Source organism: Bradyrhizobium sp. (assembly GCF_030697065.1).
Lineage (GTDB): Bacteria > Pseudomonadota > Alphaproteobacteria > Rhizobiales > Xanthobacteraceae > Bradyrhizobium.
On record NZ_JAUYQU010000288.1, the window covers coordinates 1 to 57,671 of the forward strand.

Sequence of the window (57,671 nt, forward strand, 5' to 3'; positions counted from 1 at the left end):
CTGCTGACGGAGATTGCCGCCGGCGTGACGCAGTGGCGGGTGCGGCCCAACGGCACCGAGGGCTATCGCACGGCGGAAGTGACGCTCGGCGGCGTCGATACATCGGGGCTTTCCTCGAAGACGTTCGAATCCCGCGCCGTCCCCAGGCTCTATTTCATCGGCGAAGTCGTCGACGTCACCGGCCATCTCGGCGGCTTCAATTTTCAATGGGCGTGGTCGTCGGGCGTGGCGGCGGGGCGGGCGGTCTGAACTTCGACGGTCACGCAGCGGATAAGCCTGTCAATCGGAGCTCACTTCTGCAGAAGCGGGCGCACCAGGTCGGCAAAAAAGAAGGCCCCGGTAGAAAGAGGCCTTCTCTGGAAGTGGGGGTCTAAAAGCGTGCGCTGCCGCTTTACGCGGCTTTCGCCGTTTCCGCATGCCGGTTGACTTCCGACTCGGCGATCTGGCTGAGCGTGCTGTCGGTGGTCTTTTCTTCCTTCAACGTCGCATCGAGCAGTTTTACGGCATCCTTGTAGCCGAGCTCGCTCGCCCAGGTCTTCAGGGTTCCGTAGCGGGAAATCTCGTAATGCTCCACCGCCTGCGCGGCTGCGAGAAGGCCGGCGTCGAGGGCCGCGGTTCCCTTGTACTCGTCCATGATCTCCTTGCCCTCGTCGAGGATTCCCATGATGGCGTCACAGGTCTTGCCTTTCGGAGTTTCATCGATCGAGGCAAACACCTGTTCGAGCCGATCGACTTGGCCCTCGGTTTCGCCCATGTGCTTCTCGAACGCCGCCTTCAGCTTGGGGGACTGCGCCGCTTTCGCCATCTTGGGCAACGCCGACAGGATTTTCTTTTCGGCGAAGTAGATGTCCTTCAAGGTGTCGAGGAACAGGTCGTGCAGCAGTTTTTCTTTGGCCATGGTATTGCTCCGGTTGGAATTTGCTACGTTAGAACCGGCCCGGCCCCATCTTGTTCCTGTCGCAGATCGTCCCCCCGGAATAATGCCGTCGATGGACGCGGGGATGTCGGGCGTCCGACAAAGGAACGTATTTCGTCTCGATCGGTTGAAGGCAGACATTGCGGGAGATGTTGTCGTGGGCAGGCCAAGCGGGATAGAAATCGTGCGACGTGCCTATGAGCTCTGGGAGCAGGCTGGAAAGCCGGATGGCCAGGACCAGCACTTCTATCACCAGGCGGAGCGCGAACTGACCGAGGCGGCGGCGCCCGACGCCGGCAGTCCGATCCCCAAGGACGAATAATCTCCCCGAGCCCCGAAAAAGCCCGCGAAAAATTTTTCGCCGGGCCCTTGAAACCAAATCCGGCTTTTTCTAATTCTTTTGTCGCCACCTTGGGGTGGCGTCCGGGCGCCTTTGGGGCCCGGCTGAGACGGGCACCGGAACGTGTCCGGTGCCGCTCGTAACCAACTTGCTCATTGGAGGATTTGGCTATGCGCACCTACGATTTTTCGCCCCTCTGGCGTTCGACCATTGGCTTCGATCGCCTGTTCGACCTCGCCGAAGCAGCCCAGCGGGCCGGCGAGGACAATTATCCGCCCTACAACATCGAACGGCTGGCTGAGGATCGCTACCAGATTTCGCTGGCGGTCGCGGGATTCTCGCCGGACGAAATCTCGGTGACGGCGGAGCAGAATGTGGTCACCATCGAGGGCAACAGGGCCGAGAAGGCCGAACGCGAATTCCTGTATCGGGGCATCTCGACCCGGAGCTTCAAGCGGCAATACAGCCTGGCCGACCATGTCGAGGTCAGGGGGGCCGTCTTCGACAACGGCCTGCTGCGAATCGAATTGGTGAGGCAGATTCCGGAGGCCATGAAGCCGCGGCGCATCGCGATCAGTGCTGCGCCGGCCGGCAACGTCCAGCAGATCGAAGCCAGGGCGGCCTGACAGCGAAGACCCGATGCCGCGCGCGACACGGCGCGCGGCATCGCAACCTCGTCTATGAATGGAGGAGACCATGCGGCCGACGACCGCTTTCGACGACAATGTGTTCGACTTCAACGCGCTGCTCCATCCCGGCACGCTGTTTGAACATCCGAGGGATGTGGTGTCCCATCCCTCGCTGACCCTTAGCGAGAAGCGGGCCATCCTGGCGTCCTGGGCGTCGGATGCCAGCGCAATCGCCTCATGCCCCGCGCTGCGCGCACCGGCGGGCCTCAAGGCGCCCGTGACCATCGACGAAATTCTGGAGGCGCTTTGCCAGCTCGACGGCAGCCCGCGCCCGCCAGGCGGAAAGCCCTTCCGCCTGCGCTCCGCCGAAAGGTGCCTCGCGGCATAGCGGGCAGCGAGGGCGGACAGGCTTCCCGGCGAGGCGCGCGTTGGGCTGGCCGCGCTTGCGCGGTCCGGCGCGCGCCTTTATGTCCCGACGCGAAGCGATGCGCGCAGCTTGCGAAGGCACGCGATGACCGACAGCGCAGTGATCAGGCCGGTTTTTGGATTCTCCGACGGAATGTTCTCGATCGACATCGAAAATCGTGCGGAATCGGAGTCCACCTCGATCCGGTGCATGTTGCGCGTCACGACGGGATCGGCCCAGATTTCGATCGTCGTCCGATCGGGACCAATCCCGGCGAGCGAGAGGGCGGCGGCAACGTTGACATTGGCCGGAAATCCGCGTGCCGCCTCGCGGGCGGTTCCGTCGAAAACCTTGAGCGGTTCGGTAATTCCGTCGATGCCGATGTTGTTGTCGACGATATAGGGCGCGCCGGCGAGCCCGCCCGGCGGCTTGCGCGTGATCATCCGGACCGAATGGATGGTTCCGACCGCCGCGGCGGTCACCGCGTCGAGGCCGATCAGCGCGCCGGTCGGCACCACGATCTGACCGCCATGTTGCCGTGCCAGTTCGATCAGGTCGTCGTGGTCGAGCAGCGCGCCCGCGCTGAGCACCACCGCGGTCTTTCCGGCACCCACAAACGGCGCCACGATAGATCTGACCAGTCGGCTCGGGGCGCATTCGATGACGATGTCGGCGACATCGACCAGCGCCTCGATCGGCAGCATGGCAGGCGGTGTCGTCAAACCGGCCAGCCGGCTGCGATGCTTTTCCGGGTTCTGCACCGACACCGCGGTGAGAACCAGCCCGTCGATCCCCCGGTCCAGCGCTTCCACCACCCTGGTGCCGATGGCGCCGAGCCCGACCACCGCAATACGCAAGTCAGGTCGCACGGCTTTCTCCCCCTATGCCATCGAACTTCATCTCAAAAATCCGGCTCTTCCTCGGCCACCCGCTTTTGGTGGCGCAGATGCTGCCATATCGCCAGCGCCACCGAAAGTGCGGCCGCCACCAGCAGCCCGCCGGAGATCGGCCGCGTCAGGAATAGCCACGGGCTCGGGTCGGTCATGATGGCGCGCACCAGATTGATCTCGATCTGGTCGCCGAGAATCAAGCCGAGGATCAGCGGCGCCAGCGGAAAGCCGAGCTTGACCAGCACGTAGCCGATCACACCGAACAGCAGCAGCACATACACGCTCTGCATGGTATTGTTGAGCGCGTAGGCGCCGACCACGCAGAGCACCAGTACGACCGGGGCCAGCACCGCCATCCGTACCGAGGTCACCCGCAGCATCAGCGGCATCAGCGCGATGCAGATCAGCAGCATGCAGGGATGCGCCAGGATGTAGGCCGCATAGATGCCATAGGCGATATCGGGATTCTGCGAGATGAACAGTGGGCCCGACTGAATGCCGTGAATCGTCATTGCGCCGAGCATCACCGCGGTGACGGCGTCGCCGGGGATACCGAACGCCATGATGGTCATCAGCGAGCCGGAGACATTGGCATTGTTGGAGGCTTCCGAGGCGATGATGCCCTCCGGATGGCCCTTGCCGAAACGCTCGGGCGTCTTCGAGAATTTCCGGGCCTGGTCATAGGCCATGACGCTCGACGCGCTGCCGCCGATGGCGGGCAGGATACCGATGATCAGCCCGACAATCGTCGACCACGCCAGCAGGAACGGCCGCTTGAAGATTTCCAGGTTCACCCCGAGGTGCGAGAAGCGCTCGAGCTTGACGCCGACCAGCGACGGCACCGGCTGGCCGCGCGGCCCATTGAGCTTCTCCAGATCGGTCATGATCTGCGCGAAGGCGAAAACGCCAATCAGCACCGGCAGGAACGGAAAACCACCGCCGACGAATTCCGAGCCGAAAGTGAAGCGCGGCACGCTGCCGATCGGATCGTGGCCGACCACGGTGATCAGGAGCCCGATGGCGGTCGAGAGCAGCCCTTTGAGCAGCGAAGCCTCGGTCAGCCCCGCCACCATCGCCATCGCCAGCACGAACAGCGAGAAATATTCCCAGGGTCCGAATTCCAGCGCGATCGCCGCCAGCGGCCCGGTCAGGAACACGAGGAAGAGGGCGCCCAGCAGGCCACCCCAGACCGACGCCCATACGCCGAGCCAGATGGCGCGGCCCGGTTCGCCGTTGCGCGCCATCGGAAAGCCGTCGAATGTGGTAGCGATCGAAGCCGGCGAGCCGGGGATACCGAGCAGACAGGCGGCGATCAGGCCGCCGGTCGAGCCGCCGACATAGACGCCGGTCATCGCCGCCAGGCCCGCCAGCGGATCGAGCCCGTAGGTGAACGGCAGCACCACGATCACCGTCATGGTGATGGTGACGCCCGGAAGCGCGCCGCCGATCACGCCGATGAAGGTGCCGGCAAACAAGGGCAACAGGTATTTCCACTGCGCGATGTTGACGAGACCGTTCGCGAGCAGATCGAGCATCTAGAAGCCCGTCCATGCGCCGCGCGGCAGCAGCACCAGCAGGTATCGCTCGAACACGAAATAGCTCGCCATGGCGGTGCCTAGCGCGATCGCAGCAAGCACGATCGATTGCCGTATCGTTCGCGGCTGACCCAGGGCAACCTGCAGCAGGCCGACGAACAGGACCGTCGCGAGGCGAAATCCCAGCAGCGGCAGCAACATCACATAGAGGCCGACGATCGCGAAGGCGATCACGACCAGGCGGTAGTTTCGCCGCGGCAACTCGCCCGCTTCGACCGTGACGGGCGCGCGCTTCAAGATATCTTGCAGCACCAGCAGCGCGCTTGCGACTGCCATGAAGGACAGCACGATGGCCGGGTAAAAGCCCGGCCCGACCGGAACGATGGGAAGGGACGGAAGCTGGAACGACTTGACCAGCAGCACCAGGCTGATCGCGAGCAGGACCAGCCCGGCAATTCCGTCGCGGCCTATGCTCATTTTTTGATCAGGCCGAGATCGGTCATGATGGTCTTGCTCTCGCCGTCGATCCTGGCGAGGAACTGGGCATAATCAATGGCGCTGAGGTACGCCACGCGGGTGCCTTGCAACTTCATCGCCTGGGCGAAGCTCGGCTCCTTGACCGCCTTGGCGCAGGCTTCCTCCAGCTTGGCACGCACCGGCGCCGGCGTTCCCTTGGGCACCATCACGCCGCGCGCCACTTCGTAGACGATGTTCATGCCGAGCTCCTTCAGCGTCGGCACATCGGGCGCTTCCGGATCGCGCTTCTCGCTGGCGATCGCAATAAAACGCAGCACGGCAGCCTCGACCTTGCCCTTCTGCGTCAGGTTGGAATCGGTGAGGTTGATGTGGCCGCCGAGCAGCGCGTTCATCCGCGGCGCCAGGCCGTCATAGGACACGAATTTGAACTTGATGCCGGCCGCCTTCTCGATCATGGCCGGGAAGATATGGCTGGTGGAGCCGAGCGTAGCGCCGACCGTGATCTCGCCCGGTCGCTTCTTGGCGTCGTCTGCGAGCTCCTGCCAGGTCTTCCACGGCGTCTTGGCGCTCGCAGTCAGCACCGAGGGCGTCGCCGCGACCAGGCAGACCGGCTCGAAGTCGCTGTACTTGACGTCGCTGATCCCTGCATAGAACGTCAGGTGGATATAGTCGTGCATCGCATAGACCGTGTAGCCGTCGGGCGCCGACTTCTGCGCCTCGCGCGCGCCGACGGTGCCGGACGCGCCGCCGACATTGGCGATGACGACCGGCTGGCCGAGATGTTTCTGGAATTCGACGGCGAAGGGCCGGAAGATGTTGTCGGTATCGCCGCCCGCGGCCCATGGCACGATCATCTTGATGGGGCGGTCGGGATATTGCGCCATCGCGGGCCCGGATAAGGCAGCCAGCACACCGGCCAGCGCAGCAACGCCGGCCATCGTCACGAACGTCCTTGCCATTCGTCGTCTCCCCTGTGATTTTCGCGGGCCATTCCGGCTCTCGTTGGGACAATAGCAGCCGAGCCATGCATGGGGAAGCCCCGCTGCGACAGCCCCGCCGCGAGGGCATCTCGGTCCTCATCGGGGAATGAGGCAGGTGGCGCGAGGCATCAATATCCTGGCGCGGGCGACGCAGCCTTTGATTGATGTTCGAGGTTCAGGTGAGGCTGAAAAGGATCATTCCGGCTACCGTAACGATGCGTGCGAGGTCGGCCCAACGGCGCTCGCCCTCGTAGCGTCCGGCCGATCGCCAGACGCCGACCGTTGCAACGAAATTGTAGGGCACTGAAAGCACGTAACCGACGATAAGCGCCGCGACAATCTGATCGTTCATGACCAGCACCAGAAACAGGATCGACGTCGTCAGGTTGACCGCAATACCGCCGGCCACCGCCCATTTCCAGAACGCCTGCGGCAGCGGCAGATCCCCGTTCCAGAGGCGGCGCAAGGCGTTCACGCGGACCGACCCTGCATCGGACGGCAATGCACCAAAACTGAAAACAGAACGGTGGTCAGCATGATGTGCGCGGCTCAGTTGAATGGTCCAGAGGTTAGCTTAGCGTCGGACTTTGCGCCAGCGTGCACCACGATGGCGTGTCGGGAGTCTTGTCGCCCCAAAACTTGGCCGTCGAAAGGGGTATGCCTTTGCGATTCCGCGCGCCTTCAGGCGGCGAACTGCCGGGCCCAGAGCAAGATGCTCGGGCGGGACCCAATTTCATTCGCACAGGCATCGGCTGCGAGCGATTGAAGCGGCTCAAACGCAGCGCCTGCGGTGTAGACAAGGCCCAGCATCACCGCCGCCAGGATTACTGGTTCCACACAGGAGTGAAGCCTCCTGCAAGTGCGTTGCCACCATCCCGGCATGGGAAATCGGTGAATTTGCCCATCAGGCGTCACGAGGTCGAACGTCCCGACGACACGAAGCGTTCGAGGTGCTCTGGTCGGCAACATTGGACATACTCCTCGCCCAATCGATCCGCTTTGAATCCTCGGTAATCTAGCATCGCGAGTCCCGGCAAGCCGCGCGATACTTCGACGCACGCCGCGGTGAGTTCCATCACAACCCGGCGGGGACAGCTAACCGAGGGGCGCTGCGTCACGCCCTTGCCAAGCAAGCAATTGACGGATGATTCCGAGTGCGATCTCCCGCTCCCCCATGATGATGAGATCGGCGCCCATGTTTTTCAGATGCTCCACCTCGGCGTCCGAATGAGCCCGTGCGATGATCTGGATGCCGGGATTGGCGGCGCGCGCCTGCTGCACGATCTGGCCTGCCTCGAATGTCCCCGGTATCGCAATCAGCAGATACCGGGCGGCGCCGAGATTGGCCGATTTCAGGACGTCGGAACGCGCGGCATTGCCAACGATGGTTTCGAAATTGCTATCCCGAAGCTTTGCCACCACGTTGTCCGCATCCTCGATGATGAGGAAGGGCCGACGGCTCTTTTGCAAGGCATCCGCTACGATGCTGCCGACGCGGCCATGGCCGACAAGGATGGTATGGCCTGTCAACTGCGTGGCATCGGGCGGATCGGATGACGCTTCCGGCGCGGCGACCCGTGCTGTCGGCGCTTCTGCGCCGGGGTGGGAAATGCTGACAGCGCTCTCTCCGGACGGACGCTCGAGGCGTCGGGCCAGCCAGTCGACGGCGGCGAAGACCAGCGGATTGAGCATGATGGAGAGAATTGCGCCGGCCAGGATGAGGTCGCGTCCTGCCGTCGGCAGCAGATTCAACTTGACGCCGAGTTCAGCCAGGATGAACGAGAATTCGCCGATCTGGGCGAGACTTGCCGAGATCGTCAGTGCCGTTCCCACCGGGTGGCGAAAGGCCAGCACGATGAGGAACGCGGCCACCGATTTTCCGACGATGATGATGAACAGTGTGGCGAGCAAAAGCCACGGCTCGCGCAGCAGGCTCGCAGGATCGAACAGCATGCCCATGGAGACGAAAAACAGCACGGCGAAGGCGTCGCGCAACGGCAGTGATTCCTGGGCGGCGCGCTGGCTGAGTGGAGATTCGCTGAGGATCATGCCGGCGAAGAACGCGCCGAGCGCCAGCGAAACGCCGAACAGCTTCGCAGCGCCGAACGCCACCGTCAGGGCGATGGCGAGAACGGCGAGGCGAAACAGTTCCCGCGAGCCGGTGTGGGCGATATAGTGCAGGATCCAGGGGATCACACGCCGGCCCACCACCAGCATGAAGCCGACGAAGACGCCGACCTTGACGAGGGTGAGCAGCAGCACGCCCGAAAAACCGAGATCGAGATAGGACGCCAGCGGATCCGCGACCGGCGAGTTGCTGCCCACGCCGAACATCCCGGCCAGGGCCGGTAGCAGAACCAGCGCAATCACCATCGCGAGGTCTTCCACGATCAGCCAACCGACCGCGATGCGCCCGCGTTCGGTTTCCATCAGACGGCGCTCCTGGATGGCCCGGAGCAAAACCACGGTGCTTGCGACCGACAGGGCCATTCCGAATACGAGACCGGCACCGACCGTCCATCCCAGCAACAGCGCCAGGCCCAATCCCATCAGGGTGGCGACGGCGATCTGGACCACCGCTCCGGGCAACGCGATCGCGCGCACGGACAGCAGGTCCTTGAGCGAGAAGTGGAGACCAACTCCGAACATCAGGAGAATGACGCCCAGTTCCGCCAACTCGGTCGCCAGCGCCTGATCCGCCACGTAGCCCGGCGTAAATGGCCCGACGGCGACGCCGGCCAGCAGGTAACCAACCAGCGGCGGCAACCGAAGACGATGGGCCAGCGCGCCAAACACGAAGGCCAGTCCGAGACCGGCGACGATGGTGGCGATAAGCGGCGTATGGTGCATGCTTGATCCCCTGCGGTTCCATCTTCGCCCGCATTTTGCCATGGGCGTTCGTCCACTTCCTGCGACCAAGTGAGGCGGAAAGCGGCCCAGGTTCAGGCGTCAGCACGTGACGCGATATCCCGGAACGAATGGTTCCGGGTCCGAAACGCGGATCCGGCATCAATATTTCGGGCGATTGGCGCCGCAGCGGCAGACTCCGTTTCGGTGTTGTCTGCCGTAACCGAAGTTCGAAATGGTGCATTTTCCTGCAAGTTGGATTCCCTATCCCCCGTTGATCTACGGATAGGCAAGTTAACTGACGGTTCGCTCTTTTTGACAATCATGCCGTGTGCGGTGCTGCAACCGCGTCCAAATCAATCGATCCGGAGAGAGAACGTGAACAACTGGTCAACGAAGGTGCTCGTTTCAGGACTTACAGCCATGTTCATAGGCGCAGGCGCCGCCATGGCTGCCGATGGTGCGGGCAAGGATGACGCCATTGCGATGGTCAAGAAGGCCGTCAGCTTCATCAAGGAAAAGGGCGCCGACAAGGCCTATCCCGAATTCACCGGCAAGGCCGCCGGCTTCGTCGATCGCGACTTGTACGTCGTGGTCTATCAGCTCGACGGCAAGGTGCTGGCCCACGGCTCCAACGCCAAATTCGTCGGCAAGGACCTGATCGATGCGCAGGACGTCGACGGCAAGCTCTATGTCAAGGAACGGGTGGAAATGGCCGCCAAGCAGCCCACGTTCTGGCAGGACTACAAGTTCGTCAATCCGGTCAGCAAGAAGGTCGAGCCGAAGCAGATGTACTGCGAGAAGGTCGACAACACGGCGGTGTGTGCAGGCATCTACAAGCTCTGACGCATGACGATCGGTATTGCCACGGCGACCGCCGCCCCGAAGGATTGATATGTTCGCCTGGATCAAAAATATCGGGCTGTCCTGGAAAGTTCAGCTCGCGCCGACATTCCTGATTCTGGTCCTGATCGGCGTCGGCGTCTATGCCTTGCAGGCGCTGCGTTCGAACCAGACCGCGGTCGATGCACTGGTCGCCGGGCCGATGCGGCAATCCGAACTGGCCAGCGAACTCACCACGACGACCTGGATGGCGCATGCCAGGCTGTACCGACTGGCGGCGACCGCCGCCAATGAGACCGATACCAGGAAAGTCGAGGCCTTCTCCAAGGAAGCTTCCGCGGCCGCCTCGAAGATCTCGGAAGCCCTGAAGGCGGTCGAAGCCGCCCAGGGCGGAACCCAATCCGGTGGCAAACCGGATGGCCTGCAAAAACTGAAGACGGCCGTCGCCGGCTATCTCAAGCAGTCGAAGAACGCCATCGAGATGGCCGATGGCGACACCGGGTCGGCGATGATGTTCATCAAGGGCGCGGAACGCAATTTCGCCGATATCGAGAAATTGACCGACGATCTGATCACACGCTCGATCGACAGCAAGGATCGCGAGATCGCCCGAGCCGGAATCAAACTGGAACAGCAGCAGTTGACGCTGATGGCCGTGCTGCTGGTGGTGGCCTTCGCCGGCATCGTGGTTTCGTTCCTGATCGGCCGCAACATCTCTCGCCCGGTAGTGGCGATGTCGAAGGCGATGCGCGAACTCGCGGTCGGCAATTTCGATGTCCAGTTGCCTGGCCTCGATCGCCGCGACGAAGTCGGCCAGATGGCCCGAGCGGTCGAGGAATTCAAGGTGCAGGCCATAGGCAAGGCCGAACGCGACACCGCCGAGCGCGAGCACAAGAATCGTGAACTGGCCGTCGCCCGCCGCGCCGAACTGCATAACCTCGCCGAGAGTTTCGAGATCGCGGTCGGCAACATCATCGAAAACGTCGGCGCCGCATCGGGCGAATTGGAAAACTCGGCCGTCATCCTGACCAACAGCAGCACGGCCACCCAGGAGCTTTCGACCGTGGTAACGGCGGCTTCGGAAGAGACATCTGCCAACGTGCAGTCGGTTGCCTCGGCCACCGAAGAAATGGCCTCTTCCATCAACGAAATCGGCCGCCAGGTCGCGGATTCCAACAGAATCGCCACCGAGGCGGTCGAGCAGGCGGGAAAGACCGACGCGCGGATCGCCGAATTGTCGCTGGCTGCCAGCCGCATCGGCGACGTCACCCAGCTGATCACCTCGATCGCGGCACAGACCAATCTGCTCGCGCTCAACGCCACCATCGAAGCCGCCCGCGCCGGCGAGGCCGGCCGCGGCTTTGCCGTGGTCGCGCAGGAGGTCAAGGCGCTGGCGTCGCAGACCGCCAAGGCTACCAGCGAGATATCGACCCAGATCGCCGGCATGCAGGCGGCAACCCGGGACTCGGTGGTCGCCATCAAGGAAATCTACGGCACGATCGGGCAGGTCTCCGAGATCGCCTCGGCGATCGCTGCCGCCATTGAGCAGCAGGGTGCGGCGACCCAGGAGATCGCCCGCAACGTGCAGCAGGCGGCGGTCGGTTCCACCCAGGTCGCGAACTCGATCGCGGACGTCAACCGCGGCGCCAGCGATACCGGAACCGCCTCTTCGCAGGTGCTGGCGTCGGCGCAGTTGCTGTCCAGCGAAAACAAGCGACTGAAGACCGAAGTGGTCAAATTCCTCTCCACCGTGCGGGCTGCGTAGTCCCGCATCCGGTGCTAGTCTTCGAAAACCGTCGCGCCTCGGGAGGTTGACGGGTTCGGAGTCCTCATGATCTATCGACACGCCATCGACGCCACCACTTACGTGTTCGATGATCTGCGCGATCTGCTCGCCAAGGCGACGCCGCCGCGCTCCGGCGACCGCCTCGCGGGGGTCGCGGCCGAAAGTGCCGCGCAAATGATCGCGGCCCGGATCGCGCTATCCGACGTTCCGCTCAAGCAGTTCCTGCAGGAGACCGTCGTTCCCTATGAAAGCGATGAAGTCACCCGGCTGATCGTCGACAGCCACGACGCCGCGGCCTTCGCCGTCATATCCTCGCTGACGACAGGCGGATTCCGCGACTGGCTGTTGTCCGACGCAGCCACTCCGATGGTTCTGGCAAACCTGTCGCGCGGCATCACCCCTGAAATGGCCGCGGCGGTGTCGAAACTGATGCGCAACCAGGACCTGATCCTGGTCGCGAAAAAATGCCAGGTAACGTCGGCCTTTCGCAACACTATCGGCCTGCGCGGCCGGCTCAGCGTGCGGCTGCAGCCCAATCATCCCTTCGACGACGCCGGGGGCATTACCGCGTCGATCCTCGACGGCATCCTGCTCGGATCCGGCGACGCCTGTATCGGCATCAATCCGGCCAGCGACGATCCCGCGGTCATCGGCGGCCTGCTGCGGTTGCTCGACGATATCATCGCGCGGCTGCAGATCCCGACGCAGGGCTGCGTCCTGACTCATGTCACCACGACGCTCGGATTGATCGACCGCGGTTTTCCGGTCGATCTGGTGTTTCAGTCGATCGCGGGCACCCAGGCGGCGAACCGGAGTTTCGGCGTCGATCTTGCGCTGCTGCACGAGGCCCATCAGGCCGGGCTGTCGTTGCGTCGCGGCAATGTCGGCAGCAATGTGATGTATTTCGAAACCGGGCAGGGGTCGGCGCTTTCTGCCAACGCCCACCACGGCGTCGACCAGCAGACCCTGGAGGCGCGGGCCTATGCGGTGGCGCGCGCCTTCGATCCGCTGCTGGTCAACAGCGTGGTCGGCTTCATCGGCCCGGAATATCTCTATGACGGCAAGGAGATTATCCGCGCCGGGCTGGAGGACCATTTCTGCGGCAAGCTGCTCGGCCTGCCGCTTGGCGTCGATGTTTGCTACACCAACCACGCCGAAGCCGACCAGGACGACATGGACAATTTGCTGACGCTGCTTGCCGCCGCCGGGGTCACCTTCATCATGGGGGTGCCGGGGGCAGACGATGTCATGCTGAACTACCAGTCCACTTCCTTTCATGACGCCCTCTATGTCCGCGATCTGTTCGGCCTGAAGCGGGCGCCGGAATTCGACGACTGGCTGGTACGCTCGGGGCTGGCCGGTGAAGACTTTCGGCTCGCCGGGCATACGGGGCTGCTACCCGATTTTGCATCGCGGCTGCTGGCTTGAGGCGTCAGGACCGCGCCGCAGCGGGCATGCAACCATCCGGCCGCTGGCGAGTTGGGAACGGCCGCGCCAATGTTGAAGAACCCCGCCACAATGTTGAAGAATTTGTAGCCCAGCGTTGAAGCACGTGCTTAACTTGGCGGCCGGCAGGTTTACAGGCGTTAGGAAGTTTGATGAGGGCTGAAGGCATCGAGACGGTTCGGCGCATCCTGTGCGTATTCCCGCGCTATACTTCGTCTTTCGGCACATTCGAACATGCCTACCCGCTCACGGACGGCGTTCAGGCCTTCATGCCGCCACAAGGGCTGCTGCTGATCGCGGCCTATCTGCCCGAACACTGGCCGGTCCGCTTCATCGACGAGAATATCCGTCCCGCCTCGCAGGAAGACTTCGAATGGGCGGAAGCGGTGTTCGTCAGCGGCATGCACATCCAGCGTCAGCAGATGAACGATATCTGCCGTCGCGCGCATGCGTTCGATCTGGCGGTTGCGATAGGAGGTCCGTCGGTCTCGGCCTGTCCGGAATACTATCCCTCGTTCGACTATCTTCATGTCGGGGAACTCGGCGACGCCACCAACGAGTTGCTGGTCCGGCTGGCGCGCGATCCCTCGCGGCCCGAGCAGCAGGTGGTACTGAAGACCGGCGATCGTCTCGCCATGACCGAATTTCCAATTCCGGCCTACGAGCTCGCCGACGTCAAAAGGTATTTCCTCGGCAGCATCCAGTATTCCAGCGGATGTCCATACCAGTGCGAGTTCTGCGATATTCCTGGGCTCTATGGCCGCAATCCGCGCCTGAAATCGCCGCAGCAGATCATCGCCGAACTCGACAAATTGCTCGAATGCGGGGTAACGGGCTCGGTTTATTTCGTCGATGACAATTTCATCGGCAACCGCAAGGCGGCGCTCGATCTGTTGCCGCATCTGGTCGAGTGGCAGAAGAAAACCGGCTACGTGATGCGGCTCGCCTGCGAGGCGACGCTCAACATCGCCAAGCGGCCCGAGATTCTCGAAAAGATGCGCGACGCCTTCTTCGTCACCGTCTTCTGCGGCATCGAGACCCCCGATCCCGCGGCGCTGAAGGCGATGCAAAAAGACCACAACATGATGGTTCCGATCCTGGAGGGCATTCACACCATCAACAGCTACGGAATGGAGGTCGTCTCCGGCATCATCATGGGGCTAGATACCGACAAGCCCGAGACAGCCGACGCCTTGCTGGCCTTTGTCGATGAATCGCAAATACCGCTATTGACCATCAATCTCCTGCAGGCGCTGCCTCAGACGCCGCTGTGGGACCGGCTCGAACGCGAGGGCCGGCTGATCCATGACGACGGCCGCGATTCCAACGTCGATTTCCGGCTGCCCTATGACCAGGTCGTCAGTTCCTGGCGCAAATGCATGGAGATCGCCTACCAGCCCGAGAAACTCTATGCGCGCTATCAGTACCAGTGCGATTACACCTATGCCAACCGGATCAAGGTGCCGGTCACGCCGGAGCAGAGGAGCTGGTCCAACATCAAGCGCGCGCTGATCATGCTGCGCAATATTTTCTGGAAGGTCGGCGTGCTCGGCGATTACCGCAAGGTGTTCTGGAAGTTTGCGTTAGGCCGGCTGCGCCATGGCGACATCGAGGGCCTGATCGCGTCGAGCATGATCGGACACCATTTGATCATGTTTGCGCGCGATGCCTCGGTCGGCCAGCAGAACGCCTCGAACTACTCGATCCGGCTGCGCGAGGCATCGGTCCCTGCCGAGTAACCCGCGATGGCTGTAACGGCGCCGCCGTCCCGTTCGCTGCGCGATTTGCGGAATCTGACCCCGGCGCGCGTCGGGCTCGGCCGGGCAGGAGCCGGCCTGCCGACCCGGGCGTTGCTCGATTTCACGCTCGATCATGCGCGGGCCCGCGACGCCGTGCATGCCGCCTTCGATGTGCCCGCCTTGATCACGGGGCTCGGCGGCCTCGGGCTCGAAGCGCCCAGTGTGTCCAGCTGCGCGCGCGACCGTCGCGAATATCTGAAGCGTCCCGACCTCGGGCGAAAGCTCGACCATGCATCGCGGCAGCTTCTGGCGAGCCGCAATGCCGGTACGTGCCGGCTGGCCGTCGTGGTCGGCGATGGCCTGTCGCCGACGGCGGTCAATGCGCACGCCATTGCGTTGATGAGCAGCCTGATGCCGCGGCTGGCGGCCGGGCGAATCGACATCGGTTGCGCCGTGGTCGCCTCCGGCGCGCGGGTCGCGTTGGGGGACGAGATCGGCGCCATTCTCGGTGCGCGCATGGTCGTGGTGTTGATCGGCGAGCGGCCCGGCCTGTCCGCGCCCGACAGCCTCGGCGCCTATCTGACCTTCGCGCCCCGGCCCGACGTCACCGACGCTGAGCGCAATTGCGTGTCCAGCATCCACGGCGCCGGGCTTGGCTACGATGAGGCGGCCTCGCGTATTGCCTGGCTGATCCGCGAGGGCCTGGCCCGGGAAGTCACCGGCGTCGCCTTGAAGGACGAGAGCGGCGGTCCGGCGCATAAGCGCATCGATACCCCTTCAGGCGGGCATGAAAAATCCGTGATTTGAAGGCCTTTATGGCCTCATACACGCCGATTTCGTGCCGGGTGTGCGCTTGCGAGATGCCGGACAGACCTGCTACACCTCACGCGGCTAATTTACCGCATGATTTCAACGGCTAGCGCCGATCAGACGTGGCCGATTCAGTTTCCCCTCGCGCCCGACGAATCCAAGCTGGCCAGACTGAGCCGATGTGAGAACTGGACAGGACATGCTGGAGAGAAACCCGGTCGAAGCTGATGCGCAGACGCTGGAAAAGCCTCAGCTAAGCATCGCGTTTGGCCTCGAGCGCATGGGCCTCATCGCCATGCGCGCACCCATCCTGTCCTGCATCATCCTGTTAGCGATGGTGATCGGCGCCGTGTTCGGCATCCAGCGCATCAAGATCGACGATTCGCTCAGTCAGTTGTTCCGTTCCGACTCCAAGGAATACCGGCAATACGAAGAGGTCACCAAGCGCTTCCCTTCGACCGAATTCGACGTGCTGGTCGTGGTGGAAGGCAAGACGCTGTTGCAGCGGGAAAACCTGGAGAAGATCCGCGACCTCGTCACGGATCTTCAACTCGTCGAGGGCACGCGCGGCCTGATCTCGCTGTTCTCGGCGCGTCAGGCGCCGGCGCCGGGCAAGCTGCCCGCGGCGCTGTTTCCGGCCGACCTGCCGAAGGGGGCCGACTACGACACGTTCATCGAAACCGTCAAGACCAACGAGATCATCCGCGGCAAGCTGTTGTCCGAAGACGGCACGCTGGCCCTGATCGTGCTATCGCTCGAGCCGTCGGTCGTCGGCAACAACGGGCTGCAAAAGACCATCGGTGAAATCCGCAAGATCATGGCGACGGATCTCGCCGATACCGGGCTCAGCAAGGAGCTGTCGGGCGTCCCGGTCATGCAGCTCGAGATCCGCAACGCGGTCGAGCGCGACGGCCTGATCTACAACGTCGCCGGCATCCTGGCGGGATGCCTGATCGCGATCCTGTTCTTCCGCAAGATCTCGTTCATGATCGTGGCGGCGTTCCCGCCGTTGCTCGCCATTCTGCTGTCGCTCGGCGCCCTCGGCTGGGCGGGATTCAGCCTCAACATGTTCCTCAACGTGATGACGCCTCTGATCATGGTGATCAGTTTCTCCGATTCGATGCAGCTGACATTTGCCGCGCGCGACCGGCTGCTGGCCGGCGAGGATCGTTTTACCGCCTTCCGCAACGCCGTTCTCGTGGTCGGGCCGGCCTGCGTGCTGACCCATGCCACTGCTGGAATCTCTTTCCTGGCGCTGCAATTCTCGGATTCGGATCTGATCCGCACCTTCGGTGAAGCCGGCCTTGCGGCCACCATCATCGCGTTGATCGCGGTGCTGTCGCTGGTTCCGGTGTTCGGGGTGCTGCTGGTCCGCAACGAACAGGTCTTTGCCGCCAAGTTCAAGGCGGCCGATGCCGGCGTCAACGCGCTGCGCGCCTTCTGCTACTGGATCGCGGTGCGCATGGTCAGCCGTCCCGGGCTGTTCAGCCTGATCGCGGTGGTGCTGGTCGGCGGTCTGGCCGCGATCTACGCCAATCTCGAACCGCGCTACCGGCTTGCCGATCAGGTTCCCGACAAGCAGCAGGCAGTGGCGGCCAGCGGCCGGCTCGACGCCAAGCTGACCGGCGCCAACCCGATCGACATCCTGATCGAATTCCCCAAGGGCGCGTCGCTGTATGCGCCGGAAACCCTGCAAACCATCGCGGACGTTCACTCCACGGTCGAAAGCCAGGCCGGTGTCGGCAACGTCTGGTCTCTCGAGACGCTGCGACGCTGGCTGGCTGAAAAGGCCGGCAATTCCGATGTCGCGACCCTGAAGGAATATGTCAGCGTGATCCCGGAGCACCTGGTCCGGCGCTTTATCTCGGCCGATCAGGATGCTGTGGTGGTTTCGGGCAGGGTGCCCGACCTCGATTCGAGTGCGATCCTGCCGGTCATCGACAAGCTGGACGGCGCCCTGAACGACGTCCGCAAGAAACATCCGGGCTTTGAGATCGCCGTCACCGGCCTGTCGGCAATCGCGGCGCGCAACAGTGCCAACATGATCGGGAAGCTCAACGCAGCACTGACCATCGAATTCGCGCTAGTCGCCGTGTTTATCGGGCTGGCGTTCCGCTCATGGGTCGTGATGTTCGCCTCCATCCTGCCCGGTATCTTTCCGGTGGTGCTTTCGGGCACGGTGCTGTGGGCGCTGGGCGAGGGGCTGCAATTCGCCAGCGTCGTGGCGCTGACGGTGTCGTTCGGCCTCGGCCTCAGCGCGACCATCCACTTTCTCAACCGGCTGCGGATGGAGACCACGCCGGGCATCGATCCGGCGCTGGCGGTCGAGCGCGCGACCGTGCTGGTCGGTCCGGCGCTGATTCTGACCACGCTTGTACTGGCCTGCGGCCTTGTCGTGACGGTTTTTTCCGACCTGCCGTCCCTGCGCCTGTTCGGTTGGCTCAGCGCCTTTTCGATGGTCGCGGCACTGGTCGCGGATCTCTTCATCCTGCGGCCGACGGCGATGTGGCTGATCAACATGTCGCAGCGGATTCGCGGGACTCGATAGCGAAAGCAAAAACAAAGCCCGGTTCTGATAGAATCAGAACCGGGCTTGCTGGACGTTCGAGCGAAGCTGGAAGATGCGGCCGTCAGCCGCCCTTCGACATCGTGATGGTCACGCCCCTGATTTCGCCCTTGGAACTGATCTGCACCGTCTGCCTGTTACCGGTGGTCCGCAAGGTCAGATTTGCGGCGAATCCGGAAGCCTCCACGAACACGTCGATCTGGCCGCCGCCCGCGGTGCCCTGCAGGTTGCCGAAAATATTCCGGCTCTTCTCGCTCCAGTTGCCGGAAATGCGGTCGCCCTGGCTCGTGACATCGCTGCTCAGGACAAACTTGTAGCTGTCGCTGGCGCAGTTGAGACTCTGCTTGAGCCCGAGCCCGTTGCCGTTGACCTTGTAGCTGGCCTTGCATCGGATGCGTTCGATCGTGCCATCGGACAGCGCAACCGTGCCGTTGCCGCCCCATGATCCTTCGAAGCCGGCAAAGGGCCCCGATTGGGCATGACCTGCTGACACCGACAACATCAGTGCGGCGCCGATACCGGCAGCCTTGATCGCCTGTCCAAACGAGCCGGATCCGAACAACTTCATCGTGAACTTTCCCATCTAAATTGACGTTCTGATACCAGAACCGTCGCGCCGCATCGAAGTTTTAGTGTCGCCGCAGTATGTTAGGTTCAAATGACAGGCTTGGCTGCTGCCCTGTCGCAGCATCGGTTGCCGGTATCGCTGGACCGGCGGCGAAACCAAACGCTGATGATCTCACCAAGATTCGCTCGTGTTCCATGTAACTATTCGCGGGGGTCTCCCGCAACAGTCTATCGCGAAAAATATCGGTCAACAAATAGATCATAGATATCAAACGGTTATGTCAGCAAATTGGTTCCATCAAGGCGGGTACAATTCCGAATCTGGCCGCCGCAAATTTGGCCGCAATTACCAGTGCTTCTGACTTCCTGATGTCGCGGTTCGCTGCGCCTGCGATCCGACCCTCCCGGCTTGTTGCCGGTGGGGATCGGAATTTCCAATCGCCACAATGAAGGAAGATGATGCGAAAATTTCTCGTTGCACTCACACTCTTGTCCGTATCGGTTCCGGCAGGCGCCATCGCCCAGCAGCGCGGCGGCACCCCGCAAGAGCAGGCGGCCTGTTCGCGCGACGTTCAGCGCCACTGCCGTCCGGTCATCGACCAGGGCGACTTCACCATCCTGGCCTGCCTGCAGCAGAACCGTCCCAAAATCAGCAAGGCCTGCGACCGGGTCCTGAAAAGCCACGGCCAATAAAACGGTCCGCGGCTGCGCCAATCGCTCCGCGGGCGTTTGCGGGGCTCGTTCGGACGCAGCGGAATTTGCGGTGAATCGCAGATAGCATTGGTTTTGGCATCGTATTCCCCTATATGGGGTTCGCGATCGAGACGCATGAGCCGGCCTTGCCGGCACGTGCGTCGTAACCATGACCTGATGAATGTAGCCGGTTCCTGATGACCAGTGCGAGCGAACTGCGATCCGGCAAGACTCATCGCGACGAGAACTTTCCGGTGGCGTCTTGGATCATTCACCCGCGGCACCGGGCGCTGATCCTCGCCTTCTACAATTTCGTGCGAACCGCCGACGACATCGCCGATCATGCGACGCTCGGCGCGCCGGAGAAGCTCGGGCTTCTCGATCTGCTCGAAGCGGAATTGCTCGGTAACGGCGATACCCAGAACGAGGCCGTCAATCTGCGCCACGCGCTGGCGGAGCGTTCGATGCCGCCGCGCCACGCCCTCGATGTTCTGATCGCCTTCCGGATGGACGTGACCAAGCTTCGCTATGAAAGCTGGGACGAGGTGATTCACTATTGCCGATACTCGGCGATGCCGGTCGGGCGCTTCATGCTCGATGTCCACGGCGAGAGCACCTCGACCTGGGCGGCATCGGACGCGCTCTGCGCCGGCCTGCAGATCAACAACCATCTGCAGGATTGCGGCAAGGATTTTCGCGATCTCAACCGGGTCTATCTGCCGCGCGATGCGCTCGCCGCCGCCGGCGCTTCCGTCGAGGAACTCGGACAAGCGCGGTCATCGCCGGCGCTGCTGCAGTGCCTGCATGCGCTGGCGGTGCGTACCGAGGCGCTTCTCGACGAAAGCAAATCGCTCGGCGCCGAAGTCAGGGATTTTCGCCTCGGGTGCGAGATCTCCGTGATCCAGGCGTTCGCCGACAAGATCGTCGGATTGCTGAAGGTGCGCGATCCGCTCAGCGAGAGGGTACATCTCGGCGCGCTCGAATTGCTCGCCCATAGCATCGGTGGGATCGCCAGCGAGATCAGCCGCCGCGCGGTGGGGCGGCGGCCCGTTTCCAAACCGGCGGCTGGCGCATGACGCTCGAGACCACGGCCACCAGCGCCAGTTACGGGACATCGGCGTCCGGCAGTTCGTTCTATGCGGCGATGCGCATTCTGCCGCACGAGCAGCGCGAGGCTATGTTTCAGATCTACAGCTTCTGCCGGCAGGTCGACGATATCGCCGATTCCGACGGCCCGCGCGAAGCCCGGCTGGCCGCGCTGCAGCAGTGGCGCGACGATATCGACGCGCTGTATCAAGGCCAGCCACCGGCGCGGTTGCGCGACTACGTGGCGTCGGTTCGGCGATTTGGCCTCAGACGCGAGGATTTCCTGGCCATCGTCGATGGCATGGAGATGGACGTTCCGCAGGACATCAGGGCGCCGGATCTTGCGACACTCGATCTGTATTGCGACCGCGTCGCCAGCGCGGTCGGACGGCTGTCGGTGCGGGTGTTCGGCCTCGCCGAAGCCGACGGTATCCAGCTTGCGCATCATCTTGGCCGTGCGCTGCAATTGACCAACATCCTGCGCGATATCGATGAAGACGCCGGCATCGGGCGTCTCTATCTGCCGCTCGAGGGACTGCTGCATGCCGGCATCACCTCGACCGATCCGGCGAGGGTCATCGTCGATCCGGCGCTGCCGAAAGTATGCGTGCCGCTGGTGGCGCGGGCGCGGATGCATTTCGAGAAGGCCGACGAGATCATGCGCAGCAATCCGCGGCGGGTGGTGCGCGCGCCCCGGATCATGTCGAAATATTATCGCGCGATCCTGGAGCTGCTTGTTGCCAGGGGGTTCGCCGTGCCGCGCGCGCCGGTCCGCCTCAACAAGATGGCCCGCATCATGATCCTCCTCCGATACGCGTTCATCTGATGCAAAAGACCGTCCATATTGTAGGCGCTGGAATCTCGGGCCTGTCGGCCGCCGTGCGGCTGGCGAACGCCGATTACCGGGTGCACCTGCACGAGGCCACGCAGCAGGCCGGCGGCCGCTGCCGTTCCTATTTCGATGCGGCGACCAACCTCACCATCGACAATGGCAACCACCTGTTGCTCTCGGGCAACCGTGCCGCGGTCGACTACGCGAGGTCGATCGGCACCGAAGCTGGCCTGGTCGGGCCGAAGCGTGCGCAATTTCCGTTCGTCGATCTCGCGACCGGGCAGCGCTGGCAGCTCGATCTCGGCGAGAGCCGGCTGCCGCTGTGGATTTTCGACGAGGCGCGCCGTGTCCCGGATACCGGCGTGCTCGATTATCTGGCATTGATGCCGCTGATCTGGTCAGCGCGGAGCAGACGGGTAGGCGACGCGATCCCGTGCGAGGGAACGCTCTATCAGCGGCTGGTACAGCCGCTGCTGTTGGCGGCGCTAAACGTCGACCCGCCGGAGGGGTCCGCGGGGCTCGCCGGCGCGGTGGTGCGCGAAACGCTGCTGGCGGGAGGCACGGCTTGTCGACCCCTGATCGCGCGCGACGGCCTCAGCGCGGTGCTGGTCGAGCCCGCGATCAAGCTGTTGCAGTCCAAGGGCGCCAGCATCTCCTTCGGGCATGAGCTGCGCGAATTCGCGGTTTCCGCGGACCGCGTCGGTGAACTTAAATTCGGCGCCGACAACGTTGCGGTGCAGCCCGGCGACGCCGTGGTGTTGGCGGTTCCGCCACGCCCTGCCGCCGCGCTGCTGCCTGGCCTGAAAACCCCCACCAAATACCGCGCCATCGTCAATGCGCATTTCCGCTTTGATCCGCCGAAGGGTCAGCCGGCTCTCCTGGGTGTGGTCGGCGGAATGGTGGAGTGGCTGTTCGCGTTTCCGCAGCGCCTGTCGGTCACCATCAGCAATGGCGACCGCCTGGTGGACATGCCGCGCGAGGAACTGGCACAGGCGATCTGGCGGGATATCTGCAAGGCGGCGGGCGTCGAGGGCGGATTGCCGGCCTGGCAGATCGTGCGCGAGCGACGCGCCACCTTCGAGGCCACGCCGGAGCAGAACGCACTGCGGCCGGGCCCTGTCACGGCCCACAAAAACCTGTTTCTTGCCGGCGACTGGACTGATACGGGGTTGCCGGCGACCATCGAGGGATCGGTAAGGTCGGGCAACCGCGCCGCCGATCTCGTCCTCGCCATGCGCAAGGCCTGAGCGAAGGCCTGACCGGGGACGGCATTACCTCGGGTTTCCAGTGAGACCGGGCAGGGCAATATTGAGGTCGAACATGCATTCCGGCAACAAATCAGTTGGCAATGAAAGCGGTGGCGCCCTGGAGGCGAGCATCGCGGCGGCGACGCAGGGCTTGCTCGGCTACCGCCAGCCGGACGGGCATCTGGTGTTCGAGCTGGAAGCCGATTGCACCATCCCCTCGGAATATGTGCTGCTCCGCCACTATCTCGGCGAGCCCGTCGACCGCGAACTCGAGGGCAAGATCGCCAACTATCTGCGCCGCATTCAGGGCGCCCATGGCGGCTGGGCGCTGGTGCATGACGGCGCTTTCGAAATGAGCGCAAGCGTGAAGGCCTATTTCGCGCTGAAGATGATCGGCGATGCTCCGGATGCGCCGCATATGGCGCGGGCGCGCGAGGCAATCCGCTCGCGTGGCGGCGCCATTCACAGCAATGTCTTCACCCGTTTCATGCTGTCGATGTTCGGGGTGCTGACCTGGCGCAGCGTGCCGGTATTGCCGGTCGAGATCATGCTGCTGCCGATGTGGTCGCCGTTTCACCTCAACAAGATCTCCTACTGGGCGCGTACCACCATCGTGCCGCTGATGGTGCTGGCGGCGCTGAAGCCGCGCGCCAAGAACGTCAGCGGCATCGGCATCGACGAGTTGTTCCTGCAGCCGCCGCATTCGATCGGGATGACCGCCAAGGCGCCGCATCAGAGCGCGGGCTGGTTCTATCTGTTCCGCAGCCTCGACGGCATCCTGAGGACGCTTGAGCCGCTGTTTCCGAAGAAGCTGCGCGCCCGCGCGATCGATGCCGCCGTCGCCTTCATCGAGGAACGGCTGAATGGCGAAGATGGCCTCGGTGCCATCTATCCGCCGATGGCCAACACGGTGATGATGTATGAGGTGCTGGGCAAGCCCGCCGACTATCCGCCGCGCGCCATCACCCGAAGAGGCATCGACAAGCTCCTGGTGATCGGCTTGCAGGAGGCCTATTGCCAGCCCTGCGTTTCGCCGGTGTGGGACACCGCGCTGAGCTGTCATGCCCTGTTCGAAGCCGGCAGCGAAGCGGCGCTGGCGCCGGCCAAGCAGGGCCTCGACTGGCTGAAGCCCCGGCAGGTTCTGGACGTCAAGGGAGACTGGGCCGTGAAGCGGCCGGAGGTTCGCCCCGGCGGCTGGGCATTCCAGTACAACAATGCCTACTATCCCGACCTCGACGACACCGCGGTCGTGGTAATGGCGATGGACCGCGCCCGGCGCACCAGCCACGATCCGGAATACGATGTCGCGATCGCCCGCGGCCGCGAATGGATCGAGGGGATGCAAAGCAGCGATGGCGGCTGGGCCGCCTTCGACGTCAACAATCTCGAATACTACCTCAACAACATTCCGTTCTCCGATCACGGCGCGCTGCTCGATCCGCCGACCGAGGATGTCACCGCCCGCTGCGTCTCGATGCTGGCACAGCTCGGCGAGACCGCGCAGACCAGCAAGGCCGTCGCCGACGGCGTCGACTATCTGCGCCGGACCCAGCTGGCGGAGGGGTCCTGGTATGGCCGCTGGGGGCTTAACTACATCTACGGAACCTGGTCGGTGCTGTGCGCGCTGAACGCCGCCGGCGTCGACCATCAGGACCCCGCGATGCGCAAGGCCGTGAACTGGCTGCTGTCGATCCAGAATGCGGACGGCGGCTGGGGCGAAGATGCCGTCAGCTACCGGCTCGACTACAAGGGATTCGAGGGAGCCCCCACCACCGCTTCGCAAACGGCATGGGCCTTGCTTGGTCTCATGGCGGCGGGCGAGGTCGGACATCCGGCCGTCGCGCGTGGCGTGGAGTACCTAATAGGCACACAGACCGAAAAAGGGCTGTGGGACGAGCAACGCTACACGGCAACGGGGTTCCCTCGGGTGTTTTATCTGCGCTATCATGGCTATCCGAAATTCTTTCCGCTCTGGGCTTTGGCGCGGTACCGGAATTTGCGGAACACCAACAGCAAGGTGGTAGGGGTCGGAATGTGATTTTGGGGGCGGGGGACCACGCGTTCGCGGGCAATTCAAATGATCCGCGGCCGGTGCTGATTGTGACCGGATTGGTGCAGGAGGCTCGCATAGCGGCCGGCCCCGGCTTGACCGTCATTTGCAGCAGTAGCGATCCCAGGCAATTGCGGACGCTGCTGACCGTTTTCGACCCGTCGACGATCCGGGGCGTCATCAGCTTCGGAGTCGCGGGCGGTCTGGATCCCAGTCTGAAATCAGGCGACGTCGTGGTGGCGACCGAGGTGCTGGCCGGCGATACCCGCTGGATGGCGGGTCTGGCGCTCAATGAGGAACTGATCGCCAGCGTCGCGCTCGGGCGCCGGCGCGTGGTCCGGGGCGGTCTTGCCGGCGTCGAGCGGGTAATCGCCGCGCGGGCCTGCAAAGCCGCGCTGCGCCTGGAGACGGGCGCTGCCGCTGTCGATATGGAAAGCCATATCGCCGCCGCCTACGCGGCCGAGGCCGGTTTGCCGTTCGCCGCCCTGCGCGTCATCAGCGACCCCGCCAACCGGGCCTTGCCTGCGCTGGCGATGGCCGCAATCAAACCGAATGGCGATATCGATCTGCGCAAGGTGCTGAGCGGCGTCGCCCGCAACCCGCTGACACTGCGCGCGCTGGTCTCGACCGGGATCGATTTCAATCGTGCGCTGAAGAGCCTGCGCGACGCCCGGAGCTTTCTGCTCGGAGGCGAAGGGTTCGCCACGGCGGAGTTCTGAACCACTGAAACGTCCGCAAAACGAAAACGGGGCGCGATCGGCATCGCGCCCCGTTTTGCGTTTCATTGCCTGATCGAATCAGGCGGCGGTCGAGGCCTTCTGCTGCGCCTTGGCGGCAGCCGCTTCGGCCTCGTCACGGCGGATATCCGACAGCCGCTTCTGCACTTCCGCCGAGAAGATGTACTGCGCCGGGCGCTGGTGATCGAGACTGATCTCCGGCGCCATCGGACCCGTGGTCCTGACACCGCGCAGCCCCACCCACATCGCCTTCAACGGATTGGCCAGCGCCGCGTTGGCTGCGGTCGGCTCGTAGCCGCAATGCGCCATGCAGTCGGCGCACTTCTCGTATTTGCCGGTGCCGTAGGTCTCCCAGTCGGTGGTCTCCATCAATTCCTTGAAGGTCTTGGTGTAGCCTTCTCCGAGCAGGTAGCAGGGCTTCTGCCAGCCGAAAATGTTGCGCGCCGGCATGCCCCAGGGGGTGCACTCATATTCCTGATTGCCGGCAAGGAAATCCAGGAACAGGCCGGAATGCATGAAATTCCACTTCTTGCCCTTGCCGAGCGCGAACACGTCGCGGAACAGCTTCTTGGTCTTGGTGCGGTTGAGGAAGTGCTCCTGGTCGGGCGCGCGCTCATAGGCGTAGCCCGGCGACATCGAGACGCCGACCCCAAGCTCGGTGGTGAAGTCGAGGAACTTGGCGATGTCCTCGGCAGCATGGCCGTCGAAGATGGTGGCATTGACGTTGACTGCGAAACCCCTCGCCTTGGCGGCCTTGATCGCCGAGACCGCGCGATCGAACACGCCCTTCTGCGACACTGCCTTGTCGTGGTGGTCCTTCAGGCCGTCGAGATGCACCGAGAAGAACAGATAGGGCGACGGCTCGAACAGATCGAGCTTCTTTTCCAGCAGCAGCGCGTTGGTGCACAACGACACGAATTTCTTGCGCGCCACCAGGCCGCGGACGATCTCGCCGATTTCCTTGTGGATCAGCGGCTCGCCGCCGGGAATCGCCACCATCGGCGCGCCGCATTCGTCGGCGGCATCCCAGCATTCCTGCGCCGACATGCGACGGTTGAGGATGGCGTCGGGATAGTCGATCTTGCCGCAGCCGACGCAGGCGAGGTTGCAGCGAAACAACGGCTCGAGCATCAGCACCAGCGGATAGCGTTTCCGGCCGAGCAGCTTCTGCTTCATCATGTAGCCGCCGATACGCAACTCTTTGAAGAAGGGTATTGCCATTACAAATTTTCTTTCTGGACTTTGGTAGCGAATTTGGATCAACCCGCAGTCAGTTCGGCTGGAAGCCGGAATTCGATGTTTTCTTCCCGGCCCGGCAGCACCGATAACTTGACCGGTCCGATCCGCCGCAGGGCCTCGATCACGTCGTCGACCAGAACCTCGGGTGCCGAGGCGCCGGCGGTGATGCCGACGGCTCTGGCGTCCTTGAGCCACTCCGGGTTCAGCTCGCTTCCGTCGGCAATGAGATAGCTGGCGACCCCGACCTCGGTGCCGATCTCGCGCAGCCTGTTTGAGTTGGAACTGTTGGTGGCCCCCACCACCAGGATGACATCCACGAGCTTACTCAAATCCCTTACCGCAGATTGGCGGTTCTGTGTCGCATAGCAGATATCCCGGATGTCCGGGCCTTGAATATCCGTAAATCGGGCCTGGAGGGCGGCAATAATGTCCTTGGTGTCGTCCACGCTGAGCGTGGTCTGGGTAATATAGGCCACCGGGGTGTCGGTCGGCAGCGTCAGGGTACCGACGTCGTCGACATTCTGGACCAGCGTGACCGGGCCGGGAACCTGTCCCATGGTTCCCTCGACCTCGGGGTGGCCGGCGTGACCGATCAAGATGAGCGCCCGGCCTTTCGACATATAGCGTTTGCCCTGGTTGTGGACCTTGGTAACCAGGGGGCAGGTGGCGTTGAGCACCGGCAGGCCGCGCACGGCCGCTTCCTCCTCGACGCTCCGTGCGACGCCATGTGCGCTGAATACCGTGACCGCCAGGGGTGGTACCTCCGACAGGTCCTCGACGAAGATGGCGCCCTTGCCCTTGAGGCTTTCGACCACGTATTTGTTATGGACGATCTCGTGCCGGACATAGACCGGCGGGCCGTATTTCTCGAGCGCGCGCTCGACGATCTCGATCGCACGTACCACGCCCGCGCAAAAACCCCGCGGCTGCGCCAGATAAACTTCCATGGGATGCCCGTTAAGCAAATTGCACCAAACTCATTCTTTCTGACCGGTCAATCATCATCACCGGTCCGGGTCCGGTCCACCGGATTTGCAATATCCGCACCACGCCCGGTTGGTCAGAATTGTCCGACTGCCCAAGTCTATGGAGAGACAGGACTTTGTGGCAAAAAACCGTTGAATAGAAAAGACGTCGTGCAACACAATCATGCAACGGCGTTAAGCAGCTGAAGGGTATTATAATACAGGACCGCTGCGGGTGAGCGCGCAACCTCACTGGTTGGTTACTTTATGGCCGACGGTTCGGACTATATCAGCTGGCAGCGCAGTTTCGGCTTAATTTGCGCTATTTGGTCATGCACCCACTCAAATGTCCTCAAAAACAACATTAGATCGGCCTGCGGAACTCGAGTAGACAGCGGGCGTTTCCGGCACGCGGATAACATCAGAAAGAATAGATGTGCTGACAAGTTTTGTCGTTACGATTGTTAAGGCTTGCACGCGCTTTGCCCTGCCAACTGTCCTGATCGCACTCGTCCTCGCGATCGCATCGGGCTTCTACACAGCCCGAAACTTCTCCATCAACACCGACATCAACACCCTGATTTCGCCCGAGCTGGATTGGCGCAAGCGCGACAACCAGTTCCTCGCGGCGTTCGATCGGGACCGCACCATCCTTGCCGTCATCGAGGCGCCGACGCCGGAACTTACCAGCACGGCAAGCGCTGCGCTGGCGCGCAAACTCGCGGGCGATACCAAGAACTTCGAATCGGTTCAGCCGCTCGGCTCCGGGGAATTTTTCGAGAAGAACGGGCTGCTGTTCCTCCCGGTGGACGAGGTCGGCAAGCTGACCAGCCAGTTTGCTTCCGCGGCTCCCCTGATCGAGATCATGGCCGGCGATCCCAGCATTCGCGGCCTGACCGGCGCGCTTGAAACCGGCCTGGCCGGCATCGCGCGTGGGCAGGTCAAGCTCGACAGCACCGAGCGGCCCTTCAACCTGATCGCCCAGACGGTCGAGAACGCATTGAGCAAGGGTACCGCGACATTCTCGTGGCGTGAGCTCACGAGCGACAAGCCGCTGACCGATTCCGACAAGCGCGCCTTCATCGAATTCAAGCCGATCCTCGATTTCAACGCGCTGGAACCCGGCAAGGCCGCAACCGACGCGATCCGGCAGGCCGCCACCGACCTCAATTTCGCGAGCGAGTATGGCGCCCGGGTCAGGCTGACAGGGCCGGTTCCGATCGCCAACGAGGAGTTTGCGACGGTTCAGGAGGGCGCCGTCGTCAACGGCATCGGCACCATACTCGTCGTGCTCATCATTCTCTGGATGGCGCTGCATTCGTCGAAGATCATCTTCGCGGTGTTCCTGAATCTCTTCATCGGGCTTGCGATCACCACGGCGGTGGGCTTGATGATGGTGGGTTCGCTGAACCTGCTCTCGATCGCCTTTGCCGTATTGTTCGTCGGGCTCGGCGTGGATTTCGGAATCCAGTTCAGCGTGCGCTACCGCTCCGAGCGCTTCAAGAACGACGACCTGGCGCAGGCGCTGGCAAATGCGGCCGAACGTTCAGCGGTTCCGCTGTCGCTCGCCGCGATGGCAACTGCGGCCGGATTCCTCTGCTTCCTGCCGACCGACTACAAGGGCATCTCGGAACTCGGCATGATCGCCGGTGCCGGCATGCTGATCGCGTATTTAAGCAGTATCACGGTGCTGCCGGCGTTGCTGAAAATGCTCAACCCGCCGGGCGAGATGGAACCGGTCGGTTACGCCTTTCTGGCCCCGGTCGATTACTTCCTGGAAAAGCAACGTATCCCCATCATCGCCGGCACCCTGTTGCTCGTGGTGGCGGGCCTGCCGCTGCTGTATTTCCTGAAATTCGATTTCAACCCGATCAACCTACGCAATTCGCAGGTTGAATCGATCGCGACCTTTCTCGATCTGCGCAAGGATCCGAACACCGGCGCCAACGCCATCGACGTGATGACGAATTCGGAAGCCGACGCCAAGAAGATTGAAGCCAGGTTGGAAAAGGTTCCGGAAGTGCTTCGCGTGATGTCGCTGGACAGTTTCGTGCCGCAGGAACAGCCGGCCAAGCTGAAACTGATCTCGGAAGGCGCGAAGGTACTGCTTCCCGCACTCAATCCCGATTCGATCGATGAAGCGCCCACCGACGAGGAGAACGTCGCTTCCCTGAAGGGATCGGCGGAAGCCCTGCGCAGGGCCGCCGGCGACGACAAGGGCCCCGGCGCAACGGCATCGCGGCGGCTGGCCGACGCGCTGTCGAAACTCGCCGACGCGAACGAGGCGATGCGCGACAAGGTCCAGGCCATTTTCGTCACGCCGCTGAAGGTGGTGCTCGATCAGCTCAAGAGTTCGCTGCAGGCCGAGCCGGTAAGCCTGGAAACCCTGCCGGCGGGTCTGGTGGCCGGCTGGAAGACCAAGGATGGCCTGATGCGCGTCGAGGCGCTGCCGCGCGGCGATCCCAACGACAACGAAACCCTGCGCACCTTTGCCAACGCGGTGCTGGCCGCCGAGCCGAATGCGGTCGGCGGACCGATCTCGATTCTCAAATCGGGCGAAACCATCGTGAAGGCATTCATCTACGCCGGCATCGGGGCGCTGGTGGTGATCAGCCTGCTGCTCTGGCTGGCGCTGCGGCGCGTCACGGACGTGCTCAATACCATGGTGCCGCTGCTGGTGGCGGGAGCGGTGACGCTGGAAATCTGCGTGCTGATCGGGCTGCCGCTCAACTTCGCCAACATCGTGGCACTGCCGCTGCTGCTCGGCGTCGGCGTTGCATTCAAGATCTACTACGTCACGGCCTGGCGGGCGGGCCGCACCAACCTGCTGCAGACCAGCCTGACGCGGGCGATCTTCTTCAGCGCGCTGACGACCGCCACGGCGTTCGGAAGTCTGTGGCTGTCCAGCCATCCCGGAACCGCCAGCATGGGCAAACTGCTGGCGATCTCGTTCGTCATCACGCTCGCAGCGGTGCTGCTGTTCCAGCCGGCGCTAATGGGCAAACCGCGCGATGTCGGGGAGTAGGCAGATATCGCCGATGTCGCCGGGCTGGCCGGCTGCCTGCTTCTGACCGGCTTTGGGAGCCGGGCTGGCCGCACCTGTGGTCCTGGCTACGGGGTTCGGCGGGGCGGGGCGTGTGGCCTGCGGCGCCGCCGCCCTGACAGGCGTTGCCGCTCCCTTCGGCGCGCCCTTGGCCATGCTGTTGGCGGGGCTCGAGGGGATCGGGCCCGAGACGCGGGTCCAGGTTTCGCCGCCGCAAAGGAAACCCAGCACGCAGCCTTGTATCTCTATCTGATCGGTGCCGACCGGCTTGATCGTTGTGGCGTACATTTGGCCGTCCTTGGCGTTGTAGACTTGGCCTTCCCACTGCTCGACGGCAGGCTTCTTCTTCATGGCGATCAGGATCGGCATGCCCAAAGTCGGTCTGCTCTGCTTTGTGACATCGGGATTGTTCCTGTCGCGGCCGCCCGGCGTCTTCTCCCAGGCTACCGCGCCCCACATCTGGCCATTGCATTCGGCAACGCGGATGTTGGCGACACCGTCGGCCACCCGCCAGTCGCCGGTCGGATCTGCGGCCAGGGCCGCTGCAATGCCGGTCGCCATAAAAAAAGCTGAGAATGCTACGCTACGCATGATTTTTCCTTGGCAGTGCGACATGATTCTAACCTGTGGCTTGCGGTTGATTCGAGCGCTGTCCAAACGCCAGATCGGGAGTTTTCAGTTGACGAAATGCCCGGCAAACGACCTATGTAGCTGATGATATATCCGAATCTAGACGTTTCCGAGATGTTTGTGGAGCGCCAGGCACAGCGCGGTTCCATGCATACGCGCCATCTGAACGAGCAACTCGTACGGGTTCTCAAGACCATTGGGTATGACGTCGGCTTTCAGAAAGGGCAGGGCCAGTACCTGTTCGATCGCGATGGTGAACGCTATCTCGATCTACTGAGCGGATTTGGCGTTTTTGCGATTGGCCGCAACCACCCGGTGCTGCGCCGGGCCCTGAAGAGCGTGCTGGACGCCGACCTGCCCAATCTCGTGCAACTCGACGTCTCCACGCTGGCCGGCGTGCTGGCCGAGCGCCTGCTCAAATACGCGCCTTATCTCGACAAGGTGTTTTTCGCCAATTCCGGCGCCGAGTGTGTCGAGGCCGCGATCAAGTTCGCACGCGGCGCCACCGGCCGGCCCGGCATCGTGTACTGCGAGCATGCCTTCCACGGCCTGTCCTATGGCGCATTGTCGCTCACCGACGATCCGAATTTCCGCGCCGGGTTCGAGCCGCTGCTGCCCGGCTGCACCCCGATTCCCTTTGACGATCTCGCCGCCCTCGAACAGGCGCTGTCGTCGCGCCAGGTCGCGGCCTTCATCGTCGAGCCGATCCAGGGCAAGGGCGTCAACATTCCCGGCGACGACTTCCTGCCCGGGGCGGCGGCGCTGTGCCGCAAATATGGCACGCTGCTCATCGCCGACGAGATCCAGACCGGCATCGGCCGCACCGGCAAATTCCTCGCGGTTGAGCACTGGAACGTCGAACCCGACATGGTGCTGCTGGCGAAGGCGCTGTCGGGCGGCCACGTTCCGATCGGCGCGCTGCTGACGCGCAAGAGCATCTTCGACAAGATTTTCAATCAGATGGACCGCGCGGTGGTGCACGGCTCGACCTTCGCGAAGAACGATCTGGCAATGGCGGCCGGCATCGCGACGCTCGAGGTGATGGAAGCCGAAAAACTGGTTGAGCAGACGGCGCGGCGCGGCGCCGAACTCAGGCTGGCGCTGAAAGCAATGATCCCGGGCTATGAATTGATGAAGGACGTCCGCGGCAAGGGACTGATGATCGGTGTCGAATTCGGCCCGCCGAAATCGCTCAAGCTGAAGGCATCGTGGAATCTGCTGGAGAGCGCGAACAAGGGACTGTTCTGCCAGCTCATCACGGTGCCGCTGTTCAAGGAACACAAGATCCTGACCCAGGTCTCCGGCCACGGCAGCCACACCATCAAGCTGTTGCCGCCGCTGACCATCACCGAAGACGACTGCAGGTGGATCGAGACCGCGTTCGATTCCGTTATCGCCGCCAGCCACAAGGTCCCCGGTGCGATCTGGTCGCTCGGCAAGACGCTGGTCGACAACGCGGTGCGCAAATCGGCTTAGGGCTGCCGAACCGAAAGGACGTTGGCTTCCATCTGCCTCTTTGAAGCCGCAAATCTGGAAAATGATTAGAGGCAACGGGCTGGTTCCGTCGATGGGGGGACACATGAGCAACATCACCGGTGGATGTCACTGTGGCGCCATCCGCTATCAGGTGGAGGGTGACCCGATCGTTCATGCGCTGTGCCACTGCGGCGACTGCAGGCGTCACGCCGGCGCGCCGATGGTCGGCTGGACGATGTACGCAAAGGATGCGGTCGAGGTGACGAAAGGGCAGCCGAAGGTGTATGAATCCTCGGAACATGGCCGGCGGCATTTTTGCGCGAACTGCGGCACGGGGCTCTTCTACATCAACGAGAATGTGTTGCCGGGCCTCATCGATGTTCAGAGCGGGACCTATGACGATCCGGATGCCGTTCCGGCCGTGGTGCATATTCAGGTCGCCGAACGGCTTCGCTGGATGGAAAGCGCGCACGAACTGCCCAGCTTCGAGCGCTATCCGCCGCAGGCGTAGCGACGCCCTACTGCCGTGGTCGATGACCGGTTCGCGCGCGGCTCAAGACTTTTGCGCGGGCGCCATTCACACCATAACACGACTTGTAACGGATCCGCTCAACCCGCTGCGCCTGCGACCCCGGCGATCAATCGGTACGAATGCAGCCGCGCGTCGTGATCGAACACGTCGGACACGATCATCAACTCGTCGGCGCCGGTCTCGCTGACCAGCGCGTCGATACCGGCGCGGACGCTATCGGGCGTTCCGATGATGGTGCGGGCGAGCATCTGCATGGCCTGGGCTTTTTCCATCGGCGACCAGTAACTTTCGATATCGTCGATCGGCGGACGGCTGAGGCCGCGCGCGCCACGGAAGATATTCGCAAAGGACATCTGTTGCGTCGTCGCCAATCGCCGCGCCTCGCGTTCGGTATCGGCCGCGACGATGTTGACCCCCACCATGGCATGGGGCCGTGCGAGCTGGGCTGAAGGCTTGAAGTGGCTGCGGTAGATATCGAGCGCGGGCATGAGCTCGGCCGGGGCGAAATGCGACGCGAAGGCATAGGGCAGGCCGAGCGCGGCGGCGAGTTGGGCGCCGTAGGTGCTCGACCCCAGGATCCACAGCGGGACGTCGGTGCCCGCCGCCGGCACGGCTTGCACCCGCTGGCCGGGCACCACGGCGGCGAAATAGGCCTGCAGCTCGAGCACGTCCTGCGGAAAATTGTCCGAGCCGCCAAGGGTCCGGCGCAGCGCCTGGACCGTCACCTGATCGGTGCCGGGCGCGCGGCCGAGGCCGAGATCGATGCGGCCCGGGAATAGTCGCGCCAGCGTTCCGAACTGTTCGGCGATGATGATCGGCGCGTGGTTGGGCAGCATGATGCCGCCGGCGCCGACGCGAATGTGCCGGGTGCCCGCGGCGATGTGGGCGATCACCAGCGATGTCGCGGCGCTGGCGATGCCGGGCATGTTGTGATGCTCGGCCACCCAGAACCGGCGATAGCCCCAGCCCTCGGCATGGGCCGCCAGGTCGCGGGCGTTGTCGAGCGCGCCGCGCGCATCGGTGGCCTCGGTAACGCGGACGAGGTCGAGAATGGACAGTGCTGTCATTGGTGACTTTCAGGTTGAATTTCTATGTAGGTACGACTGGCCCTCAAAGCCAGCATCTGACGTCGATCCGATGGAGACAGGATTGCGCCGTTTCGGGCCGGCAATTATGGTCCGCGTCGGCAGATAATTGCCCGCAGCCGGACAGGATCACCACATGACGACCGCGGGCCTGGCTCCCCTGGACGAGACCATCACGATCGCGGAGCTCACCCGCGATCCCTATCCGATCTACCGGCGCCTGAGACGCGAAGCGCCGGTGTTGCGGGTCAAATCCGTCGGCCGCACCTTCCTCACCAAGGCCACCGATACCAGGCTCGTGAAGGACAACGCGGCCTTGTTCAGCTCGAACGATCCAAACACGCCGATGGAGCGCGCCTTTCTCGCCCGGACGCTGATGCGCAAGGACCACGACGAGCACCGCAGCGAACGCATGGCGATGATGCCGGCCCTGATGCCGAAGACCATCGAATCGGTATGGGCGCCGCTGTATGAGCAACTGGCCGCGGATTATCTCGACCGGTTGCCGCGCGGCGAGATCGTCGATCTCTTTCCCGCTCTCGCCGGACCGCTGGCCGCGCGAATTCTGGCGCATGCGATGGGCGTTCCAGATGCGAGCGACGACGACATGCAGCGCTGGTCGCAGACGCTGATCGACGGCGCCGGCAATTTCGGCTGGACGCCGGGTCCCTTCGAAGCGACCGACATCGCCAATGCGCAGATGGACGCATGTATCCGCGCCAATGCCGCGCGCGTGCGCGCCGAACCGGATTCCTCGGCGCTGTCGTTCATGGTGAACGCGAAGAATCCGATTCCGGAAAGCCAGATCATCGCCAATGTGAAGATCGCGATCGGCGGCGGCATCAACGAGCCGCGCGACGCGTTGCTGACGATCCTCTACGGCCTGCTGACCCATCCGGAACAGCTTGAGGCGGTGCGTTCGGCCGGCAAATGGCGCTCCGCCTTCGAGGAAGGGGTGCGGTGGGTGGCGCCGATCCAGGTCAGTTCACGGCTGGTGATGGAGGACACGGAAATACGCGGGCACCTGATCCCGAAGGGCGATACCGTGATGACGATCCAGGCGTCGGCCAACCGGGACGAGGATGCCTTCGAAGATGGCGAAAACTACAACGCGCTGCGCGACCCCAATCCCCATCAGTCCTTTGGCAACGGTCCGCATCATTGCGCGGGTGCCCACCTGTCGCGGCGAACCGTCGGCGTCATCCTGCTCCCCATGCTGTTCGAGCGCTTCCCCAATATGACATTGCCCGATCCCGCCGGCGTGCGCTGGCACGGCTTCGGTTTCCGCGGGCCTCTCAATCTTCCGGTTCTCCTGCAATAGGGGCGGTGCAGATCGGCGCCGTCCTTCTGCGCCACCATGCCAGCCCGGGCTGCACCCAATTTAGCCGCAGCGCCTGAAAAGTCGCCTTGACACTTTCCCGATCGCCGTATTGACTAACTAGTTAGTAATATAAGTTTGAGGGTCGAATGGCGTCGTCGTCGGACAACAGGTTCAGGATTGCGATCGATATCGGCGGTACCTTTACCGATATCGCCCTTCTGACCGACGCCGGGCTGATCCACCAGAGCAAGATTTCCTCGACCCCTTCCGATCCAAGCGTCGCCGTGATCGAAGGCGTCGGGCAGTTGTTGGCAGAGCTGTCGATCCCGCCCGGCGCCATTGCCGAAGTGCTGCACGGGACCACCGTCGGCTCGAACACCATTCTGCAGCGCAAGGGCGCGAAGACCGGCCTGATCACCACCCGCGGCTTTCGCGATGTGCTGGAGATCGGCCGCATCCGCATGCCCGACATGTTCGACCTGACCTGGGAAAAGCCGAAGCCGCTGGTGCCGCGACGGCATCGCATGGAAGTCACCGAACGCATGGCGGCGGACGGCTCAACGGTCGAGCCGCTGTCGGAGGCCGGCGTGATCGCCGCGGGCAAGGCGCTGGTCGCCGAGGATATCGAAGCGGTCGCCATCGCCTTCATCAACAGCTATCGCAACCCGGCTCACGAGTTGCAGGCCGAAGCCGTCATTCGCGCAAATTTCCCGCATCTGCTGGTTACCACGTCCTGCGCCGTGCTGCCGGAAATGAAGGAATATGAACGCACCAGCACGACGGTGGTGAACGCCTATTTGCTGGCCGCCATGCGCAGCTATCTGCAGCGGCTCGAATCGGGACTTCGTGCCATCGGCGTCGCGGCGCCGATCCTGGTCATGACCTCGAACGGCGGCATGCTGGCCGCGAACGTGACCTGCGAAAAGCCGGTGCTGGTGGTGGCCTCCGGTCCCGCCGGCGGCGTGATCGGCGCGGCCAGGCTCGGGGTTGCGCGCAACGACCGCGATGTCATCGTGTTCGATATGGGAGGGACCACCGCCAAGGCCGTCATCATCGAGGACGGCCGCCCCAGCATGACCTCCGAATACGAGTTTCGCGACGGCATCTCGACATCGAGCCGCTTCATCAAGGCCGGCGGTTACATGCTCAAGGTGCCCGCGATCGACATCGCCGAGGTCGGCGCCGGCGGCGGTTCGATCGCCGGCATCGACAAGGGCGGTCTGCTGGTCGTCGGGCCGCAGTCGGCCGGCGCCATGCCCGGACCGGCGTGTTACGGCCTCGGCAATAACCGCCCGACCGTGACCGATGCCAATGTGGTGCTGGGCTTCATCAACGCGACCTCGCTGGCGGGCGGCAAGCTCCATATCGATCGCGCGCTGAGCGAGCAGGCCATCCGCGTCCATGTCGGCGATCCGCTGGGGTTGCCGATGCTGGACGCGGCACATGGCATCCGGGCCGTGGCCAATGCCGCGATGGCGCGCGCGATCCGCGCGGTTACCGTCGAACGCGGGCTGGACCCCCGCGATCTCACGCTGATGGCGTTCGGCGGCAATGGCGGCGTGCACGCGCCCGATCTGGCACGGCAACTCGGGATTCCGCGCGTGGTTATTCCGCCGATGTCGGGCATCTTCAGCGCGCTCGGCATGCTCGCCTCCGACATCGAGCATACGGCGCTGAAGACGGTAAGCCAGCGGCTCGACCGGATGAGCGTCGCCGATCTGCAGGCGATCAAGCAGGAACTGCGCAGGCAGGTCGCCGCGCAGCTCGCGGCCGACGGCTACCAGGCCGAACGCACCGCGTTTCTCTGGGAAGCGGATTTGCGCCATGAAGGGCAGGCCACCGAACTCACCGTGCCGTTCGAGGGCGAGGATTTCGCGCAGATCCGCGAACGGTTCGTCGCCGAATACTTCAAGACCTACGGCTATCGCGACTCGACTCCGATGGAATTGATGAAGGTGCGCGTCGCAGGACGTGGCTTGCGCGACAATCGCCTGGACTTCGGCGCCATGAAGATCGCCGCGCGGGCGGGGTCGTCCCGGTCCGGCACGCGGCCGGTATCCTTCGCGAGAGGCGAGCCCGCGGTGGCCGTCGCGATCGCAGACCGCAACGCGCTGGGCGCTTCACCCCGGCAGGGACCGCTGATCGTCGAGGAGTTCGACGCCACCATCGTCGTGCCGCCCGACGCGAAGGCGCACAAGGATGCGATCGGCTGCATCGTTCTGGAGTTCGAAGCATGAAGGTAGATCCGATCACCTTTGCAGTCATCAAGAGCGGACTGGATTCGATTGCCGACGACATGGCCTACACCGTGGTCCGGATCGCGCGTTCGGAGATCGTCAAGGATGTGATGGATTTCTCCGCGGCCCTTTGCGCCGGCGACGGCCAGATGGTGGCGCAGGCCAAGACCATTGCCCAGCATCTCGGAGCGATCCCGGAGGCCATGGCGTCGGTACTGGCGAAATTCGAGGGCGATCTGCATGATGGCGACGTCGTCATCATGAACGATCCCTATCACGGCGGCATGCACCTGCCGGACATCTTCATGTTTGTGCCGATCTTCTTTGGCGGCGAGCGGCATGCCTTCGCGGTGGTGATCTGCCATCACACCGATGTCGGCGGCCGGGTGCCGGGCTCGAACGCGTCCGACTCGACCGAGATCTACCAGGAAGGGCTGCGCATTCCGCCGCTCAAGCTTTACGATCGCGGCGTTCTCAACACCACGCTCGAGGCCCTGATCAAGATCAACGTCCGGGTGCCGGACCGGGTCTGGGGCGATCTCTCGGCGCAGTTCGCCGCCGCCCAGGTCGGCAAGCGCGGCCTGGAAAAGCTGTTGCAGCGCTACGGCGCCGCGGAGGTCGATGCCTACATGCAGGAACTGCTCGACTATGCCGAGCGGCTCACACGTCGGGAAATCAAGACCTGGCCGAAGGGGACCTATCGCTTCGTCGACTACATCGACAATGACGGCTTTTCTGACGCGCCGATCCCGATCAAGGTCGCGATCACCGTCAACGGCGACGGCACCCTGCTGGTCGACTACACCGGCTCCTCGCCGCAGGTGAAGGGGGCGCTTAATTCGACGCTCAGTTTCACCCACTCGCTGACCTATCTGAGCGTTCGCTGCGTGCTGGCCAAGGACGTGCCGAACAATGTCGGCCTGTTTCGATGCATCACCGTCAAGGCGCCGGAGGCGTCGGTGCTCAATCCGGTGATGCCCGCGCCCTGCGCTGCGCGCGCGCTGACCGGCTATCGGGTGTTCGATACGATGCTGGGCGCGCTCGCCCAAATCGTTCCCGACAAGGTGCCGGCGGCGGGGGAGGGCGGCAACAGCGTCATCTGCATCAGCGGGCTGCGGCCCAACCGGCAGCCGTTCATCATCGTGGACATGATCTGCGGCGCGTGGGGCGGCCGGCCCGACAAGGACGGTCTCGAGGCAGTCACCAACGCCTCGCAGAACCTGTCCAACATGCCGGTGGAAGTGATGGAAGCCGAACATCCGGTTCGCATCGAGGATTACTCGTTTGTTCCCGACAGCTGCGGTGCGGGCCAGTATCGCGGCGGTGTCGGCGTCCGGCGCAGCTATCGCATCCTCGCGCCGGAGGCGCTGCTGCAGTTGCGCACCGACCGCGTCACGTTTCAACCCTACGGCCTGAACGGTGGCGAACCCGGCGGATCGTCGCGGAATTTCATCGAGATCGGCAATGAACGCAGCGCGCTGCCGGGCAAGATCACCACGACCGTCATGCGCGATACGCTGATCATTCATGAACAGGCCGGTGCGGGAGGCTTCGGCAATCCGCTGTTGCGCGAGCCGGAGCAGGTGCGGGAGGATTTTCTCGACGGCAAGATCACAGCCGCGTTCGCCGAGCAGCATTATGCAGTGCGGTTCGGCGCGCGCGGTGCGCTGGACGTCGAGGCGACCGCGCGGCTACGATCCGAGCGCGCGGCCTCGGCGGAGCCATCGGGTGCGCGTCATGGAGCTTGACGTGGCGTCACGCGCCCCCAAAATTGTCCGGAACCCGGAAGCCAGCCGCGCCAAAATACTGGACGCAGCAAGGATCGAATTTGTGACCCATGGCCTGAGCGGGGGGCGCGTCGATCGCATCGCCGAGCAGAGCGGCGTCAACAAGAACCTGATCTATCACTATTTCGGCTCCAAGGACGCGCTCTACCTGGCGGTGCTGGAGCGGATCTATGCCGATCTGCGCGCCCGCCAGCAGGACCAGGACTTGCGGGGGCTGCCGCCGGTCGAGGGCATGAAGCGGCTTGTCAGCAATACCTTCGACCACTTCGTCGCCACCCCCGATCTGATCCGGCTGATGAGCATCGAGAACATTCACTATGCCGAGCACCTGAAGAGTTCGAGCTCGACGAAGGCTTTGTACGGCGGCCTCCTCGACACCATCCGGATTCTGCTGAAGCGCGGCCAGGAGGAGGGCGTCTTTCGCGCCAATGTCGACGCGGTCGACCTCTATCTGTCGATATCCGGGCTCGCCTATTTCTTTCTGTCCAATCAGCACACCTTGTCTTGGCTGCTCGACCGCGATCTCGCGGCGCGCCGGCGCGTGCTCAAGCGCCGTCAGCACGTCGTTGAAATGGTGCTGAGCTATCTCACGCAAGCTTCGCCGGCTGAAGCCGCCGGCGCCGACCCACAATAATCAAACTGGAGATTGGGAAATGAGAAGAGTAATTCTGTCGACCCTGATGCTTCTGAGTGTTGCTGCAGCCGGGGTTTCATCGGCATCGGCACAGGATAAATTATCCGTCCGGCTCGATTTCTCGCCATGGGGCGTGCAGGCCGCGATGCACCTGGCGCAGAACAAGGGCTGGTTCAAGGAAGCCAGGCTTGACATCGATATTCAGGATGGCCGCGGCTCCGGCAATACGATCCAGCTCGTCAATGCCGGGCAGGTCGATGTCGGCCAGGTGCAGGTCGGCCTGGTCGGGTCGGCGCGCGCCAAGGGAGCCGCCATCCGTTCGATCGCCACCTTTCAGCCCCGCACCGACCTTTGCATCCTCGTCGACAAGGACTCGCCGATGGCGCGTGTCGCCGACCTGCGGGGCAAGACCGTGGTGGTGTTCGCGGCAAGTCCGTGGGCGCCCTTCATCGACACCTATCTGAAATCGGGCGGCCTGACCCGCGATGACCTCAAGGTCGATGTCGTCGATCCCGCGGCCCTCTGGGGAACCTATATCGCCAAGCGCGCGGACGGCCTGATGTCCACCGTCGGTTCGGCACTGCCGATGGCGGAGCAGCCGCGGCCCTCGAAGTGCCTGCTGGCATCGGATGCCAACATCACCTTCCCGAGCTATGGACTCGTTGCGCGTGAAGAGGTCATCGCCAGCAAGGGCGACGCACTGCGTCGTTTGATCCAGGTCCAGCAGCGCGCCTGGCAGCATTTGCGCAGCAACCCGGATGACGGCGTCAAGGCGATGATCGCCGAGCGTCCGGATGCGCGGCTCAATCCAGCCATCCTGCTCAGTCAGATCAAGCTGACGCTGGACTATTTCGAAACCCCGGCGACCAAGGGCAAGCCGATCGGCTGGCAGGCGAAAGAGGATTGGGAAGCCGCGCTGAAATCGATGGAAGCGGCCGGCGTCGTCGCGGCCGGCTGGAACGCGGCCGACTATTACACCAACGCGCTTGTCGAGTGACATGAGCACCGCGGCTCCGGCGATGGCGGCGGTTCCCTACGTTTCGCTGGACCGCGTGGGCAAGACCTACTTGTCCTCGCGCGGTCCGGTCGCGGCGCTGGAAAACATCAGTCTCGACATCCGTCCGCGTGAATTCGTCAGCGTGGTCGGCCCGTCCGGCTGCGGCAAGAGCACGCTGCTGAAGCTGGTCGGCGGACTCGAGACTGTCTCGTCGGGACGGGTGGTGGTCGATGGCAAGGTGCTGGATGGTCCACCGGACCGGCTCGGCATGGTGTTTCAGCGCGACGTGCTGCTGGACTGGCGCACGATTCTGGACAACGTGTTGCTGTCGATCGAATTCACCCGCAAGCCGCGCGCCGAGGAGCGGGAACGCGCCATGGCGCTGATCAACCGGTTCGGGCTCGGCGGCTTCGAGCACCGTTTCCCGTGGGAACTTTCCGGCGGCATGCGGCAACGCGCGTCGATCTGCCGGGCGCTGCTGGCCGATCCCGAACTGTTGCTGATGGATGAACCGTTCGGCGCGCTGGACGCCATGACGCGCGACGATCTCAATGTCGAACTCGCCCATATCTGGCAGGATACCCGCAAGACGCTGCTGTTCATCACGCATTCGATCGTCGAAGCCGTCTTCCTGTCCGATCGGGTGGTGATGATGAGCAAGGCGCCCGGCGTCATCGTCGACACCATCGTCATCGATCTGCCGCGTCCGCGCCGGCTCGCGGTGCGCGACAGCGCCGAATTCGGTGCTTACGTGCACCGGATCCGCCACCACTTCGCCGAACTCGGGATCGTCAAGGAATGATGCGCTTCGTCAGAAAGTGGCTCGGCGGCGACAATGAGACGCGCGACGTCGTCGTGGTGCTGACGGCGGCCCTGCTGCTGTGGGAAGCCGGCGTCCTGCTCTTCAAGCCGTCGCCCTTGATCCTGCCGGCGCCTTCGGCCATTTTCGCAGCCTTCCTGGAAACCCCGGGCCTTTTCCTTCGCCATCTCGGCTTCACCCTCGCCATGACCTGCATCGGCTTCGGGCTCGCCGTCGTGCTCGGGGTCGCGCTGGCGGTCGGCATCGTCTATTCGCGATTTCTCGAGCGCACCATCTACACGCTGCTGGTCGCGCTCAATTCGATTCCGAAAGTGGCGTTGGCTCCGCTGTTCGTGATCTGGATGGGGACCGGACCGGAGCCGAAGGTCGCGATCGCGCTGATGCTCGCGATCTTTCCCATTGTGATCGACACCGTGCTCGGGCTGCGTTCGGTCGATCCGGACATGCTGCATCTGGCGCGGGTATCGAAAGCCTCGCCCTGGGCGGTGCTAACCAAGATACGCTTTCCCTGCGCTCTGCCCAGCCTGTTCGCCGGCATGAAGGTGGCGATCTCGTTCGCGCTGGTCGGCGCCATCGTCGGCGAATTCGTTGCCGGCAGTCAGGGTATCGGGTTCCAGATCCTGGTCGCGCAGGGCCAGTTCGACACCGTCAGGGTCTTCGTGTCGCTGCTGCTGCTCGGTCTCGTCGGCACCGTGCTGTTCTTTCTGGTCGATTATGCCGAGCGCCTGCTACTGCCGTGGCATGTGTCGCAGCGCGCCCGTCACGAACGATCCGCCGAGCGGGTATGAAGGCTGCGCCAAGCTCGCTCGGAACCTTGGCCCTGATCGCCACCGCCGCGCTGTGGGGCAGCAATCACGTGGTGGCGCGCGCGGCGCGCGAAGCGATACCGCTTCCTTCGCTGGTGTTCTGGCGCTGGCTACCCGCCGCGGTGCTGTTGACGCTCGTGGCGTTGCCGGCCCTTCGCGAGGCGTGGCCGACAATCCGGCCCCGGCTCGGCGGCTTGATCGTCGGCGGCGCGGTCGGCGTCGGGCTGTTCTCCTATCTGCTGCTGGGCGGCGCCTATCAGAGCCTGGCCATTGAAGTCGGCTTCATCAATGCCACGACGCCGGTCTGGGTGCTGCTGCTCGGATTATGGATGGGCGGCGGCAAGCTCGCGGCGGGCATGAAATGGGGCCTCGCGCTGGCCTTTGCCGGCACGCTTCTCATTATCACCAAGGGGCATCCGGAGGCCTTGACCGCGCTTTCCTTCAGCCTCGGCAATTTATGGTCGCTGCTGGCGGCGATGGCGTTCGCCTGGTTTTCGATCCGGGTGCGTGACTGGTCCCGCACCATCGCGCCGCTGGCGCTGACGGTGGTGACGGCCTGGTCGGGACTGATCGTGGTGATGTTGCCGGTTTACGTCGTCTGGATTGTCATGGGTGGGCCCTGGCTGGTCTGGAACGCCGACGAAACCGGCTTCGCGCTCAAGACGATCGCCTTCATGGCGCTGGGGCCGACCATGCTCGGCAATCTCTTCTATCTCTACGGCGTTGCCCGCATCGGCCCGGCGCGTGCTGCGGCCTTTCTCTACCTCAGCCCGCTGTTTTCGGCGGTGCTCTCGATCGGCTGGCTCGGTGAGCAACTGGCCTGGTATCATATCGCCGGTTTCGCGGCGATCTTCTCGGGATTGCTCGTTCTCGGTTATCCGAACAGCGCGCCAGCGCCGGCTGATCGAGTGTAGCCGGCTACAGCTATCGGTGCTTGAACGCCGCCAGCGCCTCGACCACCATCCCCGGCGCTTCCTGCGCCACGCAGTGACCGACCCCCTCGAACGTCCATTGGCTCGCGCCTGGAATCAGGGCGACGGCCCTGTCAGACATTTCCTTGTAGATCGGCCAGGATTTTTCGGCGGTTGCAACCCGCACCGGACATTCGATCGCGGACAGCCAGGCGAAGGGATTGCCGCGTTCATCGCCGGCATAGACCTGCGCCATCGCCTCGAAGATCGGCCCCAGCATAGCGGCCTCGATCTCCGGCGCGCAGAGCAGCCGCACCCGGCCGTCCGACTGGGCTTCGAAGCCATGCCGCACATAGGCCCACAGGGCGTGCTCGGACCAGTCGGCGAACGCGGGCGCCGCCCGAAAACGCTGGAATGCGGCGGCGGCGCTGTCGAATTCGCGCTGGCGGCGCAGCACGCCCTGCGCATAGGCCTGGCTGTCGCCGCCCGGCGCGCCGCCGGCGGCCGCGCGCGGATCCATCACCGTCGGCTCCATCACGAACAGGCGTGAAAATCGCCGCGGCAGCATTTTGGCGGCGAGCAGAAGGTCGGTGGCGCCGGCGCTGTGGCCGACGCCGAAAATGTCGGTGAGGTCGAGGGTCTCGACCACGGCGCAGAGATCGGATGCGAAATCCAGGAAGTGATATCGCTCCGGCGGCGGCTTGTGGCTGGCGCCGTGACCGCGGCGGTCGAGGCCGTACACGGTGTATTTGGACGCCAGTTCGCACGCGACCTCGTCCCAGACCTCGGCGACGAAGCCGGTACCGTGCACCAGCAGCGCGGGCGGCTTGCCGGAATCGCCGTCGCCCCAACGCGCCAGCGCCAGGCGCCCGCCGGCATGGTCGACCCACAGGCGATGCCGGTTCGTCATGTCGCGGCGCGCGAATCTTCGAGGATCATCGATGCCCCCTTTTCGGCGATCATCGCCGTCGGCGTATTGGTATTGCCCGACGTGATGGTCGGCATCACGGAGGCGTCGACCACACGCAGTCCGGCGAGGCCATGAAACCGCAGCCGTTCGTCGACCACGGCCATGGGATCGCTGGCCGTGCCCATCCTCGCGGTGCCGACCGGATGAAAGATCGTGGTGCCGATATCGCCGGCGGCTTTCGCCAGCGAAGCATCGTCATCGCCGACCGCTGGCCCCGGCAGGTATTCCTGCGGACGATACCGCGCCAGCGCCGGCTGCTGCATCAGCCGCCTTGTGGTGCGGATGGCGTCGGCGGCAACCTCGCGGTCATCGCCGGTCGACAGATAATTCGGCGCGATCGCCGGCGCCTCGTCGGCTCTGGCCGAGCGAATCCGCACGGTGCCGCGCGAGGTCGGCTGCAGGTTGCAGGCGCTCACGGTGATCGCGGGAAACCGGTGCAGGGGATCGCCGAACTTGTCGAGCGACAGCGGCTGCACGTGGAACTGGATATTGGCGCGCTCGCGGCGCGGATCCGAGCGGGTGAAGATGCCGAGCTGCGACGGCGCCATGGTCAGCGGTCCGCGGCGGCGGAAGGCATAATCGAGCCCCATCAGGCCGCGCCTCGCCAGCGAGTAATAAGTCTCGTTGAGGGTGCGCACGCCCTGGACCTGGTAGATCGCGCGCTGCTGCAGGTGGTCCTGCAGGTTGCGGCCGACGCCTTGGCGGTCGAGCACGGTCTCGATCCCGAGCGGCGCCAGCCAGTCAGCCGGCCCGATGCCGGAGCGGTGCAGCACCTGGGTCGATCCGATCGAGCCGGCGCACAGGATCACTTCGCCCCTGGCGCGGGCCTCGACTATCTCGCCGCCCTGGATAAAGCGCACGCCGACGGCGCGGCCCTGCTCGACGATCAGCCGGTCGACCAGCACGTGCTTCTCGAGGCGCAAATTGGGCCGGCTCAATACCGGCTTCAGGAAGCCCCGCGCCGATGACCAGCGGCGGCCGCGCTTCTGGTTGACATGGAAATAGCCGACGCCCTCATTGTCGCCGGTATTGAAATCGGGAATTTTCCGGATGCCCATTTCGACCGCGGCATCGCCGACCGCGTCCAGGATGGACCAGGACAGCCGCGGCGCCTCGATCCGCCAGCCGCCGCCGGCGCCGTGATGCTCGCTGTCGCCGAGGAAGTGATCCTCGAGCCGCCGGAACGCCGGCAGCACATCGTGATAGCCCCAGCCGGTGAGGCCGAGCTGGCGCCAGTGATCGTAGTCGGCGGCCTGTCCGCGCATCGAGATCATGGCATTGATGGCGGACGAGCCGCCGATCACCTTGCCGCGCGGATAGGCCAGCGATCGGCCGTTCAGTCCGGCCTCCGGCTCGGTCTTGAACATCCAGTCCGAGCGGGGATTGCCGATCGCAAAGAGATAGCCGACCGGGATATGAAACCAGATCCAGTTGTCGTTGCCGCCGGCCTCCAGGATCAGGACGCGTTTGTTCGGATCGGCTGACAGCCGGTTGGCGACGATGCATCCCGCGGTGCCCGCGCCGACGACGATGTAGTCGAAATCACCCTCAAGCCGCTTCATTAGCCACCACCGCGCCGCCCACCATGGGCTCAAAGGCCATACCGTCGCGGCTGCCCGCTGTACAGCGCCGCAGGGCCATTGGGCGGACCGCCCCTTGCATGCTAGACAGGACCAAATCGCTCCAACCCAACCGAGACACCCCATGCCCATCGTCAATCGCGTCGCCGATCTGCAACCCGATATCCAGGCCTGGCGCCGCGATATCCATCAGCATCCCGAATTGATGTACGACGTGCACCGCACTGCGGCATTCGTGGCGGACCGGTTACGGGAATTCGGTTGCGACGAGGTGGCGACCGGCCTCGGCCGCACCGGGGTGGTCGGCGTCATCCGGGGCCGCAAGTCCGCCGGCGCGGGCGACGTCAAGGTGATCGGGCTGCGCGCCGACATGGATGCGCTGCCGATCGAGGAAGAGACCAATCTGCCCTATGCCTCCAGGACGCCCGGCAAGATGCATGCCTGCGGCCATGACGGGCATACCGCCATGCTGCTGGGCGCGGCCCGCTATCTCGCCGAAACCCGGAATTTCGCCGGCGATGCGGTGGTGATCTTCCAGCCGGCGGAGGAGGGCGGGGCAGGTGCCGCCGCGATGATCGAGGACGGGTTGATGGACCGCTTCGCCATCGATCAGGTCTATGGCATGCATAATGGTCCGGGCATCCCGATCGGCTCGTTTGCGATCCGGCCGGGCCCGATCATGGCGGCGACCGATGCGATCGATATCCGGATCGAGGGATTGGGCGGCCACGCGGCGCGGCCGCACAAGTGCATCGATTCGGTTCTGGTCGGCGCGCAGCTGATCACGGCGCTGCAATCGATCGTCTCGCGCACCGTCGATCCCCTGGAATCCGCCGTGATTTCGATGTGCGAATTCCATGCCGGCAACGCGCGCAACGTGATCCCGCAAACCGCGGAACTGAAGGGCACCGTTCGCACCCTGACGGACGAGGTGAGGGAACTGGTGGAGAAGCGGGTGCGCGAGGTCGTCGCCGGTGTGGCGCAGATGACCGGCGCCAAAATCGACCTGGTGTACGAACGCGGCTATCCCGTGGTGGTCAACCATGCCTCGCAGACCGACTTCGCAACCCAGGTCGCGAAGGAAGTCGCCGGCGACGCCAATGTTCACGACATGGTGCCGCTGATGGGCGCGGAGGATTTCGCCTACATGCTGGAGAAGCGTCCCGGTGCGTTCATTTTCTGCGGCAACGGCGACAGCGCCGGACTGCACCATCCCGCCTACAATTTCAACGACGACGCGATCGTCTACGGCACCTCGTACTGGATCAAGCTGGTGGAGAACACGCTGGCGGCGTGAGGCGTTTCACCTGTGTCCGGGCGCGGCGCAGCGCTCCCGGGCAGGTGCCGCGGAGCCGGGCAAACGTTGGTACGCTTCAGCTTTACAGGATGGGACCCGGGTCCCGTGCCGCAAGACCGGCACGCTACGCGGCGTCCGGGGCTAGGGTCGCTACGCAACGCGCCGGACTTGAGAACCGACGGCACAGTAATGTCACAATTAAAGGTTGTGCAACGAAATGTCAAATCCTTCTGCTGACTATCCATATGAATGGGCTACGCCTCTCGCGCCGATTTCCGCAGGATTGCGGACGCTATCCTGAGGTCATCGACGAAGCGTTGATATTCCAGCGCTTTTGCGTCCGCGTCTGGTAGCCGCAACAGATAGGACGGATGCACCGTAGCGAGGGCCTTGGTGCCGTTATCGAGATCGAGCAAGCGGCCGCGGGTCTTGTTGATCCGCATGATCCTGCCGAACACGGTTTGCGCCGCGGTGGCGCCCATCGCCACCACCAGGTCGGGTTTGATCGACGCAAGTTCGCGTTCGTACCATGGCCGGCATGCCCTGATTTCCGACGCACTCGGTTTCTGGTGCAGGCGGATTTTTCCACGCGGCACGAACTTGAAATGCTTGACGGCATTGGTGACGTAAACCTTGTCGCGCGCGATGCCGGCTTGCTCCAGAGCCCGGTCGAGCATCTGGCCGGCAGGTCCCACGAACGGCTTTCCTGCAAGGTCTTCCCTGTCGCCGGGCTGCTCGCCGACCAGCATCAAGGTTGCCTGCCGCGGACCTTCGCCGAACACGGTCTGGGTCGCGTCTTTCCACAGCGGACAGGCGCGGCAATCGGCGGCCTCCTCGCGCAGCGTCGCGATATCGCCTGATGGGATTGGATGTTGACGCGGCACGGCTGGTTCCGGCCGCTTCTGCGGCTTGTGCGGCGCAGTTGCGGCATTGGCGATCATGGCGCCTGTCAGGCGTTCCGCGCCTTCGATCAAGGGCTTGATCAGCGAAGCCTCCGGCAGGTTCCGCCAATATTTCTTCGGCATCTCCTTCTGCATGGCCTTCGCCTTGAGCCGCGCAGGGTTGAAAATGCTGGCGTAATAACGCCGCCAGGTTTCTTCCAGCCGGTCTTCCGTCGGCGCGTCGGCCCTGGATACGCCCGGCGTGATCGAGATGGCATGCCCGTCCCAATGCGCGCACGCTTCCGGCGTCAGGATCGACCACGCCATGTCGGCGAACCGGCGCGCGAAAAACGGCGCCGCCAGTTCGACGATGTGATGCTCCGGCTCGAACCAGGCCACGTAATGGGAATTTTGCTCGCGGCCGATTGCACGGAAGCGGACGAAGGCGTGCATCTTGTGCTCGTCGCGGTGTACGGCCCGGGTCATCGCCATGACCTGCGCGACGTCGGGATCGGTCGCGACATCGAGCAGATCGTGATTGCGTGGCAGCCGCCACAGCAGGCGGTAGAGCAGCGCAAACCGTTCGGGATGGCGGTGCAGGATCGCCGATTGCGCGAGATCGACGAATTTGGCCGGTACGCTGAACGTGCCTGATGGGGTTTGCAGCGGCTGTGCGTCGTCAGGCGGCTCGAACAATTCGGGCTGGCCGCCGCGCACGCACCATGTCACCTCTTCCGGCTTGACCTCGTTCAGCACGAGCGCCCGCGCCGCTTGCCGCCAGCCGTCGAAATCCGTTTCGCTGTCGAGCGTGATGTGCCTCAAAATCCAAACCCCAGTTGCGTCGCCTTCGGCTTGAATCGCTCCGCCAGCCGTGCGCCATCCAGCAGATTCGGTGACGGCCGGTGATCGCTGAGAACAATGAAGGGCAGGGCCTTGTTCCGGGGAATGTGCAGGCGGGCGAGATCGGCAGCACGGATTGATGTGATCCGCCTTGTGGCGATGATGCGGTCCACCGCCCTGGTGCCGAAGCCGGGGACGCGCAATAGGTCCTCGCGGCTGGCGCGGTTGACGTCGAGCGGAAATCGCTCGCGATGCCGCAGCGCCCAGGCCAGTTTCGGATCGATGTCGAGCGACAGCATGCCGGCGGTTTTGTCGACGATCTCGCCGACATCGAACCCGTAAAACCGCATCAGCCAGTCGGCCTGATAAAGCCGGTGTTCCCTGATCAGTGGCGGCGCGCTCAGGGGCAGAGCGTGACTGGCATCGGGGATCGGGCTGAACGCGGAGTAATAGACCCGCTTGAGCTTGTAGGAGCCGTACAGATTGGCGCTGGTGTTGAGGATGGTCTGGTCGTTGGCGGAATCGGCGCCAATGATCATCTGGGTGCTCTGGCCGGCCGGCGCGAATTTCGCTGCGGTGTTGCCCTTCGGCGTAACCTTGCGGCCTTCGCGTGCTTCATCGAGCCTCAAACGCAGCCGGCCCATGGTGCGGCGGATCGCGCGCACGTCTTTCTCCGGGGCGAGCCTGGCGAGGCTGGCTTCTTCCGGTACTTCGATATTGATGCTGAGACGGTCGGCATAGTGGCCGGCTTCCGCGATCAGCGCGTCGTCGGCTTCCGGAATGGTTTTGAGATGGATGTAACCGCGAAAATGATGTTCCTCGCGCAGCTTGCGCGCGACGCCGACCACCTGCTCCATGGTGTAGTCGGCACTGCGGATGATGCCCGAGGAAAGAAACAATCCCTCGATGTAGTTGCGACGATAGAAGTCGAGAGTCAGTTTGACGACTTCATCGACGGTGAAGCGGGCGCGCGGCACGTTGCTGCTGGCGCGGTTGACGCAATAAAGGCAGTCGTAATTGCAGGCGTTGGTGAGCAGGATCTTCAGCAGCGAGATGCAGCGGCCATCCGGCGCGTAGGAATGGCAGATGCCCATGCCCTCGGTCGAGCCGACGCCCTTGCCATCGCGGCTGTCGCGCCTTTCGGTGCCGCTGGACGCGCAGGACGCGTCATATTTGGCAGCATCCGCCAGGATCTCCAGTTTACGCTGCACATCCATCCGAAATCCCTTTGATTCCATTCATGAATCGGCTGGATGCCGATCCTGATTGACTCTCTCGTCCCTATTAGCTTTATATTAGAACATATCATGAACAAATGAGCCAGCTTCTGGTTCTCTCGAACCAGTGACGGCCACCACCCAGGGGAACGGCGCATGACCGGCGCACGCACGAACACGCTTGCGAGTTTGCGCGGCAGCATCGAGCGCATCGAGGCGCATGCCGACGCGTCGGCGCCTGCGCGCGTGGCGCTCGGGCATGCGGAGGCCGATGCGACGCTGCAGGGCGGTCTCGCGCCGGCCGCGGTGCACGAGGTATTTGCCGAGGGACGGCAGAGCGCCGCGGCGACCGGGTTCATCGCAGGCCTTGCGGGACTCGCCAGCCTCGTAAGCCACGCGGGGCGCGCGGGCTACGCGGCGGCACGGCGGCCCCTGGTGTGGATCCGGCAGGATTTTGCCGAGATCGAATCCGGCGCGCTGTCGATGGCCGGCCTTGCCGAACTCGGCCTCGATCCGCGCCGCGTGGTGACCGTGCGCGCCGCCGACGTCGACGCCGCGCTGCGGACCGCCGCCGACGCGCTGGCCTGCGATGCGCTGGGCGCGGTGGTGCTGGAAGTCTGGGGCGAAGCCCGACAGTTCGATCTCGTCGCCAGCCGGAAGCTGACGCTGGCGGCGCAGGCCTCCGGCGTCACCGGATTGTTGCTGCGGGTGGCGGCGCAGCCCCAGCCCTCGACGGCGGAGACGCGATGGATCGTGCGCGCGGCACATTCGCCGCCCGCCTCGGTCGGGAGCGCGTGGGGCGCGCCGGTGTTCGACGCGCAACTCGTCCGCAATCGTCATGGCCCTGTCGGGCGGTGGATCATGGAATGGAAATGTGATGAGTGCCTTTTCGCGAAACCGTCGGCGTATCCTCAGCCTGTGGCTGCCGCGCCTGCCCATCGACCGCATCAAGCGCGCGCGCCGGAGCGCCGCGCCGGGTAACCATACGAACACTGCGCCCCCTCTCCCGCTTGCGGGGGAGGGCGGGGGTGGGGGTGCCGCCGCGAGTCCTGAAGACGATCCATGCATCGTCGTCGCCAAACAAAACAACGCGCTGCAGATTTTCGCGCTCGATGACGCCGCAGCGCGTTTTGGTCTTTCGATCGGCCTGCCGCTCGCCAACGCCCGCGCCATCTGTCCGCAATTAAAAGTGTTCGATGCCGATGAAGCCGCCGACGCCAGGGCATTGAGCGACATCGCCACCTGGTGCGACCGCTTCACCCCGCTGGTGGCGCTGGATCGCCCGCATGGCCTTTTTCTCGACATTTCCGGCTGCGCCCATCTGTTCGGCGGCGAGGCTGCGCTGATGCAGATGGTATGCGGCGCGCTGACCCGGCAGGGTTTTGCCGTCAGCGCCGCGATCGCGGGGACATCGATCTGCGCGCGCACCATGACGCGTCATGTCTCCGGCCGCATCGTGCCGGATGGCGGTGAGGCCGAGGCGGTAAGGCCGTTGCCGGTCGCAGCACTCGGCGCCGATGACGCCATCACCCGCGGCCTGCGCCGCGCCGGGCTGAAGACCATCGGCGATGTGGCGTCGCGCGCCCGCCACGAAATCACGGCGCGTTTCGGCGATGATTTTACGGTCCTGCTGGAGCAGGCGCTGGGGCAGGGCGACGCGCCGATCAGCCCGTTGAAACCGCTGCCGGATTTCATCGTCGAGAAGCGGTTTGCCGAACCGGTCGCCACCGAAGGCGTGATATCCGCGACCCTGTCCCGGCTGGCTGGAATGCTGGTCGTGGCGATGGACCGGCAGGGCAAGGGCGCGCGGCGGCTGGAGGCCCATTTCTTCCGTACCGACGGCGCGGTGCGCGCGATTGCGGTCGACACCGGGCAGCCCGTCACCCGGCCCGAGGTGATCGACCGGCTGTTTCGCGAGCGGCTCGATGCGTTGCACGATCCGCTCGATCCCGGTTTCGGCTTCGATCTAATTCGCCTGTCGGCCAGTCGCGTCGAGATCGTGGTGCAGCAACAGCACGATCTCGATGCCAATGTGCACGACAATGACGAGTTGACGGCCCTGATCGATCGCATCGCCGCGCGGATCGGCGGACAGCGCGTGGTCGTGCACCTGCCCCAGGACACCCATATTCCGGAACGCGCGGTAAAGGCTGTGCCGGCGCAGCATCATCTGGCCGCGGCGCGGCAGGCGGCGTGGCCGGCCCGGGAGGAGAGCGAACCGCCGTTGCGGCCGCTGCGGCTGTTCGCGCGACCGGAAGCGATCAAGGTGATCGCGGAAGTGCCGGATGGCCCACCGGCGTGGTTTCAGTGGCGGCGGGCGTCCCACACGGTGATGCGCGTCGAGGGCCCGGAGCGCGTCGCCATGGAATGGTGGCGATCGCCGGAAGCGATGCTGACGCGCGATTATTTCCGCGTCGAGGACGAAACCGGCCTGCGGTTCTGGCTCTACCGCGACGGTCTGTACGATCGCGAGATCGCGCAGCGCGAGGGCGAAATCGTTCAGCCGAACTGGTTCGTGCACGGGCTGTTCGCATGAACGGGCCTGACGCCATGGCCTATGCCGAGATCGGAATCACCACGAATTTCTCGTTCCTGCGCGGCGGATCGCATCCGCAGGAATATGTGCGGGAGGCGAGCGACCTGCGGCTTGCGGCCATCGGTATTGCCGATCGCAACACCTTGGCCGGGGTGGTGCGGGCCTACAAGGAACTGGAAAACCCCGAGCTCACCTGCAAGCCGAAACTTCTGATCGGTTCGCGCCTCGTCTTCATCGACGGCACGCCCGATATCCTGGTCTATCCGCGCGACCGCGCCGCCTACGGCCGGCTATGCCAGTTGCTGACCCGCGGCAAGCGCGGCGGCGATGCCGACAAGACCGAAAAGGGCGAATGTCGGCTCGGTCTCGACGATCTCCTCGAATTCGCCGCAGGGCAGCTGCTGGTTCTGACGCTGCCGCACCGCTTCGAGCCGGAAAATACCTTCAAAATTCTGGACCGGTTGCGGCGCAGCCGCGCCGATGGTGTGTGGCTGGCAGCCAGCCTGCTGTACCGCGGCGATGACAGGCGCCGCCTCGCGCGGCTGCAGCGGATCGCGGCCACCGCCGGGGTACCGCTGCTGGCGACCAACGAGGTGCTGTATCACCATCCCGCCCGGCGTCCGCTGCAGGATGTTCTCACCTGCATCCGCGAGAAGGCCACCATCGAGGTTATTGGAAAGCGGCTTGAAGCCAACGCGGAGCGCTATCTCAAGCCGGCGCACGAAATGGCGCGGCTGTTTCGCGACATGCCGGAGGCGCTGGTGGAAACCATGCGGTTCGCGGACCGCATCGATTTCTCGCTGGACCAGCTGAAATACCAGTATCCCGACGAGCCGGTGCCGCCGGGCAAGACCGCGCAGCAGCATCTGGAAGACCTGACATGGGCCGGCGTCAGGCAATATTTTTCCGGCGAGATTGACGACAGGCTTCGCGCTACCCTTCGCAAGGAGCTCGACCTCATCGCCGAACTGAACTACGCGCATTATTTTCTCACCGTGCACGACATCGTCCGGTATGCCCGAAGCCAGCACATCCTCTGCCAGGGCCGGGGCTCGGCGGCCAATTCAGCCGTCTGCTACGTACTCGGCGTCACCTCGGTCGATCCGACCAAGGTCGATCTGCTGTTCGAGCGGTTCATTTCCAGGGAGCGGCTGGAGCCGCCCGACATCGACGTCGATTTCGAGCATTCGCGGCGCGAGGAGGTGATGCAATATGTCTACCGCCGCTATGGCCGCCATCGCGCCGCGATCATTGCCACCGTGATTCATTACCGGCCGCGCAGCGCGATCCGCGACGTCGGCAAGGCACTGGGGCTGACGGAAGACGTCACCGCCGCGCTGGCCGATACCGTGTGGGGCAGCTGGGGCAAGGGTCTCAACGACATGCAGGTGCGGCAGGCCGGGCTCGATCCGCAAAATCCCATGGTCGGGCTCGCGGTCGAACTCGCCACCGAGCTGATCGAATTTCCGCGGCATCTGTCGCAGCATGTCGGCGGCTATGTGCTGACCCAGGACCGGCTCGACTCCTATGTGCCGATCGGCAATGCCGCGATGGACGATCGCACCTTCATCGAGTGGGACAAGGACGACGTCGACGCCCTCAAGATGATGAAGGTGGATGTGCTGGCGCTGGGCATGCTGACCTGCATCCGCAAATGCTTCGACCTGATCGCCGATCACAAAAGCGAGCATTGGGAACTTGCGTCGGTTCCTCAGGATGTCCCTGAAGTCTACGACATGCTGTGCCGGGGCGAGTCGCTCGGCGTCTTCCAGGTCGAGAGCCGCGCCCAGATGAACATGCTGCCGCGGCTGAAGCCGCGGACCTTCTACGATCTCGTCATCGAGGTCGCGATCGTGCGGCCTGGCCCGATCCAGGGCGACATGGTGCATCCCTATCTCAGACGACGGAACGGCATCGAGAAGGAGAATTATCCTTCGCCGTCGCCCAATCACGGATCTCCGGATGAGCTCTACAAGGTCCTGCACAAGACGCTCGGCGTACCCTTGTTTCAGGAGCAGGCGATGCGTATCGCGATCGAGGCGGCAGGGTTTACCCCGGAAGAGGCGAACGGATTGCGCCGTGCGATGGCGACATTTCGTAATGTCGGCACCATCGGCAATTTCGAAGAGAAGATGACCGGCAACATGATCCGGCGCGGCTACGATCCGGAGTTCGCGAAGAACTGCTTCAACCAGATCAAGGGATTCGGTTCTTACGGTTTTCCGGAAAGCCACGCCGCGAGTTTCGCCCAGCTGGTCTATGTCTCGTCATGGCTGAAGCATTTCCACCCCGACGCGTTCTGCTGCGGGCTTTTGAACTCGCAGCCGATGGGCTTTTACGCCCCGGCGCAGATCGTCGGCGATGCCCGCGCCAACGGCGTCGAGGTGCGCGAGATCGACGTGTCGTTCAGCCACGCGCAGAATACGCTGGAGGAGAAAAGCGGCGAGTATTGCGCCGTGCGACTCGGCTTCCGCCAGATCGACGGCTTCAAATGGGTTGATCCCGATGAGGAACGGTTGAAACAAATTCAACCGTCATTCCGGGATGCGCCGCTTGGCGCAGACCCGGAATCTCGAGATTCCGGGTTCGTCGCTGTCGCGACGCCCCGAAATGACGGCAATTCCGGCGACTGGGCCGAGCGCATCGTCGCCGCCCGCGCGCGCCGTCCCTTCACCACGCTGGAGGATTTCGCCCGCGATACCGCGCTCCCAAAGCGCGCGCTGATTCTGCTGGCGGATGCCGATGCGTTCCGTTCCATCGGGCTCGATCGCCGCGCCGCCCTGTGGGCGGTGCGACGGCTGCCCGACGACGTGGCGCTGCCGCTGTTCGAAATCGCCGCCGCGCGCGAGCAGCCGGACGAGAACGCGCGGCCGCTGCCGGAAATGCCGCTGTCGGAGCAGGTGGTCGCCGACTATCAGACCGTCCGGCTTTCGCTGAAGGGCCACCCGATGGAATTTCTGCGGCCGATGCTGACGCGGGAGCGTGTCGTCGCCTGCAGGGATGTCTGCCATGCCAACGACAGAAAGCGTGTCCGCTGCGCCGGCGTGGTGCTGGTGCGGCAGCGGCCGGGCAGCGCCAGGGGCGTGGTGTTCATGACGCTGGAGGACGAAACCGGCATCGCCAATATCGTGGTGTGGCCGCAGGTGATGGAAGGCTTCCGCAAGGAGGTGATGGGCGCGCGGCTGCTGCTGGTCGAGGGCTATATCCAGAGTAGTCCCGAACAGGTGACGCATCTGGTCGCGCAACGCCTGACCGACCGCTCCCACGATCTGGTCGGCCTCGCCGAAGACGCGCTCGGCCGCAGGCATGCCGTGCCGGCCGGGCCCGCGCTGATCGAGCCGCTCAACGACGACCGTCGCGAGCATTCGGACAATCCCGCCCAGAAAATCCGCCATCCGCGCAATGTACGGATACTGCCGCCGTCGAGGGATTTTCATTGAACCTCTGCGCCGCGAGATTAAGACGCATGTCTGGAGACATGGCGTTGAAGGAGCCGTAGAATGGTCGGGCTTGACCAGACTTGACCCCGCCATCCACCGGGCTAGATGGATAGGCAGGTCGAGCCGCGTGTGACGGCGTGGAGAACCGGGAAGTCCCGATGCAAAGCCCTCGCGAAATTCTTGCCGACGTCTGGACCCAGGCCGGCGGCGATGCCGCTGCGCTCGACGACGTCACGCTGAGCGGTGAGGAGCCGCAACTCCCGTCGTCGTTTCGTGTCGCCGCCGCGGCGCAGGCCGGCGTCGCCGCGGCTGGATTGGCCGCCGCGCAGATCTGGCAAATGCGCAGCGGGCAAGGCCAGCGCCTCGCCGTCGACATGCGTCACGCCGTCGTCGAATGTCGCAGCGAGCGCTATCTTCGGGTGAACGGCGAGGGCTCTCCGATGATGTGGGACGCCATCGCCGGGATCTACAAGACCCGTGATGCGCGCTTCGTGCGGCTGCATACCAATTTTCCGCATCACCGCGACGCCGTCTGCATGGTGCTGAATTGCAGGGCCGAACGCGACGACGTCCAGGCCGCGCTGATGCAGTGGGATGCCGAGGCGTTCGAGACCGCGGCCTATGCCGCAGGCGGCGTGGTGGCGATGATGCGCTCGCGCGAGGAATGGCTGGCGCACCCCCACGCCCGGGTGCTGGCCGAACACCCTCTGGTCTCGATCGAAAAGATCGGCGACGCCGCGCCAAGACCATGGCCCGGCGGCGAACGCCCGCTAGCCGGGCTGCGCGTGCTCGACCTGTCGCGGGTGATCGCGGGTCCCGTCGCCGGGCGCACGCTCGCGGCGCATGGCGCCGACGTGCTGCTGATTTCCGGACCCGACCTGCCGTTCATTCCCTGGCTCACCATCGACACCGGTCGCGGCAAGCTCACCAGCCTGGTCGACCTCAAGCGCGAGCAGGGGCGGGAAACGATGCGGGGCCTGCTTGCGAGCGCGGACATCTTCTCGC

48 protein-coding genes (1 of these 48 running past the window's edge) are annotated in these 57,671 nt (G+C 64.0%); 32 read left to right on the forward strand and 16 right to left on the reverse strand.

Annotated elements, in window-relative coordinates; genetic code table 11:
• Positions 1-249: NAD(P)/FAD-dependent oxidoreductase (locus Q8R73_RS22490; RefSeq protein ID WP_305721745.1), on the forward strand; the 249-nt coding region annotated here is incomplete at its 5' end.
• 142 nt (positions 250-391) lie between these two features.
• Here Q8R73_RS22490 and Q8R73_RS22495 read toward each other — a convergent pair.
• Positions 392-898 (reverse strand): ferritin-like domain-containing protein, encoded by a 507-nt coding sequence (locus Q8R73_RS22495; protein ID WP_305721746.1) that lies wholly within the window; start codon positions 896-898, stop codon positions 392-394.
• 202 nt (positions 899-1,100) lie between these two features.
• On the opposite strand from Q8R73_RS22495, the gene Q8R73_RS22500 reads away from it, so the two are divergent.
• The 3 genes from Q8R73_RS22500 to Q8R73_RS22510 all read left to right on the forward strand — a co-directional run bounded on the left by Q8R73_RS22500 (position 1,101) and on the right by Q8R73_RS22510 (position 2,273).
• Positions 1,101-1,238 (forward strand): DUF2934 domain-containing protein, encoded by a 138-nt coding sequence (locus Q8R73_RS22500; RefSeq protein ID WP_305721747.1) that lies wholly within the window; start codon positions 1,101-1,103, stop codon positions 1,236-1,238.
• A 188-nt stretch (positions 1,239-1,426) separates the two neighbouring features.
• The gene (locus Q8R73_RS22505; protein WP_305721748.1) at positions 1,427-1,882 is read left to right on the forward strand and encodes an Hsp20 family protein; all 456 of its coding nucleotides are present in this window, start codon (positions 1,427-1,429) and stop codon (positions 1,880-1,882) included.
• Positions 1,883-1,952: 70 nt separating this feature from the next.
• Positions 1,953-2,273: a hypothetical protein gene (locus Q8R73_RS22510; RefSeq protein ID WP_305721749.1), complete on the forward strand. Its 321-nt coding sequence runs from the start codon at positions 1,953-1,955 to the stop codon at positions 2,271-2,273.
• A 77-nt stretch (positions 2,274-2,350) separates the two neighbouring features.
• On the opposite strand, the gene Q8R73_RS22515 is transcribed toward Q8R73_RS22510, so the two are convergent.
• The 6 genes from Q8R73_RS22515 to ybaL all read right to left on the reverse strand — a co-directional run bounded on the left by Q8R73_RS22515 (position 2,351) and on the right by ybaL (position 9,023).
• Positions 2,351-3,160 carry an aspartate dehydrogenase gene (locus tag Q8R73_RS22515; protein ID WP_305721750.1) on the reverse strand — a complete coding sequence of 270 codons (810 nt, stop codon included), beginning with the start codon at positions 3,158-3,160 and terminating at the stop codon, positions 2,351-2,353.
• 32 nt (positions 3,161-3,192) lie between these two features.
• Complete coding sequence (locus Q8R73_RS22520; protein WP_305721751.1) at positions 3,193-4,716, reverse strand: tripartite tricarboxylate transporter permease; 1,524 nt, start codon at positions 4,714-4,716, stop codon at positions 3,193-3,195.
• Complete coding sequence (locus Q8R73_RS22525; RefSeq protein ID WP_305721752.1) at positions 4,717-5,193, reverse strand: tripartite tricarboxylate transporter TctB family protein; 477 nt, start codon at positions 5,191-5,193, stop codon at positions 4,717-4,719.
• Positions 5,190-6,152 (reverse strand): tripartite tricarboxylate transporter substrate binding protein, encoded by a 963-nt coding sequence (locus tag Q8R73_RS22530; protein ID WP_305721753.1) that lies wholly within the window; start codon positions 6,150-6,152, stop codon positions 5,190-5,192. Before Q8R73_RS22530 ends, Q8R73_RS22525 begins: the two co-directional genes overlap by 4 nt.
• A 196-nt stretch (positions 6,153-6,348) precedes the next feature.
• Positions 6,349-6,648: a hypothetical protein gene (locus Q8R73_RS22535; protein ID WP_305721754.1), complete on the reverse strand. Its 300-nt coding sequence runs from the start codon at positions 6,646-6,648 to the stop codon at positions 6,349-6,351.
• Between the two features lie 620 nt (positions 6,649-7,268).
• Complete coding sequence (gene ybaL / locus Q8R73_RS22540) at positions 7,269-9,023, reverse strand: YbaL family putative K(+) efflux transporter (protein WP_305721755.1); 1,755 nt, start codon at positions 9,021-9,023, stop codon at positions 7,269-7,271.
• A 420-nt stretch (positions 9,024-9,443) separates the two neighbouring features.
• Between ybaL and Q8R73_RS22545 the strand changes: the two genes are divergently transcribed.
• From Q8R73_RS22545 to Q8R73_RS22570, 6 genes are all read left to right on the forward strand, one after another.
• On the forward strand, positions 9,444-9,866 hold the full coding sequence (locus tag Q8R73_RS22545; protein WP_371126154.1) for a cache domain-containing protein: 423 nt from the start codon (positions 9,444-9,446) through the stop codon (positions 9,864-9,866).
• A 49-nt stretch (positions 9,867-9,915) separates the two neighbouring features.
• Positions 9,916-11,628, forward strand: coding sequence for a methyl-accepting chemotaxis protein (locus Q8R73_RS22550; protein WP_305721757.1), 1,713 nt, complete (start codon positions 9,916-9,918; stop codon positions 11,626-11,628).
• Between the two features lie 66 nt (positions 11,629-11,694).
• Complete coding sequence (locus tag Q8R73_RS22555) at positions 11,695-13,077, forward strand: ethanolamine ammonia-lyase subunit EutB (protein WP_305721758.1); 1,383 nt, start codon at positions 11,695-11,697, stop codon at positions 13,075-13,077.
• A gap of 170 nt (positions 13,078-13,247) precedes the next feature.
• On the forward strand, positions 13,248-14,834 hold the full coding sequence (locus Q8R73_RS22560; RefSeq protein WP_305721759.1) for a B12-binding domain-containing radical SAM protein: 1,587 nt from the start codon (positions 13,248-13,250) through the stop codon (positions 14,832-14,834).
• A 6-nt stretch (positions 14,835-14,840) separates the two neighbouring features.
• Positions 14,841-15,641 carry an ethanolamine ammonia-lyase subunit EutC gene (gene eutC / locus Q8R73_RS22565; protein ID WP_305721760.1) on the forward strand — a complete coding sequence of 267 codons (801 nt, stop codon included), beginning with the start codon at positions 14,841-14,843 and terminating at the stop codon, positions 15,639-15,641.
• A gap of 202 nt (positions 15,642-15,843) precedes the next feature.
• Complete coding sequence (locus tag Q8R73_RS22570; RefSeq protein WP_305721761.1) at positions 15,844-18,192, forward strand: RND family transporter; 2,349 nt, start codon at positions 15,844-15,846, stop codon at positions 18,190-18,192.
• A gap of 82 nt (positions 18,193-18,274) precedes the next feature.
• On the opposite strand, the gene Q8R73_RS22575 is transcribed toward Q8R73_RS22570, so the two are convergent.
• Positions 18,275-18,778, reverse strand: a complete 504-nt coding sequence (locus tag Q8R73_RS22575; protein ID WP_305721762.1) for a hypothetical protein — start codon at positions 18,776-18,778, stop codon at positions 18,275-18,277.
• A 458-nt stretch (positions 18,779-19,236) separates the two neighbouring features.
• Here Q8R73_RS22575 and Q8R73_RS22580 point away from each other — a divergent pair, with 458 nt between their 5' ends.
• From Q8R73_RS22580 to Q8R73_RS22605, 6 genes are all read left to right on the forward strand, one after another.
• Positions 19,237-19,470 carry a hypothetical protein gene (locus tag Q8R73_RS22580; protein WP_305721803.1) on the forward strand — a complete coding sequence of 78 codons (234 nt, stop codon included), beginning with the start codon at positions 19,237-19,239 and terminating at the stop codon, positions 19,468-19,470.
• A 197-nt stretch (positions 19,471-19,667) separates the two neighbouring features.
• The gene (gene hpnC, locus Q8R73_RS22585) at positions 19,668-20,546 is read left to right on the forward strand and encodes a squalene synthase HpnC (protein WP_305721763.1); all 879 of its coding nucleotides are present in this window, start codon (positions 19,668-19,670) and stop codon (positions 20,544-20,546) included.
• Positions 20,543-21,382, forward strand: a complete 840-nt coding sequence (gene hpnD / locus Q8R73_RS22590; protein WP_305721764.1) for a presqualene diphosphate synthase HpnD — start codon at positions 20,543-20,545, stop codon at positions 21,380-21,382. The genes hpnC and hpnD overlap by 4 nt, the downstream gene beginning before the upstream one ends.
• Positions 21,382-22,635: a hydroxysqualene dehydroxylase HpnE gene (hpnE, locus tag Q8R73_RS22595; RefSeq protein WP_305721765.1), complete on the forward strand. Its 1,254-nt coding sequence runs from the start codon at positions 21,382-21,384 to the stop codon at positions 22,633-22,635. The genes hpnD and hpnE overlap by 1 nt, the downstream gene beginning before the upstream one ends.
• 73 nt (positions 22,636-22,708) lie before the next feature.
• On the forward strand, positions 22,709-24,673 hold the full coding sequence (shc, locus tag Q8R73_RS22600; RefSeq protein WP_305721766.1) for a squalene--hopene cyclase: 1,965 nt from the start codon (positions 22,709-22,711) through the stop codon (positions 24,671-24,673).
• A complete protein-coding gene (locus Q8R73_RS22605) occupies positions 24,607-25,404 on the forward strand; it encodes a phosphorylase (protein ID WP_305721804.1) in 798 nt (265 codons plus the stop codon). Before shc ends, Q8R73_RS22605 begins: the two co-directional genes overlap by 67 nt.
• Positions 25,405-25,482: 78 nt before the next feature.
• Here the strand turns inward: Q8R73_RS22605 and hpnH are convergent, their stop codons facing one another.
• Positions 25,483-26,643: an adenosyl-hopene transferase HpnH gene (gene hpnH, locus Q8R73_RS22610; RefSeq protein ID WP_305721767.1), complete on the reverse strand. Its 1,161-nt coding sequence runs from the start codon at positions 26,641-26,643 to the stop codon at positions 25,483-25,485.
• A 38-nt stretch (positions 26,644-26,681) separates the two neighbouring features.
• Positions 26,682-27,608 carry a 4-hydroxy-3-methylbut-2-enyl diphosphate reductase gene (ispH, locus tag Q8R73_RS22615; protein WP_305721768.1) on the reverse strand — a complete coding sequence of 309 codons (927 nt, stop codon included), beginning with the start codon at positions 27,606-27,608 and terminating at the stop codon, positions 26,682-26,684.
• Between the two features lie 454 nt (positions 27,609-28,062).
• On the opposite strand from ispH, the gene Q8R73_RS22620 reads away from it, so the two are divergent.
• Complete coding sequence (locus tag Q8R73_RS22620) at positions 28,063-30,651, forward strand: MMPL family transporter (protein ID WP_305721769.1); 2,589 nt, start codon at positions 28,063-28,065, stop codon at positions 30,649-30,651.
• Here Q8R73_RS22620 and Q8R73_RS22625 read toward each other — a convergent pair.
• On the reverse strand, positions 30,619-31,260 hold the full coding sequence (locus Q8R73_RS22625; RefSeq protein ID WP_305721770.1) for a DUF2147 domain-containing protein: 642 nt from the start codon (positions 31,258-31,260) through the stop codon (positions 30,619-30,621). The genes Q8R73_RS22620 and Q8R73_RS22625 overlap by 33 nt on opposite strands.
• A gap of 123 nt (positions 31,261-31,383) precedes the next feature.
• Between Q8R73_RS22625 and hpnO the strand changes: the two genes are divergently transcribed.
• Both hpnO and Q8R73_RS22635 read left to right on the forward strand, forming a co-directional pair.
• Complete coding sequence (gene hpnO / locus Q8R73_RS22630) at positions 31,384-32,775, forward strand: aminobacteriohopanetriol synthase HpnO (RefSeq protein ID WP_305721771.1); 1,392 nt, start codon at positions 31,384-31,386, stop codon at positions 32,773-32,775.
• A gap of 103 nt (positions 32,776-32,878) precedes the next feature.
• Positions 32,879-33,286: a GFA family protein gene (locus Q8R73_RS22635; RefSeq protein ID WP_305721772.1), complete on the forward strand. Its 408-nt coding sequence runs from the start codon at positions 32,879-32,881 to the stop codon at positions 33,284-33,286.
• A 98-nt stretch (positions 33,287-33,384) separates the two neighbouring features.
• On the opposite strand, the gene Q8R73_RS22640 is transcribed toward Q8R73_RS22635, so the two are convergent.
• Positions 33,385-34,374 (reverse strand): LLM class flavin-dependent oxidoreductase, encoded by a 990-nt coding sequence (locus Q8R73_RS22640; RefSeq protein WP_305721773.1) that lies wholly within the window; start codon positions 34,372-34,374, stop codon positions 33,385-33,387.
• A 154-nt stretch (positions 34,375-34,528) separates the two neighbouring features.
• Between Q8R73_RS22640 and Q8R73_RS22645 the strand changes: the two genes are divergently transcribed.
• From Q8R73_RS22645 to Q8R73_RS22680, 8 genes are all read left to right on the forward strand, one after another.
• On the forward strand, positions 34,529-35,713 hold the full coding sequence (locus Q8R73_RS22645; RefSeq protein ID WP_305721774.1) for a cytochrome P450: 1,185 nt from the start codon (positions 34,529-34,531) through the stop codon (positions 35,711-35,713).
• Positions 35,714-35,859: 146 nt separating this feature from the next.
• Positions 35,860-37,950, forward strand: coding sequence for a hydantoinase/oxoprolinase family protein (locus Q8R73_RS22650; protein ID WP_305721775.1), 2,091 nt, complete (start codon positions 35,860-35,862; stop codon positions 37,948-37,950).
• Entirely contained in the window at positions 37,947-39,698 is a 1,752-nt protein-coding gene (locus Q8R73_RS22655; protein WP_305721776.1) for a hydantoinase B/oxoprolinase family protein, read from the forward strand. The genes Q8R73_RS22650 and Q8R73_RS22655 overlap by 4 nt, the downstream gene beginning before the upstream one ends.
• Position 39,699: 1 nt before the next feature.
• Positions 39,700-40,371, forward strand: coding sequence for a TetR/AcrR family transcriptional regulator (locus Q8R73_RS22660; RefSeq protein ID WP_305721777.1), 672 nt, complete (start codon positions 39,700-39,702; stop codon positions 40,369-40,371).
• Positions 40,372-40,390: 19 nt separating this feature from the next.
• Complete coding sequence (locus Q8R73_RS22665) at positions 40,391-41,368, forward strand: ABC transporter substrate-binding protein (RefSeq protein WP_305721778.1); 978 nt, start codon at positions 40,391-40,393, stop codon at positions 41,366-41,368.
• Position 41,369: 1 nt separating this feature from the next.
• Positions 41,370-42,170, forward strand: coding sequence for an ABC transporter ATP-binding protein (locus Q8R73_RS22670; protein WP_305721779.1), 801 nt, complete (start codon positions 41,370-41,372; stop codon positions 42,168-42,170).
• Positions 42,167-42,976 carry an ABC transporter permease gene (locus Q8R73_RS22675; RefSeq protein WP_305721780.1) on the forward strand — a complete coding sequence of 270 codons (810 nt, stop codon included), beginning with the start codon at positions 42,167-42,169 and terminating at the stop codon, positions 42,974-42,976. The genes Q8R73_RS22670 and Q8R73_RS22675 overlap by 4 nt, the downstream gene beginning before the upstream one ends.
• Complete coding sequence (locus Q8R73_RS22680; RefSeq protein WP_305721781.1) at positions 42,973-43,908, forward strand: DMT family transporter; 936 nt, start codon at positions 42,973-42,975, stop codon at positions 43,906-43,908. The genes Q8R73_RS22675 and Q8R73_RS22680 overlap by 4 nt, the downstream gene beginning before the upstream one ends.
• 10 nt (positions 43,909-43,918) lie before the next feature.
• Here Q8R73_RS22680 and Q8R73_RS22685 read toward each other — a convergent pair whose 3' ends face one another.
• Positions 43,919-44,815 (reverse strand): alpha/beta fold hydrolase, encoded by an 897-nt coding sequence (locus Q8R73_RS22685; RefSeq protein ID WP_305721782.1) that lies wholly within the window; start codon positions 44,813-44,815, stop codon positions 43,919-43,921.
• Entirely contained in the window at positions 44,812-46,437 is a 1,626-nt protein-coding gene (locus Q8R73_RS22690; protein WP_305721783.1) for a GMC family oxidoreductase, read from the reverse strand. The genes Q8R73_RS22685 and Q8R73_RS22690 overlap by 4 nt, the downstream gene beginning before the upstream one ends.
• A 142-nt stretch (positions 46,438-46,579) precedes the next feature.
• On the opposite strand from Q8R73_RS22690, the gene Q8R73_RS22695 reads away from it, so the two are divergent.
• Positions 46,580-47,752 carry a M20 aminoacylase family protein gene (locus tag Q8R73_RS22695; protein ID WP_305721784.1) on the forward strand — a complete coding sequence of 391 codons (1,173 nt, stop codon included), beginning with the start codon at positions 46,580-46,582 and terminating at the stop codon, positions 47,750-47,752.
• Between the two features lie 254 nt (positions 47,753-48,006).
• On the opposite strand, the gene Q8R73_RS22700 is transcribed toward Q8R73_RS22695, so the two are convergent.
• Positions 48,007-49,455: a UdgX family uracil-DNA binding protein gene (locus Q8R73_RS22700; RefSeq protein WP_305721785.1), complete on the reverse strand. Its 1,449-nt coding sequence runs from the start codon at positions 49,453-49,455 to the stop codon at positions 48,007-48,009.
• Positions 49,452-50,690 (reverse strand): putative DNA modification/repair radical SAM protein, encoded by a 1,239-nt coding sequence (locus Q8R73_RS22705; protein WP_305721786.1) that lies wholly within the window; start codon positions 50,688-50,690, stop codon positions 49,452-49,454. Before Q8R73_RS22705 ends, Q8R73_RS22700 begins: the two co-directional genes overlap by 4 nt.
• Positions 50,691-50,846: 156 nt before the next feature.
• On the opposite strand from Q8R73_RS22705, the gene Q8R73_RS22710 reads away from it, so the two are divergent.
• From Q8R73_RS22710 to Q8R73_RS22725, 4 genes are all read left to right on the forward strand, one after another.
• Positions 50,847-51,671: an ImuA family protein gene (locus Q8R73_RS22710; RefSeq protein WP_305721787.1), complete on the forward strand. Its 825-nt coding sequence runs from the start codon at positions 50,847-50,849 to the stop codon at positions 51,669-51,671.
• The gene (locus Q8R73_RS22715; protein ID WP_305721788.1) at positions 51,568-53,226 is read left to right on the forward strand and encodes a DNA polymerase Y family protein; all 1,659 of its coding nucleotides are present in this window, start codon (positions 51,568-51,570) and stop codon (positions 53,224-53,226) included. Before Q8R73_RS22710 ends, Q8R73_RS22715 begins: the two co-directional genes overlap by 104 nt.
• Entirely contained in the window at positions 53,223-56,666 is a 3,444-nt protein-coding gene (locus Q8R73_RS22720) for an error-prone DNA polymerase (protein WP_305721789.1), read from the forward strand. The genes Q8R73_RS22715 and Q8R73_RS22720 overlap by 4 nt, the downstream gene beginning before the upstream one ends.
• A 158-nt stretch (positions 56,667-56,824) precedes the next feature.
• Positions 56,825-57,671 carry the 5' portion of a CoA transferase gene (locus Q8R73_RS22725; RefSeq protein WP_305721790.1) on the forward strand. It continues 551 nt past the right edge of the window, so only the first 847 of its 1,398 coding nucleotides appear in the window; its start codon is at positions 56,825-56,827; its stop codon lies off the right edge, out of view.

Bases quoted from the DNA above. Each gene is read 5' to 3' on its own strand.
- Q8R73_RS22495 (WP_305721746.1), bottom strand. From the start codon at position 898: ATGGCCAAAGAAAAACTGCTGCACGACCTGTTCCTCGACACCTTGAAG.
- Q8R73_RS22505 (WP_305721748.1), top strand. From the start codon at position 1,427: ATGCGCACCTACGATTTTTCGCCCCTCTGGCGTTCGACCATTGGCTTC.
- Q8R73_RS22510 (WP_305721749.1), top strand. From the start codon at position 1,953: ATGCGGCCGACGACCGCTTTCGACGACAATGTGTTCGACTTCAACGCG.
- Q8R73_RS22520 (WP_305721751.1), bottom strand. From the start codon at position 4,716: ATGCTCGATCTGCTCGCGAACGGTCTCGTCAACATCGCGCAGTGGAAA.
- Q8R73_RS22525 (WP_305721752.1), bottom strand. From the start codon at position 5,193: ATGAGCATAGGCCGCGACGGAATTGCCGGGCTGGTCCTGCTCGCGATC.
- Q8R73_RS22530 (WP_305721753.1), bottom strand. From the start codon at position 6,152: ATGGCAAGGACGTTCGTGACGATGGCCGGCGTTGCTGCGCTGGCCGGT.
- ybaL (WP_305721755.1), bottom strand. From the start codon at position 9,023: ATGCACCATACGCCGCTTATCGCCACCATCGTCGCCGGTCTCGGACTG.
- Q8R73_RS22545 (WP_371126154.1), top strand. From the start codon at position 9,444: ATGTTCATAGGCGCAGGCGCCGCCATGGCTGCCGATGGTGCGGGCAAG.
- Q8R73_RS22550 (WP_305721757.1), top strand. From the start codon at position 9,916: ATGTTCGCCTGGATCAAAAATATCGGGCTGTCCTGGAAAGTTCAGCTC.
- Q8R73_RS22555 (WP_305721758.1), top strand. From the start codon at position 11,695: ATGATCTATCGACACGCCATCGACGCCACCACTTACGTGTTCGATGAT.
- Q8R73_RS22560 (WP_305721759.1), top strand. From the start codon at position 13,248: ATGAGGGCTGAAGGCATCGAGACGGTTCGGCGCATCCTGTGCGTATTC.
- eutC (WP_305721760.1), top strand. From the start codon at position 14,841: ATGGCTGTAACGGCGCCGCCGTCCCGTTCGCTGCGCGATTTGCGGAAT.
- Q8R73_RS22570 (WP_305721761.1), top strand. From the start codon at position 15,844: ATGCTGGAGAGAAACCCGGTCGAAGCTGATGCGCAGACGCTGGAAAAG.
- Q8R73_RS22575 (WP_305721762.1), bottom strand. From the start codon at position 18,778: ATGAAGTTGTTCGGATCCGGCTCGTTTGGACAGGCGATCAAGGCTGCC.
- Q8R73_RS22580 (WP_305721803.1), top strand. From the start codon at position 19,237: ATGCGAAAATTTCTCGTTGCACTCACACTCTTGTCCGTATCGGTTCCG.
- hpnC (WP_305721763.1), top strand. From the start codon at position 19,668: ATGACCAGTGCGAGCGAACTGCGATCCGGCAAGACTCATCGCGACGAG.
- hpnD (WP_305721764.1), top strand. From the start codon at position 20,543: ATGACGCTCGAGACCACGGCCACCAGCGCCAGTTACGGGACATCGGCG.
- hpnE (WP_305721765.1), top strand. From the start codon at position 21,382: ATGCAAAAGACCGTCCATATTGTAGGCGCTGGAATCTCGGGCCTGTCG.
- shc (WP_305721766.1), top strand. From the start codon at position 22,709: ATGCATTCCGGCAACAAATCAGTTGGCAATGAAAGCGGTGGCGCCCTG.
- hpnH (WP_305721767.1), bottom strand. From the start codon at position 26,643: ATGGCAATACCCTTCTTCAAAGAGTTGCGTATCGGCGGCTACATGATG.
- ispH (WP_305721768.1), bottom strand. From the start codon at position 27,608: ATGGAAGTTTATCTGGCGCAGCCGCGGGGTTTTTGCGCGGGCGTGGTA.
- Q8R73_RS22625 (WP_305721770.1), bottom strand. From the start codon at position 31,260: ATGCGTAGCGTAGCATTCTCAGCTTTTTTTATGGCGACCGGCATTGCA.
- hpnO (WP_305721771.1), top strand. From the start codon at position 31,384: ATGATATATCCGAATCTAGACGTTTCCGAGATGTTTGTGGAGCGCCAG.
- Q8R73_RS22635 (WP_305721772.1), top strand. From the start codon at position 32,879: ATGAGCAACATCACCGGTGGATGTCACTGTGGCGCCATCCGCTATCAG.
- Q8R73_RS22640 (WP_305721773.1), bottom strand. From the start codon at position 34,374: ATGACAGCACTGTCCATTCTCGACCTCGTCCGCGTTACCGAGGCCACC.
- Q8R73_RS22645 (WP_305721774.1), top strand. From the start codon at position 34,529: ATGACGACCGCGGGCCTGGCTCCCCTGGACGAGACCATCACGATCGCG.
- Q8R73_RS22650 (WP_305721775.1), top strand. From the start codon at position 35,860: ATGGCGTCGTCGTCGGACAACAGGTTCAGGATTGCGATCGATATCGGC.
- Q8R73_RS22655 (WP_305721776.1), top strand. From the start codon at position 37,947: ATGAAGGTAGATCCGATCACCTTTGCAGTCATCAAGAGCGGACTGGAT.
- Q8R73_RS22665 (WP_305721778.1), top strand. From the start codon at position 40,391: ATGAGAAGAGTAATTCTGTCGACCCTGATGCTTCTGAGTGTTGCTGCA.
- Q8R73_RS22670 (WP_305721779.1), top strand. From the start codon at position 41,370: ATGAGCACCGCGGCTCCGGCGATGGCGGCGGTTCCCTACGTTTCGCTG.
- Q8R73_RS22675 (WP_305721780.1), top strand. From the start codon at position 42,167: ATGATGCGCTTCGTCAGAAAGTGGCTCGGCGGCGACAATGAGACGCGC.
- Q8R73_RS22680 (WP_305721781.1), top strand. From the start codon at position 42,973: ATGAAGGCTGCGCCAAGCTCGCTCGGAACCTTGGCCCTGATCGCCACC.
- Q8R73_RS22685 (WP_305721782.1), bottom strand. From the start codon at position 44,815: ATGACGAACCGGCATCGCCTGTGGGTCGACCATGCCGGCGGGCGCCTG.
- Q8R73_RS22690 (WP_305721783.1), bottom strand. From the start codon at position 46,437: ATGAAGCGGCTTGAGGGTGATTTCGACTACATCGTCGTCGGCGCGGGC.
- Q8R73_RS22695 (WP_305721784.1), top strand. From the start codon at position 46,580: ATGCCCATCGTCAATCGCGTCGCCGATCTGCAACCCGATATCCAGGCC.
- Q8R73_RS22705 (WP_305721786.1), bottom strand. From the start codon at position 50,690: ATGGATGTGCAGCGTAAACTGGAGATCCTGGCGGATGCTGCCAAATAT.
- Q8R73_RS22710 (WP_305721787.1), top strand. From the start codon at position 50,847: ATGACCGGCGCACGCACGAACACGCTTGCGAGTTTGCGCGGCAGCATC.
- Q8R73_RS22715 (WP_305721788.1), top strand. From the start codon at position 51,568: ATGAGTGCCTTTTCGCGAAACCGTCGGCGTATCCTCAGCCTGTGGCTG.
- Q8R73_RS22720 (WP_305721789.1), top strand. From the start codon at position 53,223: ATGAACGGGCCTGACGCCATGGCCTATGCCGAGATCGGAATCACCACG.